Source organism: Blautia sp. BCRC 81119, from assembly GCF_003184505.1.
GTDB classification, from domain to species: domain Bacteria; phylum Bacillota; class Clostridia; order Lachnospirales; family Lachnospiraceae; genus Blautia_A; species Blautia_A fusiformis.
Window position 1 is genome coordinate 1 of record NZ_QJHD01000031.1, and the last position, 57,671, is coordinate 57,671.

At 46.0% G+C, this 57,671-nt stretch carries 46 protein-coding genes and 1 riboswitch (1 of these 47 running past the window's edge); of the genes, 6 read left to right on the forward strand and 40 right to left on the reverse strand.

All coding sequences use genetic code 11. The features are described 5' to 3' along the window. The first annotated feature begins 190 nt into the window (after nt 1-190). Entirely contained in the window at nt 191-712 is a 522-nt protein-coding gene (locus tag DMI82_RS16420; protein WP_110103997.1) for a hypothetical protein, read from the forward strand. A 379-nt stretch (nt 713-1,091) separates the two neighbouring features. Here the strand turns inward: DMI82_RS16420 and DMI82_RS16425 are convergent, their stop codons facing one another. Next, complete coding sequence (locus DMI82_RS16425) at nt 1,092-1,703, reverse strand: NUDIX hydrolase (protein ID WP_110103998.1); 612 nt, start codon at nt 1,701-1,703, stop codon at nt 1,092-1,094. Nucleotides 1,704-1,885: 182 nt separating this feature from the next. Here DMI82_RS16425 and DMI82_RS16430 point away from each other — a divergent pair, with 182 nt between their 5' ends. Further along, complete coding sequence (locus DMI82_RS16430) at nt 1,886-3,274, forward strand: MATE family efflux transporter (protein ID WP_242981860.1); 1,389 nt, start codon at nt 1,886-1,888, stop codon at nt 3,272-3,274. Between the two features lie 265 nt (nt 3,275-3,539). On the opposite strand, the gene DMI82_RS16435 is transcribed toward DMI82_RS16430, so the two are convergent. The 14 genes from DMI82_RS16435 to DMI82_RS16500 all read right to left on the reverse strand — a co-directional run bounded on the left by DMI82_RS16435 (nt 3,540) and on the right by DMI82_RS16500 (nt 24,396). Beyond that, nucleotides 3,540-4,175 (reverse strand): ECF transporter S component, encoded by a 636-nt coding sequence (locus tag DMI82_RS16435; protein WP_022426189.1) that lies wholly within the window; start codon nt 4,173-4,175, stop codon nt 3,540-3,542. Between the two features lie 136 nt (nt 4,176-4,311). Then, nucleotides 4,312-4,429: riboswitch (FMN riboswitch) on the reverse strand. Between the two features lie 110 nt (nt 4,430-4,539). Next, on the reverse strand, nt 4,540-7,707 hold the full coding sequence (locus DMI82_RS16440) for a fibronectin type III domain-containing protein (protein ID WP_158526506.1): 3,168 nt from the start codon (nt 7,705-7,707) through the stop codon (nt 4,540-4,542). A gap of 294 nt (nt 7,708-8,001) precedes the next feature. Beyond that, the gene (thiC, locus tag DMI82_RS16445; RefSeq protein ID WP_022426187.1) at nt 8,002-9,306 is read right to left on the reverse strand and encodes a phosphomethylpyrimidine synthase ThiC; all 1,305 of its coding nucleotides are present in this window, start codon (nt 9,304-9,306) and stop codon (nt 8,002-8,004) included. Between the two features lie 475 nt (nt 9,307-9,781). Then, nucleotides 9,782-10,783, reverse strand: coding sequence for a bile acid:sodium symporter family protein (locus DMI82_RS16450; RefSeq protein WP_110104000.1), 1,002 nt, complete (start codon nt 10,781-10,783; stop codon nt 9,782-9,784). Nucleotides 10,784-10,786: 3 nt separating this feature from the next. Next, entirely contained in the window at nt 10,787-11,626 is an 840-nt protein-coding gene (panC, locus tag DMI82_RS16455; RefSeq protein ID WP_110104001.1) for a pantoate--beta-alanine ligase, read from the reverse strand. Nucleotides 11,627-11,727: 101 nt separating this feature from the next. Further along, entirely contained in the window at nt 11,728-12,120 is a 393-nt protein-coding gene (gene panD / locus DMI82_RS16460; protein WP_015526224.1) for an aspartate 1-decarboxylase, read from the reverse strand. 512 nt (nt 12,121-12,632) lie between these two features. Then, on the reverse strand, nt 12,633-13,496 hold the full coding sequence (locus tag DMI82_RS16465; protein WP_330409294.1) for a mechanosensitive ion channel family protein: 864 nt from the start codon (nt 13,494-13,496) through the stop codon (nt 12,633-12,635). A gap of 785 nt (nt 13,497-14,281) precedes the next feature. Continuing rightward, a complete protein-coding gene (locus DMI82_RS16470) occupies nt 14,282-16,438 on the reverse strand; it encodes a Tex family protein (protein ID WP_092069796.1) in 2,157 nt (718 codons plus the stop codon). 72 nt (nt 16,439-16,510) lie between these two features. Next, nucleotides 16,511-17,458 carry an L-lactate dehydrogenase gene (locus tag DMI82_RS16475; RefSeq protein ID WP_015526226.1) on the reverse strand — a complete coding sequence of 316 codons (948 nt, stop codon included), beginning with the start codon at nt 17,456-17,458 and terminating at the stop codon, nt 16,511-16,513. 346 nt (nt 17,459-17,804) lie between these two features. Then, the gene (locus DMI82_RS16480; RefSeq protein WP_110104002.1) at nt 17,805-19,409 is read right to left on the reverse strand and encodes an FMN-binding protein; all 1,605 of its coding nucleotides are present in this window, start codon (nt 19,407-19,409) and stop codon (nt 17,805-17,807) included. A 143-nt stretch (nt 19,410-19,552) separates the two neighbouring features. Beyond that, nucleotides 19,553-21,829: a penicillin-binding Tp47 domain C-containing protein gene (locus DMI82_RS16485; protein ID WP_110104003.1), complete on the reverse strand. Its 2,277-nt coding sequence runs from the start codon at nt 21,827-21,829 to the stop codon at nt 19,553-19,555. A gap of 126 nt (nt 21,830-21,955) precedes the next feature. Further along, complete coding sequence (locus tag DMI82_RS16490; RefSeq protein WP_110104004.1) at nt 21,956-23,020, reverse strand: FAD:protein FMN transferase; 1,065 nt, start codon at nt 23,018-23,020, stop codon at nt 21,956-21,958. Between the two features lie 3 nt (nt 23,021-23,023). Beyond that, complete coding sequence (locus DMI82_RS16495; protein WP_110104005.1) at nt 23,024-23,797, reverse strand: 4Fe-4S binding protein; 774 nt, start codon at nt 23,795-23,797, stop codon at nt 23,024-23,026. Further along, entirely contained in the window at nt 23,794-24,396 is a 603-nt protein-coding gene (locus tag DMI82_RS16500) for an FMN-binding protein (protein ID WP_110104022.1), read from the reverse strand. Before DMI82_RS16500 ends, DMI82_RS16495 begins: the two co-directional genes overlap by 4 nt. Nucleotides 24,397-24,812: 416 nt before the next feature. On the opposite strand from DMI82_RS16500, the gene DMI82_RS16505 reads away from it, so the two are divergent. Beyond that, nucleotides 24,813-25,181: a NusG domain II-containing protein gene (locus DMI82_RS16505; protein WP_059086694.1), complete on the forward strand. Its 369-nt coding sequence runs from the start codon at nt 24,813-24,815 to the stop codon at nt 25,179-25,181. Nucleotides 25,182-25,296: 115 nt separating this feature from the next. After that, nucleotides 25,297-25,785, forward strand: a complete 489-nt coding sequence (locus DMI82_RS16510) for a Gx transporter family protein (RefSeq protein WP_015526232.1) — start codon at nt 25,297-25,299, stop codon at nt 25,783-25,785. 1,067 nt (nt 25,786-26,852) lie between these two features. Here the strand turns inward: DMI82_RS16510 and DMI82_RS16515 are convergent. From DMI82_RS16515 to DMI82_RS16590, 16 genes are all read right to left on the reverse strand, one after another. Continuing rightward, on the reverse strand, nt 26,853-27,641 hold the full coding sequence (locus DMI82_RS16515; protein ID WP_110104006.1) for a DUF975 family protein: 789 nt from the start codon (nt 27,639-27,641) through the stop codon (nt 26,853-26,855). Between the two features lie 100 nt (nt 27,642-27,741). Then, nucleotides 27,742-28,950, reverse strand: a complete 1,209-nt coding sequence (locus DMI82_RS16520; protein ID WP_021652698.1) for an aspartate kinase — start codon at nt 28,948-28,950, stop codon at nt 27,742-27,744. A gap of 21 nt (nt 28,951-28,971) precedes the next feature. Beyond that, nucleotides 28,972-30,183, reverse strand: coding sequence for a homoserine dehydrogenase (locus tag DMI82_RS16525; protein WP_021652697.1), 1,212 nt, complete (start codon nt 30,181-30,183; stop codon nt 28,972-28,974). A gap of 4 nt (nt 30,184-30,187) precedes the next feature. After that, nucleotides 30,188-30,640 carry an ACT domain-containing protein gene (locus tag DMI82_RS16530; RefSeq protein ID WP_059086691.1) on the reverse strand — a complete coding sequence of 151 codons (453 nt, stop codon included), beginning with the start codon at nt 30,638-30,640 and terminating at the stop codon, nt 30,188-30,190. Nucleotides 30,641-30,811: 171 nt separating this feature from the next. After that, a protein-coding gene (prfB, locus tag DMI82_RS16535) for a peptide chain release factor 2 (protein WP_110104007.1) occupies nt 30,812-31,931 on the reverse strand; the annotation gives its coding sequence in 2 pieces (ribosomal slippage) (nt 30,812-31,855 and nt 31,857-31,931; 1,119 coding nt in all). A 73-nt stretch (nt 31,932-32,004) separates the two neighbouring features. Then, a complete protein-coding gene (locus DMI82_RS16540) occupies nt 32,005-32,838 on the reverse strand; it encodes a carbon-nitrogen hydrolase family protein (protein WP_110104008.1) in 834 nt (277 codons plus the stop codon). 254 nt (nt 32,839-33,092) lie between these two features. Continuing rightward, nucleotides 33,093-35,672 (reverse strand): preprotein translocase subunit SecA, encoded by a 2,580-nt coding sequence (secA, locus tag DMI82_RS16545; protein ID WP_110104009.1) that lies wholly within the window; start codon nt 35,670-35,672, stop codon nt 33,093-33,095. Between the two features lie 232 nt (nt 35,673-35,904). Beyond that, nucleotides 35,905-37,551: a fibronectin type III domain-containing protein gene (locus DMI82_RS16550; RefSeq protein ID WP_110104010.1), complete on the reverse strand. Its 1,647-nt coding sequence runs from the start codon at nt 37,549-37,551 to the stop codon at nt 35,905-35,907. 70 nt (nt 37,552-37,621) lie between these two features. After that, on the reverse strand, nt 37,622-38,515 hold the full coding sequence (locus DMI82_RS16555) for a hypothetical protein (protein ID WP_110104011.1): 894 nt from the start codon (nt 38,513-38,515) through the stop codon (nt 37,622-37,624). 142 nt (nt 38,516-38,657) lie between these two features. Further along, nucleotides 38,658-39,185, reverse strand: a complete 528-nt coding sequence (gene hpf / locus DMI82_RS16560; protein ID WP_015526242.1) for a ribosome hibernation-promoting factor, HPF/YfiA family — start codon at nt 39,183-39,185, stop codon at nt 38,658-38,660. 247 nt (nt 39,186-39,432) lie between these two features. Next, nucleotides 39,433-40,203: a phosphoribosylformimino-5-aminoimidazole carboxamide ribotide isomerase gene (hisA, locus tag DMI82_RS16565; protein WP_015526243.1), complete on the reverse strand. Its 771-nt coding sequence runs from the start codon at nt 40,201-40,203 to the stop codon at nt 39,433-39,435. A gap of 80 nt (nt 40,204-40,283) precedes the next feature. Next, complete coding sequence (locus DMI82_RS16570) at nt 40,284-40,742, reverse strand: hypothetical protein (protein WP_110104012.1); 459 nt, start codon at nt 40,740-40,742, stop codon at nt 40,284-40,286. A gap of 179 nt (nt 40,743-40,921) precedes the next feature. Continuing rightward, the gene (dapB, locus tag DMI82_RS16575; protein ID WP_015526245.1) at nt 40,922-41,677 is read right to left on the reverse strand and encodes a 4-hydroxy-tetrahydrodipicolinate reductase; all 756 of its coding nucleotides are present in this window, start codon (nt 41,675-41,677) and stop codon (nt 40,922-40,924) included. Nucleotides 41,678-41,712: 35 nt separating this feature from the next. After that, nucleotides 41,713-42,609 (reverse strand): 4-hydroxy-tetrahydrodipicolinate synthase, encoded by an 897-nt coding sequence (gene dapA / locus DMI82_RS16580; protein WP_110104013.1) that lies wholly within the window; start codon nt 42,607-42,609, stop codon nt 41,713-41,715. Between the two features lie 35 nt (nt 42,610-42,644). Further along, the gene (locus DMI82_RS16585; RefSeq protein WP_015526247.1) at nt 42,645-43,151 is read right to left on the reverse strand and encodes a cob(I)yrinic acid a,c-diamide adenosyltransferase; all 507 of its coding nucleotides are present in this window, start codon (nt 43,149-43,151) and stop codon (nt 42,645-42,647) included. Nucleotides 43,152-43,282: 131 nt separating this feature from the next. After that, complete coding sequence (locus DMI82_RS16590; protein ID WP_110104014.1) at nt 43,283-43,909, reverse strand: single-stranded DNA-binding protein; 627 nt, start codon at nt 43,907-43,909, stop codon at nt 43,283-43,285. A gap of 201 nt (nt 43,910-44,110) precedes the next feature. On the opposite strand from DMI82_RS16590, the gene typA reads away from it, so the two are divergent. Next, nucleotides 44,111-45,943, forward strand: a complete 1,833-nt coding sequence (gene typA, locus DMI82_RS16595) for a translational GTPase TypA (protein ID WP_044962244.1) — start codon at nt 44,111-44,113, stop codon at nt 45,941-45,943. A gap of 787 nt (nt 45,944-46,730) precedes the next feature. Then, nucleotides 46,731-49,367 (forward strand): bifunctional acetaldehyde-CoA/alcohol dehydrogenase, encoded by a 2,637-nt coding sequence (adhE, locus tag DMI82_RS16600; protein ID WP_110104015.1) that lies wholly within the window; start codon nt 46,731-46,733, stop codon nt 49,365-49,367. 155 nt (nt 49,368-49,522) lie between these two features. Here the strand turns inward: adhE and DMI82_RS16605 are convergent, their stop codons facing one another. The 9 genes from DMI82_RS16605 to DMI82_RS16645 form a co-directional block, all read right to left on the reverse strand. Further along, nucleotides 49,523-50,713 carry a pyridoxal phosphate-dependent aminotransferase gene (locus tag DMI82_RS16605; protein ID WP_110104016.1) on the reverse strand — a complete coding sequence of 397 codons (1,191 nt, stop codon included), beginning with the start codon at nt 50,711-50,713 and terminating at the stop codon, nt 49,523-49,525. Between the two features lie 156 nt (nt 50,714-50,869). After that, on the reverse strand, nt 50,870-51,424 hold the full coding sequence (locus DMI82_RS16610) for a phosphatase PAP2 family protein (protein WP_110104017.1): 555 nt from the start codon (nt 51,422-51,424) through the stop codon (nt 50,870-50,872). A 354-nt stretch (nt 51,425-51,778) separates the two neighbouring features. Beyond that, entirely contained in the window at nt 51,779-52,453 is a 675-nt protein-coding gene (locus tag DMI82_RS16615; protein ID WP_022427340.1) for a V-type ATP synthase subunit D, read from the reverse strand. Nucleotides 52,454-52,467: 14 nt separating this feature from the next. Beyond that, complete coding sequence (locus DMI82_RS16620; protein WP_015526254.1) at nt 52,468-53,841, reverse strand: V-type ATP synthase subunit B; 1,374 nt, start codon at nt 53,839-53,841, stop codon at nt 52,468-52,470. Between the two features lies 1 nt (nt 53,842). Then, nucleotides 53,843-55,612, reverse strand: coding sequence for a V-type ATP synthase subunit A (locus tag DMI82_RS16625; protein WP_110104018.1), 1,770 nt, complete (start codon nt 55,610-55,612; stop codon nt 53,843-53,845). 24 nt (nt 55,613-55,636) lie between these two features. Then, nucleotides 55,637-55,957: a V-type ATP synthase subunit F gene (locus tag DMI82_RS16630; protein ID WP_021652678.1), complete on the reverse strand. Its 321-nt coding sequence runs from the start codon at nt 55,955-55,957 to the stop codon at nt 55,637-55,639. After that, the gene (locus DMI82_RS16635) at nt 55,950-56,921 is read right to left on the reverse strand and encodes a V0D/AC39 family V-type ATPase subunit (protein ID WP_044962242.1); all 972 of its coding nucleotides are present in this window, start codon (nt 56,919-56,921) and stop codon (nt 55,950-55,952) included. The genes DMI82_RS16630 and DMI82_RS16635 overlap by 8 nt, the downstream gene beginning before the upstream one ends. 30 nt (nt 56,922-56,951) lie before the next feature. Then, nucleotides 56,952-57,545, reverse strand: coding sequence for a V-type ATP synthase subunit E (locus tag DMI82_RS16640; protein WP_015526258.1), 594 nt, complete (start codon nt 57,543-57,545; stop codon nt 56,952-56,954). A 20-nt stretch (nt 57,546-57,565) separates the two neighbouring features. Beyond that, nucleotides 57,566-57,671 carry the end of a V-type ATP synthase subunit K gene (locus tag DMI82_RS16645; RefSeq protein WP_015526259.1) on the reverse strand. The gene runs 365 nt beyond the window's last position, so 106 of the gene's 471 nt are visible here — the last part of the coding sequence; its start codon lies off the right edge, out of view; it ends in the stop codon at nt 57,566-57,568.

Here is a 57,671-nt window from a genome sequence, read left to right on the forward strand (position 1 = left end):
ATTTCCTCAAAGATTGATTGTACCATTTGTTTTTCCTCCAAATAAGATATTCACTCCATACTCATGTCTGCTATCATTAACACAATTTACGTTTTCTCCTTATCTGGTTTCATACATAATTCAGACTTATAATAAAAGATACAAAAAAAGAGCGAAAACCATATAAAAATCCAACACTGGAGGGAACCTTATGAACGAAGAACTTTTTAATGAAGCATCAAAATCCAACATCCTGTCAAAACAGCTGGTCGATCAACTTCAGGAAAGCATGACCTACAGCAGCATCTCCTTCATCAATTGGACCATCGAAGTCCTCAAGCTCCTGAAAGCCCGCATCGAACGCGGCGACAAGATCAAAGATGAGACCACCGGCGTGATCTACGATTTCTACACCTTCCGCCAATTTGTAGAAACCAACTTCTCCACCTACATCACCGGCCAGGTCTTCAACACCTCCATCCGGTCCCAGAAAGTCTACTTCACCCTGGAAGCCTGCCCAGGCGGCTACAACCTCCTCATGGCAGACTCCGGCAACGAAAAAACCTACCGCTGGATCTCCAGCTTAAGCAAACGCTTCTCCCTGGTAGAAATGATCGCCACCGGAATCGTCTACGTCAAAGACAACCGTACCGACACCTACCAGCCATTTATCTCCGAAAACGGCAAATACTGCAAATACAACAAAGACCTGGGAAAACTCACAGAGCTCTGACCAAAACGGGGAATCCGCAACCGCAGATTCCCCGTTTTTCTCATCCATCCAGCGCAGCGCTAACGGCTCATCCAACTCCCGTCATACCACCCCACTAGCAACACTCCCCACGAGATTTAACACGTCTCACGGCCAACGCACAGCCAGTGAGGGGCTTCTTTCCAGGCTGACTCTGCAGGAGGGGAGCTGCTTCTTAGGTGGCGAAAATCTGCGTTGCTTCAAAAAATCTCGCTGTTTGAGCGGCTTCAGACGCGAGTTCGAGATTTTTTGAAGCGCTTTTAGCAGAATTCCGGCACCTTAGAAGCCAGCCCCCGACGAAGCCCCAGCCTGGAAAGAAGCCCCTCACTGGCGTCCCCTTCCACCATATAACTACCTCCGTTTAAATCTCCCCAAGAAATCCAAACACCTCCTCATCCTCAAGAAAATGCATCAGCATATAAGCACACATGATCGCAACCCTCTCCTCCTTCAGGATCCTCCTGACCTCATCCCGGTCCGCGATCACAACCTCGATCTCCTCACTATCCTCCTGAGCAGCCTTACTAACCTCACCACTGGCATACCCATAAACCGTAGCACAGGATTCATCCGTCATCCCAATCGTCGTAAAATAAGGCTTCTCAAAAGCCTCCGCAACCTTGATCGGCTCCAGCTTCAACCCGGTCTCCTCAAACATCTCCCGCACAGCACCCTCATGGAAATCCTCCCCAGGCTCCACAAGCCCCGCCGGAAACTCATAAATATACCCGCCGATCGTATACCGATACTGACGGATCAGCACAACCTTATCCCGCTTCTCTCCATAAACACTGTAAATGATCACCCCATCCGGATGATTCTCCCCTGTAGAAAGCTTCATATCCTCCACACACTTCGCCCTGGAGGCCACAAAATAAGAAACCGGCGTATCATGTACACTGGTCGCATCCACTCCATAAAGATTCACGAACTTATTATCTGTAAGTTTTTTCACACTATTGATCTTACCCATCTGAAAAACTCCTTCCCGAAAATTTTTTCTAAAAACATTTTATCCCATCCAAAACCAAAGGTCAATTTTTTATACTTACACTCCCTTCACAATAGTGCTATAATAAATATCCTGCTATAAAATTTAAATTTACTTATTACATTACCAAACAGCTACTGTAGACAAGAAAGAAGGAAAAAACATTGAAAAATCAGACCAATGCTGCCCAGGCCGAAAACCCTCTGGGAACCGCCCCTGTAGGCAGCCTGATCGCCAAATTCGCCATTCCCGCCATCATCAGCATGCTGGTCAGCGCTCTGTACAATATCGTTGACCAGATCTTTATCGGCCAGGGCGTAGGAATGCTTGGAAACGCCGCCACAAACATCGCATTTCCCGTAACCATTATCTCTACTGCTGCTGCATTGCTCCTGGGAATCGGCAGCGCCTCCAATTACAACCTGGAAATGGGCGCAGGAAACGAAAAAAAAGCCAGCTCCATTGCAGGAACCGGACTCTCCACGCTGATAATCTCCGGTACGATACTCTCTGTCATTGTCCTTCTGTTCCTGAAGCCACTTCTTCATTTTTTCGGCGGAACACCGGACGTCATGCCCTATGCCATTGATTACATAGGGATCACCGCCATTGGACTTCCCTTTTATGTTTTAAGCACAGGCGGCAACCACCTGATCCGAGCAGACAGGAGTCCTACCTATTCCATGACCTGCATCCTGGCCGGTGCCGCCATCAACACCATCCTGGACCCGCTTTTCATCTTTGGATTCGGCTGGGGCATCAAAGGTGCAGCCTGGGCAACCGTGATCGGCCAGATTGTATCCGGACTTCTGATCATCTTTTATTTTTCCAGACTCCGAAAAATGTACCTGGACCACTCCATGCTGATTCCTAAGGCACGCAATCTGTCTGCCATTTTTTCTCTGGGAATGGCATCCTGTATCAATCAGGTTGCCATTGCTGCAGTGCAGATCGTCATGAACAATACACTTCGCCATTACGGAGCACTCTCCGCTTACGGAAGTGATATTCCAATCGCCTGTGCAGGGATCATTTCCAAAGTCAATCAGGTATTTATGGCCATCTGCATCGGAATCTCCCAGGGCTCCCAGCCCATCTGGGGATTTAACTACGGCGCCGAAAAATACAGCCGCGTGCGCCAGACATACCGCTATTCCGTAACCTTATGTACTGTGATCGCAACCATATTTTTTATCTGCTTCCAGTTCTTCCCGCATCAGATCGTAGGCATCTTCGGAAACGGCAGCGACCTGTACTTTCATTTTGCAGAAAAATATCTCCGCATCTTCATGCTGATGACCTTTGCCAACGGGATCCAGCCTATGTCCGCCGGCTTTTTTACCTCCATTGGAAAAGCCCGGCTTGGTGTGATCATGTCCCTCACAAGGCAGGTGCTCTTCCTGCTGCCGCTGATCGTCATCTTCCCGGTCTTCTTCGGAATCGATGGCGTCATGTACGCAGGACCAATTGCAGATACCTCTGCATTTGTGCTGGCCGTTGTTTTTGCCAGACGTGAGCTTGGAGTCATGAAAGCTGCAGAACAAAACGCCTGACACAAGAAAGAATCCTGCTTGCAGGATTCTCCGCCTGCGACGGGTCGCTTCAGCGACATTATTCCTCTCCGTCGCAGTGCGATCCTGCCCGGAGGGCTTTTTTATGTTATGGGAACATTACGGAGTAATTTCCTATAACATAAAAAATGCCATGTAATTTACTGCCCATCGGCAATATATTACATGGCATTTCTCACATTCTCAGATATTTATCTGAAACCACCAATTTCTGATCTTTTCTTCATCCTCCGGCAGCTGCTTATGATCAGTCACCCTTCAGTACAACACGGATCTTCTTATAAATTACAAATACGATCAGAGATGTCAGTGCATATTTAAAGATATTAAACGGAGCAATGATCAGCAGTGCAAAGGTAAGCAGTCCGTTTACGGAGCTGTGTACTGCGCTTCCCATCTGGATAAAGGTCTCGATCGGCATTCCAAACGCCTTACCGTAAGCCGGAAGCAATACAAAGGCATTGACAAAGCATGCAAGGATCGCTGTCAGGACTGTTCCTGCTGCCATACCTGCAACTGCATGTACTCTGCTCTTTTTGTGACGGAAACGGTAGATCAGGCCGGCCGGTACCACATAGGCACATCCAAACAGGAAATTGGCAACATCACCAACACCGGCAGTCATGGTCCCCTTAGTCACAAGATGTACGAGAATCTTCACAAGTTCGATCAGGATACCTGCCACAGGTCCCATAGCGAAGGTTCCTACCATAACCGGTACCTCGGAAAAATCAAGCTGATAAAAAGATGGTGCAAGAAACGGGATCGGAAACTCAAGATTCATTAATACTCCTGCCACAGCACCAAGCATGGCTACCTGCGCGATGGTTCTTGTTCTGCTTCTTTCCACGGCATTTCCTCTCTGTAATATCTGTTCACTCATAACTCTCTCTCCTTCTTCAGAAATATTCAAAGAAAATTTCCACAAGAAATCTTTATGCGAAAAAAATTTCTATTTCTTCACATAAAAAGCCCCGGGAGCTTCTTCCCGGGGCACTGAGCACGTTCTTTAAATACTGCGCGTTCTTCTCTCATCCAGACTTTACTGTCGGTTCCGGAATTTCACCAGATCAGCCGCCAAAGCGGGTCGCGGACTATACCGCCGGTAGGGAATCACACCCTGCCCCGAAGAAATTTCCTTTTTTATGAGTTCATTATAACGCGCTCTTTTTATAATTACAAGGCTTAATTCTGTCCCGGAAGTATTGTTCTCCATTTATATGGGTCTGAGATCCGCTCATTTATGATCAAACCCGGATTTTCTTTACCGTACTCCAGCTACTGTAAAGAATCTTTTTTCCGACTCTTTTATATGACCGGATGCGGACATAATAGGTCTTTTTGTTTTTCAGTCCTGATATCTTATATCTGGTCGCAGACTGTTTTCCAACTGTGACCGTTTTTCTTTCTTTTGTAAATCTGCTGTCTGCTGCATACTGGATCTGATAGCCGGTTGCCTGTATATTTTTCTTCCAGCTTGCGATAAAGGATCTGTTTGCTTTTTTCAGTCCTGTCAGCAGAGTTTTTGGAGGCAGGATCTTAAAGGTAATCGTTTTGTTGATACGACTGTATTTTCCAGTCCCTCTGACCTGCACAGTTCCAATTCCGGAGTTTTTATTATTTTTGTAATACAGCTTATAAGCACTCGCACCGATCTTCTTTCCATTTACAGTTACGGTTACTGATGGCCGGATGGTTTTTCCCGTATAAGTGTAAGAGGTTCTGTTTAGCTTAACATTGCTGACAAACTTTTCTGTCTTTTTTATGATCTTGAAATGAATGGTTGCAGTACCTTTATAATAACCGGTACCATAAATGGTTACCGTTGCCACACCCGGATACTGATTATCCTCGTAATACATATAATAATCTTCGCCGGCTTTCAATCCGGGTATCACGATGTCCGGTGTGATCTCATTTCCTGTATATGTCTGATCAGCTATTGGATCCGCAGCCGGTAGTTTTCCGTAAATAGTAAAATATAATGTTTCCGATCCTTTATAATTGCCGATTCCCGTGAGCTCTGCACGAGCTTCACCAGGCTTTTCATTATTAACATAGGTTACCGTATAATCTTTCCCCCGTACCAGTCCGTCAATTACCACTTCCGGTTCCACTTTTTTTCCTTTAAAGGTGGTTTCCAGGTAGGTTTCATTATTTTCCGCAAAATAGCACACATGCATTCCATTTTCATCTGGCGTAATCTTGAAACTCCGCTCTACTGTACCGCAGAAAATATCTTTTCCCGTGATCTTTATAGTCGCAGTTCCTGCATTGATGTTATTTTCATAAGTTACTTCATAATCGGAGCCCTGCTCAAGTTCCGGTGCGGATTCACTGGATTCTATTTCGGGTTCATGGCTTTTTCCATTATATTCATAGTCTGAAGTGATCTGTTCAAACCATTCATTCTGAAGCGGTATCCGGTTGTCTGCTGACAGCTCCACAAACGTGCAGCCATGGTCCTCTGCGTATTTCTGAAGTGTGGAATCCTTTTTTCCCGCGATCAGTGCTGAATCCCTGAACGCATCATCCGCCCAAACAGTATCTGTGCTCAGTACTCTTATCCTGCACCCGGAAGACAGACGAAGTCCATTTTTCCCAACTGATTTTACAGATGCGGGAATTATAATATCACGGATCCCTGAACTGCTCTGGAATGCATATTCACCGATTTCTTCCAAACCTTCGTTCAGGACAGCTTTCGTAAGCGACGAGCAGTTTCCGAATGCACCTTCTCCAAGGCTTCTGACACTTCCCGGGACTGTTATGGAAGAAACATTTACACAGTAATAAAAAGCATAGTCTCCCACGCTTACAGTTCCATCCGGGATCTGGTAATCTCCGGAACGTCCGGACGGAAACACGATCAGTTTTGTGCCATCCTTGCTGAATACCACTCCGTCTTTTTCAGAAAAATACGGATTTTCCGGATCTACTTTAATTTCTGTCAGACTGGACTCAGACAAGCCCTCCACAAAAGCAGCCAGCCCTATAGATGACACATTTGGGGGAATCGTAACAGATTTCAATTTCTCACAGTTGTAAAAAGCATTCTTTTCGATGGTTGTAAGCGAATCCGGCAAAGTAACAGACTCTATATCAGAAGCCTGGGTGCAATACTGGAAGGTACTGTTTCCAAGAACCGTTACTTTTCTTCCGTCAATAGTATCCGGAACTACGATATTTGTATCTGTCCCTTCATACTGATACAGCCTGAGTGTTCCATCATTCAGGATCTCATAAGAATAGTCATAGTCCATTTTGGACAATTCATAATGTCTGGGGGCATTTCCCGTATATCCGCAGTCAACCAGATATCTTTCGCCGTCAATAATGACTACGGAATTCCTGTGACCGCTTCCTGCCCCCGGATCATTTGCCGCATACCTTGCATACACGGTCAGTCCCAGTTTTTCGCACATATAGTTCACTGCGCTGGTATTGGCCCAGCAGTCTCCGCCGCCATCCAGCATCAGGCCTGTATAACCGGAATGATACTGACTGTAATTAAAGTTGTTGGCAAGCCATCTGGCGATCGTCTCAACCTTTTTATAATCGGACATTTCCGCAGTAATATTTTCTTTGAGAAATGTATCCATTTTTTGTTCTGCGTAATACTCCGCATAATCTTTGAGTATGAATTTATAATAAACGGTACTGTTTCCATCCTGTACAGAGATCAGGGTCTCTCCAAACATGTATTCCCACTGGCTCTTTACGTCATTTCCGTTTTTGTCTACATAGGTTACATACTGCATTTTAGGAGTAACAAGACCGGTTTCGCTGACTTTCGCAGTATAACCGGAAACAACCGTATATACCGGATTTTTGCCGGATGTCTGGATCTGATAAGATGTCTGCATGGTATCCGGCATGGAGATCACACTGCTGTAGGTATCATTCATCGCATACAGATATATTTCTGTGCTCTCCACATCTGTTTCTTTTTCGGAAGTGCCTGCTGCCGGAATATCATCTGTGAATATATCTTCCTGCTGCTCCTTGTTTTCTCCGTCACCAAAAATTTCTTCCGGTGCCGCAGCCTCCTCTGTTCCTTCTGCTTTTCTGATGACCGCCGAAGGTTCTTCCAGAATTAATCCTTCATCAGAATCCTGTTGTATTTCCTCATTCTCTGAGCTTTCAGCTTCATCCGTTTCCGTTCCGATATCTGATCCCGGAAACTCTTCTTCTGTAATCTGATCTGTGCTCACGGTATTATCTTCTCCCGCGATCTGATCTGTGTTTACGGTATTTTCTGATTCCTCAAAATTCCCGTCATCTGTAAAAGTATCAATGGCGTCTGTTATATCCGTCTGTGCGTCTGTAAAATCTTCGGCCACCACCGGTCCACATGGAACAATAGACATACATAATGACAGACCAAATGCTATCAATTTTTTCGGAAATTTCATTTCGTACCTTTCCTTCCTTTTTATGTAAACCATTTATATGTAAGTTCTGTTTTTATTATAACGCGGCCCTGTCTTTTCGCAAGCTGCAATAATGTCCCTAACTCTGCAAAAAACCGCTGTGATCTTCATTTTAGATCACAGCGGTTTATGTTTTATTATCGGAACATCAGACTTTCCACAATTTCAGCATTACTGTTCTTTCCATATCCGCATTCAATCAACCAGTTTTCTGGCTGGATACTGCCAACACCACGTTCTACTGTGATGCTGCATGCTCATATGCATTCTGTATTCTTACAGAATATCGATATGTTCTCCTGCAAGTGCCTTGTTCATGCTTCGTACTGCGCAGAATTTACCGCACATGGAGCAGGTATCATCATGCTCCGGTTTGCGCTCGTTCCAGATACGTTTTGCTGTTTCCGGATCCATGGCGCATTCCCACTGTGCCTCCCAGTCAAGCTTTCTTCTGGCATCTGCCATCTTGTCATCGATCTCACGGGCACCGCGGACACCTTTGGCAATGTCTGCTGCATGAGCTGCGATCTTAGATGCCATGATTCCCTGTTTTACGTCCTCAAGATTCGGAAGTGCAAGGTGCTCTGCCGGTGTTACATAGCAGAGGAATGCTGCTCCGGACATAGCAGCTACTGCTCCGCCGATCGCGGATGTGATGTGGTCATATCCCGGTGCAACGTCAGTTACGATAGGTCCTAATACATAGAACGGTGCACCCTGGCAAATGGACTGCTGTACTTTCATATTTGCCTCAACCTGATCAAGCGGCACATGTCCCGGTCCCTCAACCATAACCTGAACGTCCTTTTCCCATGCACGTTTGGTCAGCTCGCCAAGACGTACAAGCTCCTCGATCTGGCATACGTCTGTTGCGTCAGCCAGACATCCAGGACGGCAGGCATCACCAAGAGAGATGGTCACATCATACTCGCGGCAGATATCCAGGATCTCGTCGTAGTATTCATAGAACGGATTCTCCTCACCGGTCATACACATCCATGCAAATACAAGAGATCCTCCTCTGGAAACGATATTCATTTTTCTCTTGTGATTACGGATCTGATCGATGGTCTTTCTTGTGATTCCACAGTGAAGAGTTACAAAGTCAACACCATCCTGTGCATGGAGTCTTACTACATCGATAAAATCTTTAGCTGTCAGCGTATCAAGATCTCTCTGATAGTGGATAACGGAATCATAAACCGGAACGGTTCCGATCATTGCCGGACACTCGGATGTCAGCTTGCGTCGGAACGGAATGGTATTTCCGTGGGAAGAAAGATCCATGATAGCATGGGCGCCCATGTTTACAGCTTCCATTACTTTCTGCATCTCTACATCGTAGTCCTTGCAGTCTCTGGATACACCAAGGTTTACATTGATCTTGGTGCGGAGCATGGAACCTACGCCCTCCGGATCGATACATTTGTGATTTTTATTTGCACAGATTGCCACCTTACCGGAGGCTACCAGCGGAAGCAGTTCCTCTGTTGTCATGCGTTCCTTCTTAGCTACGATCTCAAGCTCAGGTGTGATGATGCCTTTACGGGCTGCCTCCATCTGTGTACTGTAATTTCTCATGTAAAAAAAATCTCCTTCCATAAATTCTTTGTGTTTATACAACAAAAAACCGGCTGCTGCAACGCATACGCATCACGGCAACCGGCTCTTACTCTTACGTACTTAATGAAAATCTTCTGTACTTCTGATCTCTTCTGTACTCTCTGATCTTCTGTGTCTTTAAGAATCCTTCGTGCATATGTCCCTACGTTGGCATTATCCAAATCAGGTTATGGGTCAAGACATTTACAGTCTACTCTCAGCTCGCTTCAGCGGGCCCCCCTGTTTTCATATGTTGGGGACGTTTGTTCGTCCATGTGGTTATTATAGTATACCGGCTAAAATTTGTAAACCACAATTCTGCATTTTATGACTTTTTCTTTCGACATAATCTGCCATTTTATCTCTCAAACTCCCCCGGATCTTTCTTTACAGACATTCTTCCACAGCTTTTCTGTTCCCCGTCAGGAGGATATCCGCAATCCGCATTCACTGCTTATTGCTTTTCGCAATTACAGCAGTCGATTTCCCTGATCCGGTCAATCTCTGCAAGGTTTTCTGCACCTGCACGGCGGATCCCCGCAAAAATGGAACCCGCAATATTGTGCCATACACTGAAGATCGCGCCCGGAAGTGTTGCAAGCGGATTGGCTGCAAAATTAGCTGCTGCCAGTGAGACAGCAAGGCCACTGTTCTGCATGCCTACCTCTATAGCTATAGCAGTTGTTCTGGAATACTCCACATGGAAGATTTTTGCAGCCAGAAATCCCAGCATCATACCACAGAAATTGTGGATCGCCACTACTCCAAGCACCAGAACTCCACAGCTTACGATCTTCTCTGCATTTACAGCCACAATTCCTCCGATGATCATAACAATAGCTACAACCGACACCAGCGGCATAACATCGGATACCTTATCCACATGCTCTCCCGCAAGGCTCCGAAGAAAAACTCCCAGGAGAACCGGGATCAGAATTACCTTTACCACAGAGATCACCATGGCCCAGAAGGATACTTCCACCCAGGCTCCTGCCAAAACATATACAAGAAACGGTGTCATCAACGGTGCTGCCAGTGTGGAAACTATGGTCATTCCCACAGAAAGCGCCACATCACCTCCTGCGATATAGGTGATCACATTGCTGGCTGTTCCGCCCGGACAGCATCCCACCAGGATCACTCCCAGTGCCAGATCTGCCGGAAGGTTCATCACTTTACACAGAAGCCAGGCGATCACCGGCATAATGGTATACTGAGCCACTGCACCGATCACCACTTCTTTGGGTCTGGAAAAAATTGCCCGGAAGTCATCCAGCTTTATGGTCAGGCCCATACCAAACATGATCACTCCCAGAAATACAGACGTATAGTTCGTCATCCAGGAAAATCCGTCACGCCAGAAAAAAGCCAGGCAGGAAAAAGCGATGATAATGATCCCGATATATCTGGATGCTAGGCTGCTGATAATTCCGATTTTCTTTAAAACTTTTCCCATACATTATACCTCGTAGCTGAAGTTGTCGATCAGTCTTGTTTTTCCGATGTAAACAGCCATTGCTACAAGAACGCTGCGGTCAGCTTTTTCCACCGGCTGCATGGTAAATGCATCTACCATGGATACATAATCAATCTTTGCCAGAGGCTCTGCTTCGATCACTGCTCGCATTTTTCCGAGAAGCTCTTCTGCCGGGATTCCTGCGTGAATGGCTTCCTGTCCGGCTTTTACTGCCTTTGACAGGCAAAGAGCTGCTTTTCTCTCTTCAGGGCTTAAGTATGTATTTCTGGAGGATTTTGCAAGTCCGTCCTCCTCACGGATGATCGGACAGCCTACGATCTCAATATCGAAGTTCAGATCACGCACCATCTTGCGGATGATGGCCAGCTGCTGTGCGTCTTTCTGTCCGAAATATGCTCTGTCCGGTGCCACAATGTGGAACAGCTTGGTCACAACGGTACACACACCCTTGAAATGGATCGGACGTGTTTTTCCGCAAAGTGTCTCTGACAGAGTATCTATACTTACAAATGCGTGGGGATCATGATACATCTCGGAAGGCTCCGGGCAGAAGATCAGGTCTGCTCCCAGGCTTTCGCAGAGTTTGCTGTCACGCTCAAAGTCTCTCGGGTAGGCTTCCAGGTCCTCGGTAGGACCGAACTGTGTAGGATTGACGAAATCGGATACCACTACGATATCATTCTGCTCTCTGCATTTTTTGATCAGGCTTGCGTGTCCCTCATGGAGAAATCCCATGGTTGGCACAAGGCCTACTGTTCTTCCTTCTTTTTTCCACGCTTTGATCTGTTTTCTTGTTTCTTCTACTGTTTTTGTTACCTGCATTGTGCTCTCCTCTTTTCCGGTTCTGGAACCGGTTTTCTGAATAGATTCGAGATAGCCTCTTTTCTGAATTCACCTTCGTCTTATTGTATTTCTAATCTGCGTCAGGCCATATCCTTCAGCAGTCCGTGTTTCTCATAATTGGTCACTCTGCTGATCCTGTTCTCTTCATCTACAAATACAACTGCAGGCTTGTGAGTACGGGCTTCTTCCTGCTCGTACTGTGCGTAAGCCATGATGATGATCTTGTCACCGGTGCTTACACATCTTGCTGCTGCTCCGTTCAGGCAGATCATACCGCTTCCGCGTTCTCCGCAAATGGTGTATGTCTCGAAACGGCTGCCGTTGTTCACATCTACGATCTGGACCTTCTCATATTCCAGTATCCCGGCAGCTTCCAGCAGTTCCTCATCCACAGTGATACTTCCTACATAATCCAGTTCCGCCTGGACAACGGTTGCTCTGTGGATCTTTCCTTTTAACATCTCTATTGTCATCTTATATAAGTCCTTTCCTGCAGGGAATAACTTTCAAGTGGATAAAAGCATCCGCTTCTGTATTTAATAAAAAAACGTCTCGGGGTACACTTCGACCCTGAAACGCTTCTGATTGATTCCCTGTATATTGAGTCCTGTTTTTTATACACGAAAAGCATACTCTTCAACAGTTGCTCAAAATTCCCATAACTGTTGTAACGCCTTCGTTATCATCGATACAGGCTCGTATCTTTTATAATTTTCATATATCCGTCCGTTCCCGATCCCGGGTTCCGGCTGGCTATTTTTATATAAGATTCCAGTGATTTCAGCCAGAGTATAGTTTTGAGTCCAAATACTATCTCTGTGGGGTATTATTGCACCCCGACACTGGTTTGTCAATAATTTTCATATTCTCTATTATCGTGAATGGCAGTAATAATCTCAAAACCAGTTACTTTCATCAAAAAACCCTCCCACACAGCAATTTCTCTGCCATGTGAAAGGGCTTTAGCTTTCTTCCTTTATGCACATTATTTATGGATATGCACATCCAGCTGATTATAAGGAATCTCAATTCCATAATAATCAAAATCTTCCTTGATCCTCTGGTTCAATCTCCATCTGGCTGCCCAGTAGCGGTCGGTATCTACCCAGACACGAAAGCCCATGATCACAGAGCTTTCTGCCAGCTCATCTACGAATACCACCATCTCTTCGTCTTCTCTTGTATCCGGATCTTCGGTGAGGATATCTTCCAGGATATCCTTGGCCTTCTGGATATCTGCATTGTAAGAGATCCCCACTTTGATCTCCAGCCTTCGCTGATCCCTTGCTGTTACGTTGGTGATGGTCGCATTGGAAAGAGTACCGTTGGGGATCACGATGTGCTTGTTATCAATGGATAACAGCGTTGTATAACAAATCTCGACCTTGGCTACCGTTCCCTCGCTTCCGTCCTGTCCGTTAACGATGATGTAATCCCCTACCTGGAACGGCTTGAACAGAAGAAGCATCATACCTCCTGCCAAGTTGGCAAGTCCACCCTGGAGGGCAAGACCCATAGTAACACCTGCAGTTCCAAGAAGTGCTGCCAGAGATGATTCCTTTACTCCAAAGCTTGTGGATATATTAAAGATCAGGAGTATGTAAAGTATGATCTTGACCAGAGAGGACATAAACTGTGCCACTCCTGTATCCAGCCTGGATTTTGTCAGTGATTTCCTCACAAACTTTACGATCCATTTAATTACCGTGCTTCCTACCCAGAAAGCAACGATAGCCAGAACAACCTTGATTCCGAATTTTGTGATGTCCGGCAGGTAATTTTCAAACATCTGCCTGTACTGGCTTACCTGATTTCCGACCTCCTGCACGGTCTGTACAGTACTATCCAAATATAATCCCTGCTACTAAAAACATATACATATGTGTATATGCTAGATGATTTACTACAATCTCACGATTTGTAGTTACTGCTTCAACGTATATGCTTTTGATGATATAAATATCAATCTACTCACAAGTTCTTGTACACTCCACAGTCGTAAATTCCCGACTAAGCCATCGGTACATATCTGTATAGTCTTGTATATGACATTATACAGACTTCATCTAAATAGCTTTTCCTTTCTTAATATTTGTTTTTCTTTGCTACTTGGTTTTCGTAGACTTATACCATTACTCAATTACAACCATCAAGGTTCTACCCTATAGTTAGCAAGGCTGTTTCAACTTGCACTGGTTCATTTCCTGTAATTCCAGTAGTTTTAAGTTACCAACTAGTGTTTTGGATTTTAAACACCTTTGAGTGTATTTACTCACATTTGTTGACATTTCTGATTACATATGTATCCCTCTTGTCTGATCGATCATTCGATATACATATGCGGATCGATCTATGTATTCCTGATGTAAACATTCCCTATAATCCGCATCTGGTAATATAATAATACAGCAGTGGTTTTTCCCTGTAAACCTGATTTCTCCGGTTCTATAAAGTATAGGGTATAAACCACTGCTGTATTTCTGTTATAGCTTTATTGTATATCTGTCCGGTAATCCGCCGCAGAATGCTGCTGAATATACATTACTGTTCACTCTGTTCTCAGTAACACGCCTGGCGATGCACAGAATTTATGCTGATCGCATAAATTCGCGCGGTATGTCTCGGATTTTCTCTTTATTTACTGATTCCCTTCATGGAAAGGCTGATACGTTTTTTCTTCATATCAACACCAAGAACACGGACATCCACGATATCTCCCACACTGACTGCTTCCAGCGGATGTTTGATGAATTTCTCGCTCATCTCGGAAATATGGACCAGGCCATCCTGATGCACACCGATATCCACAAAAGCACCGAAGTCAATAACATTGCGGACAGTTCCCTTGAGGACCATGCCTTCTTTCAGGTCTTTCATATCCAGGACATCGGTACGGAGGATCGGTTTCGGCATCTCGTCACGTGGATCTCTGGCAGGTTTTTCCAGTTCCTTTACGATATCACGTAAGGTTGGCTCTCCAATCTCCAGCTCCTTTGCCAGTTTTCCGTAATCGCGGATCTGCCCGGAAATACCGGTAAGCTTACGCTCTGCCACATCTTCCGGTGTGTAGCCCAGCTTTTCCAGGAGTTTTTTTGCTGCGTCATAGCTTTCCGGATGGACACTGGTTGCGTCCAGAGGATTTTTGCCTCCTGTGATCCGTGTGAAACCTGCACACTGCTCAAAAGCTTTCGGACCAAGCTTGGCAACCTTAAGAAGCTCTCTTCTTGTCTGGAAACGGCCGTTTTCCTCACGGTAGGCTACAATATTCTTTGCGATGGCCTTGCTGATTCCGGAAATATACTCCAGAAGGGATGCAGATGCAGTATTCAGATCCACTCCGACCTTGTTTACACAATCTTCCACAACGCCGTTAAGGGCTTCTCCCAGCTTTTTCTGGTTCATATCATGCTGATACTGACCGACACCGATGGATTTCGGATCGATCTTTACAAGCTCTGCAAGCGGATCCTGTACACGTCTTGCGATGGATGCGGCGCTTCTCTGTCCAACATCGAAATTCGGGAATTCTTCCGTGGCAAGCTTGCTTGCGGAATATACAGAAGCACCTGCCTCGTTGGTGATAACATACTGGACCTTTTCAGGGATTTCCTTAAGAAGCTCCACGATGATCTGCTCGGATTCTCTGGATGCCGTTCCGTTTCCTACAGAGATCAGTGTCACATGATATTTGCTGATAAGCTTTTTCAGGGTTTCCTTTGCGGCACGGATCTTGGTCTCATTGGTTGGTGCTGTGGGATAAATAACTGTGGTATCCAGAACCTTTCCGGTAGGATCTACCACTGCCAGCTTGCATCCGGTACGGAAGGCAGGGTCCCAGCCAAGAACTACCTGTCCTGCAATTGGAGGCTGCATGAGAAGCTGCTCCAGATTTTTGCCAAAGACATGGATGGCACCGTCCTCTGCTGCCTCTGTAAGGGCGCTTCGGATCTCACGCTCAATAGCCGGTCCGATGAGACGTTTATAGCTGTCCTCAATGGCTTCTTTCAGAACAGGTATAGTGTATGGATTATCGCGGACGATCACCTGTTTTTCAAGATAACGGATGATCTCTTCCTCAGGTGCAAGGATCTTCACAGTAAGGAATTTCTCTTTCTCACCACGGTTCAGAGCAAGGACACGATGACCTGCAAGCTTTTTCACCGGCTCCTCAAAGTCATAATACATCTCGTATACAGACTGCTCCTTCTCATCTCTTGCGGTAGAACATATAGTTCCCTTATCCATTGTTCTCTTACGGATACTGATACGATAATCTGCTTCATCAGAAATGTGTTCTGCAATGATATCTCTGGCACCGCTGATGGCCTCTTCCACAGTTTTGACTTCTTTTTCCTCAGAAAGAAATGCTTTTGCCTCTTCTTCAAGAGGTTTCTTCGTCATCTGGAGAAGGATGATGTCGGCCAGCGGTCCCAGACCTTTTTCCCTGGCGATGATGGCACGTGTACGGCGCTTCGGGCGGTACGGACGGTAAAGATCCTCTACCACAACGAGTGTCTGCGCTGCCTCGATCTGTTTCTTCAGCTCCGGAGTCAGCTTGCCCTGCTCCTCGATGCTGCCCAGAACCTGAGCCTTTTTATCCTCAAGATTTCTTAAATAAGTAAGTCTCTCATTAAGATTACGAAGCTGTTCATCGTTCAGTGTACCGGTTGCTTCCTTACGGTATCTGGAAATAAAAGGAATGGTGCAGCCTTCATCGATCAGCTTAACCGCTGCCTCGACCTGCCATTTCTCAACGTTCAATTCTCTGGTAATTACCTGAATAATATCCATTTTTATCTTTCTCCCGTTGTTTCAAATTTGCCTGAGGCTGCTTTTTCCTCTTTACACAGCTTCTGACATTTATCAAAGATCAATCTGTGCGATCACGTCCTTCAGAGCATTGGCGCTTGCATGAAGCTTCTCTGTCTCCTCCTCGGTCAGCGGAACACGAACGATACGTTTTACACCTTCCGGTCCGATAGAAGCCATGGTACTAAGACATACGTCTTCAACACCGTACTCTCCGTGAAGCATGGTTGATACACTGACTATTGTATCAGATGCTGCAAGAAGAAGCGAGCAAAGTCTGCAAACAGATACGGCTACCGCATAAAATGTAGCACCCTTCTTGGCGATCACAGTTGATCCTGAAGTATGAACATACTCCAGAACCTCTTCTCTGTCAAGTGGCTGCAGATCTTTCTGATCCTCATGAACGATCTTGTCAAACTCATCAAGGGTCGCACCTGCAACAAAGGCTCTGGACCACGGTACAAAGGAAGTATCTCCATGCTCTCCGAATACATAGGCGTGGATGTTTTTCTCAGATACACCGTAGTGCTGAGAAAGTCTGCAGCGGAGACGGGCCGTATCCAGGGCGGTTCCGGAACCAAGGATCTGATTTTCCGGCAGTCCGGAAAGCTTTGCAAATGCATAAGTCATAATATCACATGGATTACTTACGATAATATAAAGCGCTTTGGGAGCCACCTTTACGATCTCCGGAGTAATACTCTTCATAATGTTGACGTTGGTCTGTGTCAGCTCGATGCGAGTCTGTCCCGGTTTTCTGGCAATACCGGAAGTGATGATCACAATGTCAGAATCTACAGCATCCGGGTAATCTCCTGCCACGATGGAGATCGGCTCACGGAAACTGGTTCCCTGCTCAATATCCATAACCTCACCTTCAGCCTTATCTTTGTTAATATCGATCAGAACAATCTCTGATGCAATACTCCTCTGTGATAAGGTATAAGCGATAGTTGCTCCTACACTTCCTGCTCCGATGATCGTAATTTTACTGCTCATATTTGTTCTCCTTTCAGCGTTGTTTGTCATTTTAATAACAACTTTAATTACACACATTCAAACATAACATAAAACATTGCCCTGTGCAATAAAAATTTTATTGTATTTCTCAGGTTAATTCCCGCTAATTTGCATTTCAAATTATTTAAACCGATTGTATTTTCTGATATTTTCCCTATTATTCTGTATACATTCCTGTTATTTTTTTATCGATTTATAGAAGCAATTTCAGAAACCTAGCAAAAAACCTCTGAACTTCAAAAAAATCAAGAAGTCCAGAGGTTTCTTTCACCTCTTATTATTGGCTTAGATTCAGATGTTTATAGCTGCTCCAACGTTCACCCGGTTAATTCTTTGCCTGGGCAAGGGCCTTTTGTGCAGCGTCCAGGATCCCTTCGGAGGAATATGTGGCTCCGCTGACAGTATCGATTCCATCCGCCGACTGGTTTGCCATGATCTGAGAATAGATCGTGCTCCATGCAGGATCAAAAAATTCCGGTGTATCCTGATTTGTCTGCTCAATGGATACGATCTGGCCTCCTGAGATCGTAATTGTCAGATATGTTTTTCCTCCATATCCAAAAGCCGAGCCTGTATACGTTCCATCTCTGTACATTCCCACCGGTTCCGGTGCTTCCGTTGGCTCCGGTGTTGCATCCGGCTCATCTGTCCCTGGTGTTGGAGTTACATTGGGTTTTTCAGGAACCGGCGTCACATCCGGGTCGTCCGGCTCCGGCGTCGGGGTTGCTGCCGGCGTCTCTGTTGGCTTCGGTGTGGCCGTTGGTTTCGGCGTTGCCGTAGGTTTCGGTGTGGCTGTTGGCTTTGGTGTCGGTTTCTTTGTCGGAGTTGGTGTCGGTTTCTTTCCATACTCCGGATTGATCGCTTCTTTAAGAGCTTTTTTTACAGCGTTGAGAATTCCGTTGGAGGAATAGGTTGCTCCGCTGACTGCATCAATATCATCTACAGAATCCGTACCAATGATCTGTTCCTCCAGCACGCTCCATGCTTTTTCAAAAAACTGCTCCGTGTCCGTATTTTCCTGTTTCAGGGCTTCGATCACTCCATCCTTGATGGTCACAATTACTTTCACGTCTCCATTGAAGCCCTTTGCCGAAGCTGTATATTTACCGTCCAGATATTTTTGGGGACTGTCCGGATCTTCCGGTTTCTTTGTAGGAGATGGTTTTTTTGTAGGTGACGGAGCTGATGTCGGAGTTGGTAAAGCAGTTGCTGCAGGTGTAGGGGTGACCTGCTGGCTGTTTCCATCTGCCGCTGCCTGGGAGAGGGCATTCTGAACTGCCTGGATGATTCCGTTGGAGGAATAGGTTGCTCCACTGACTGCATCTACATTCGGTGTATTTCCGGCGATCATCCTGCTGATCACACCCTGAGCTGACGCAAAATACGACGCGGTTTCTCCAGATGCCTCCAGAATATCTATGGCTGCAATCTTTCCGCCGCTGATTGTTACTCTCACGCGAATCGTCCCGCCAAATCCGGTTCCGCTTCCTTCATACGTACCGTCCTTATATCCATCTGCCGGAACGCTTGCTACCGGTGTCTGCGTGGTTCCCTGTCCTGCGGCGCTGGCATTGCTTTTTGCAGATTCGGAAACCGTTCTTGTACCTGAGCTTTTTTTCGCTGCTGTTTTTTTTGCACTTTTTTTCGATGAGCTTTTCTTTTTTGTTGTACTGTTTTTCTCAGCTGTGGCAGTTGTGCTGTCAGAAACAGTATTTTCTTTTTCATACCCGAGATATTTTTCCAGCTCTGAAGCAGACATTACGGTCGTCTCTGCTTGCCCGACTGCTTCTGTCTCTCCATCAGAGCCCTTCGCCTTTATGCCTGAAAACACAAGCGCCGCAATCACAGCAGCTGCAGGAACCAGCTTGGTCCAGGGTATCTTCGGAGTATTTTTTTCCTCCTGCTTTTTATCTTTCAGATCTTTTTCCATGCTTCCTTACTCTCTCCTCTTTTCTTGCGGCCTCTGTCAGACATTGCTCTTCAGAAATCAGCAGACCTCTGCCGCAGACATTGCTCTATGTCTGCGGCAGAGGCTTCTGGATATCTGTGATCACATTCGGTTCAACAGTGAAATTATTTAACTGTTACCACAAATTTCTTTGTAATTCCGTTGCATTTCACTGTGATCGTTGCTTTACCTTTTTTGATTCCCTTTACAACACCCTTGCTGTTTACAGCTGCAACTTTTTTATTGCTGCTTGTATATGTAACCTTGCCTGCAGGTGCTGCTTTGGATCTGATGGTTGTTGTTTTACCTTTTTTGATCGTTGCAGAAGATTTTACAAGACTGAATGCAGGATTCTTGACAACTACTTTGCAGGTTGTCTTCAGGGCTCCTGCCTTTGCTGTAATCGTAACGGTTCCTGCTTTGATTCCTTTTACAACACCTGTTTTACTGTTTACGGTTGCAACCTTTGTGTTGCTGCTTGTGTATTTTACAGTTGCAGATGGTGTTGCAGTTGCTTTTACAGTTGCTGTTTTTCCTTTGTAGATCGTTACGGAAGCCTTTGCGAATTTAATTGTAGAAGCTTTTACTGTTACCTTGCAGGTTGCTGTGGCATTTCCGACCTTTGCTGTGATAACTGCTGTTCCGGCTTTTACGCCTTTAACGACACCCTTGCTGCTTACCGTTGCAACCTTTGTGTTGCCGGACTTAAATGTTACTGCTGCATCGCTGTCATTTGTTGTTGCCTTAAGAGTCGTTGTTTTTCCTGTATATACAGCTGCTGCTGTCTTATCAAGTGTAACTGTTACCTTCTGAAGCTCTTTCTCTGCTCCCTGAAGATGTTCAAGTGCTTCATTTACCTCAGCCTGACTTGCATCTGTTTTTGCAAGAATGTCTTCTGCTTCCTGAAGCTCACCGGCAAAGGACTTCCAGGTTGCAATTGTGTAATCTGCCTCTGCCAGAGCCTTTGCAGCTTCCACTTCTGTTTTAAGACTTGTAAAATCAGTTGGCTCCATTGTAGGATTTACGATATTCTCTGCAGTTGCCTGGAAGCTGTAGGTATAGTCATTATATCCGAGAGCATACACTGTCAGTTTCCAGTATCCTGTTCCGTCTGTTCCTCCCGGAAGCTTGCAGCGTGCAGATTTTGTAAGTCCAAGCTGGATTCCCATTGCTTTATGCATCCAGTTATCTGCGGCAAACTTGGTTCCATAAGAAGCGAGGCATTTTGTATATGTGGAATCATCTCCATAATAATCCCAGCGTACAGCCTGCATATTTGCACCAAGATCGCCATAATTTCCATTGAGATCCACACGGAGGAATTCGCCGTAGCTTCCGCTTGCTGCTTTTACACTCGGCTTGATCTCTGTTGCTGTTTTTAACGCCTGATCCTTGATACCGGAAGCTGTTCCGTCTGATTTTCTTGCTGTAAATGTAAAGCCGTCACCATTTTTCTCCACATATTTCAGACCATTTGTCTGTGCATTTACGTCTGCCACAAGGCCTTTATAATACTGGAGATTGTTTTCACTGTATCCTCCGGAGAGCACAGCTCCATCCTGTACAACATTATACTTTTTGCAGAAATCTGCAAAATCTGCGGTCTTAACTGCTACCGGGACATATTTCAAACCATATATCTCATAATGATCCATCGTATAGGTTTTTCCATCTTCTGTTGTTATACTGCCTCTGTTCCATTTTACCTTGGAACCATCTGTAAGATAAAGTGTGCTTCCTTTATCCTCCCAGTAGGATACGTCGAATCTGGTTCCGTCTTCAGCAATGATCGTAGCTTCTGTCTGATAGCTTCCTCTGTGGAGTCCATGATTTGCAGTCGCTCTTGTTACTGTATCAAAAGCTCCTGTATCAAACTCACTATGTGAATCCTTCTCTTCTGAAGAGCTTGTATCTCCAGCTGCATATACGCCTTCTGCTGCCCAGTACTCACCCCAGGTAAGTCCTGCATATACGTACTGATACTCGCCTGTCAGCTGGTCAGAATCGGAAAATGCTTCCGCCACTTCATCGCCTTCTGTGAAATCCTCTTCCCCTGTAGAGAACGGGTCTGCTTCCTCTGCTGTCTCATCCAGAGTCTCGACAGCTTCTGTATCTTCCTGCTGGATATCCTCTGTCTCGTCTGCAGCAGCTTCTGGCACTGCTGCATCCTCTGCTGCTTCTTCTGTTATGTCTGCAGCATCCTCTATAGCTTCTTCTGCTACAGCTTCAGTATCCTCTGCCGTTTCCTCTGTGCTAAAATCCTCCGTATCTCCTGCCTCTGCCTCGGAAACCACGGCTGCATCAAGATCAGATGCCATTACAGCGGTCGGAAAGGTTGTTGCTGCCACTGCAAGACTTAAAATGCATGGAGCTGTTTTTTTCAATAGATTCCACTTCTGCATTGCTTATTCCTCCTAAAAATATGATATATTTATAGAACCCTTTCCAGGTTTACTATCGCAAGTACTGCGGATATGAGCATTCCCCTCTGCCAAACAGTCATAAACCGGATCGCCGGGAGATCAGCTTCACTCTGCAATATCCTCCACACTATAGGAATCCGCAAGCAGGCTGAACCGCTCTTTCATCCCCTCAGTGAGATATACATGATGGTCTTCATCCACAAAAAGTCCGTCTGCACCGTAAGCTTTCAACAGCTGTGTCCCTTTTTCCACCCCCAGCACAAAACATGCTGTGGAAAGCGCATCTGCCTCCAGACCTGAGTCACAGACTACCGTTACCCCGGTCACTCCGCTTTCTGCCGGATAGCCGGTAGACGGGTCCATAATGTGGTGATACCTTACACCATTTTCGATAAAATATTTCTCATAATCTCCGGATGTGGAAAGAAATTCTGTACCATTTAAGGCAACCACACCAAGATAGTCATCCTCATTTTCAGCTCTGGGATCTGTCACCGCCACATTCCAGGAAGAACCATCCGGCTTGCTTCCGTAGGTCATGACACTGCTTCCTCCCAGATTCATAAGTGCTGCTGTTACATCCTTCTTTGTTTCCAGTTCTTTAAGGATCAGGTCACAGCCAATACCCTTTCCCGCTGCTCCAAGATCCAGAGAACAGCCCTCCTCCATATGGACCGTATTTCCGTCAAGAAAAATCTTCTGATATCCGGAATCCTTCAGAACATTCTTAATTTCTGCTTCTTCCGGAATTTTCTGGTTTTCCCCTCCAATATCCCACAGGCGGATCAGCTTCCCAATGGTTGGGTCAAAGGCTCCGTCAGAATCCTCTGCGATCTTCAGAAGACGTTTCAGGTATCCGGAAAGCTCGTCGGAAATCTCCGTATCTTTTCCGCTGTCTGCATTCACCTTATAGATCTGGGACTTCTCATTGGTCCAGGAAAGAAGGTTCGTCTCCACATCTGTCAGCACAGCTGTCAGCTTACTGTTTATATCGTCACCTGTGGTATAGAGTGTTTCTGATACCACAGTATCCATTGCAAAATCTGTATCGGTATATGTCTGTACATCCTTTTCCGAAGCAGCCATGCACAGCACAGGAAACAACACCGCAATCCCTGTAAATGTAACTGCTGCCAGAAAAGTTTTCTTTTTCAGAGCCTGATATCTCATAGATCATTTTTCCTCAATTGTTCCAATGTGAATATTTTTTCTCGGGCATGCTGCGGCACATGCGTGGCAGCAAAGACATTCGCCGGATCTGCCTGTGTCGCCGTCGATATCCAGATGCGCCGGACATCTTTTTTTACAGAGACCACATTTCGGCGGACATTTCTCACGGTTTCTCCGAAACAGTGCACCCGGAAGGATTGGCATTAATGCAAAAACCGCTCCCATGGGACAGAGAAACTGGCAGAAAAACCTTTCCTGTGTACACATTCCCACAATGATCAGCACCAGGAGCATAATTCCCACCAGATATTTGCTGTTCGGGAGCCGTCCTGCCGTGAGCATGGAAAAAACATCCCACGGGCTGGTTCCCGTAAGCTTTCCGTATACACCTGTAAGGCAGGAAAGCAGGAGCAGTGCCAGTACGATATATTTGACTTTCTGAAGCCCGTGAACCATTTTTTCGGAAAGAGCCGGTTTCTTTTTTTTGTGAAAGCATTTCATCCGGATCCAGGAAAAGCCTTCATATACGGCATCTCCGAAAGATCCGAATGCACACGCATATCCGCAGAAATGTCTTCCGAAAAAGCAGGTAAAGATCAGAAGCACTGCCGTTACAGTCAGAAAGGAATTCCACTCCACCGGCTGACCGGCCGCAATGGCAAGAAAGATCGATTTGATACCTGCAAAGGCTGTAGAAAACAGAGACGGGGCGGCAATAAAAAATGCCAGCTGTATTCCCGCACGCATCAGCCTTACCTCCCGCTGTCTTTTTTTCATGAGTTTTCCGCCTTTCCAAGTGCCGCATCCACTGCGTTCAGGATTCCTGTGGAGCTGAACGTTGCTCCGGATACGGTATCCACATCTGTACTCTGAGCACTCAGGATGGAATCGATCACACTCTCTGCCTGTGAAAGATATGCACTGTCCTCACCTGGGGCGCTGACTACGTTGATGGATGTGATCTCATCACCGGTAAGTGTCACCTCCACCTGAATGGTCCCGCCGTATCCCTCGGCTTCTCCTGTGTAGGTTCCATCTTTATATACATTATCGGAATCTGCGGTTGCTGTGTCCTCTGCGTCTGCATCGGATACATTGCCGTCTGAAGTGTCTGTTGTTTTGTCATCGCCTGCTGTATCTGCATCACTGCTGCCTGATCCTACAGATGCTGCCTGATTCTGCATACGATTTACATAACTCGTCTCCAGCGCACTGAGAAGTTCATTCTGCTGCTCCTGAAGTGTATCTACCTTATCTGTCAGAGCCGCGATCTCTTTTTCATTTGCCTGGGCTTTCATACTGCTGTTATAAAAAAGTATAGCCAGGATCACCAGCAGTAAGGAGATCACTCTCATATAAAAATTCTGATTTTTCATCTCTTTTCTCCCTTGTATTTTTAACAATTCTGTAAATTGCTGCATCAGGCTCAGCTGTACGAACATATATTGCTGCGTCAGATGCTCTCGATCTATTCCTTCAATCTGCGTATAACTGTCTTTTGGATAAATTATATAGTTTTTATCCATATACATAAATTAGTTTCGATTAATCTTTTTTGTAAAATTAGATGATGCTAACTTACAGCTAGGTATTATATCACCTGTTTTTTTTCTTGTCTACACTTTTGTTAGTAGTTTATAACTTTTTCCAATATGAATTTTTTCGCCACTCCTCCCTTTCCGTTGGGAACAGCTGTATGAATTATGGTTAGATATCATTAACTTATGTTTGCCTTTTAATTTCGATTATGATATGATTTTTTCTGAATCTGTAACAGAAATGGAGATTTGTTTTGAAGAAAAAAGAATTGATTTTTATTGCCGGGATCCTGATTCTGGCGGGGGTTCTCTGGCTTGGTTTTCAGATTGCAGGGAAACGTTCCCATAATACGATCCGTATTACCGTTGACGGAAAAGAATTCGGAACCTATTCGCTTTCCCAGGACCAGATCATCCACATCGGAGACACCAATGTCTGCGAGATCAAAGATGGAAAAGTTACAATGATCGAAGCAACCTGCCCGGATCATTACTGTATGAAACAGAAGGCTGTGGACGAGCACGGCGGTTCCATCATCTGCCTTCCTAATAAGGTTGTGATAGAAGGGGAAAATACTGCAGAGGATTCGGAGAGTTCGCCTAAAATTGATGCGGTGACATAAAATTTCCGGAGAATATGCGCAATGCGTGTTCTCCGTAGATTTTTCTCTGACAGATGATATTCTGTCTGTGCTATTCCTGCAACGATATTCCTGTAACAAATGAAAGGATTTATTTATGAAACGAAAAACAGCTTATCTCGGATTATTTGCCGCAGTAGCGATCATTTTTGGATATGTGGAGTCTCTGGTCCCTGTATTTACAGGGATTCCGGGTATCAAGCTCGGGCTTGCAAACCTGGCGGTGCTTTTTATACTGGACCGATATTCCTTTAAAGAAGCGGCTCTCGTGTCCGTTGTCAGGATCCTGGTGATCGGATTTATGTTTGGAAATCTGTTCAGTATTTTGTATAGTCTGGCTGGCGCTGCGCTTAGCCTGACTGTGATGGAGCTTTTGAAAAAACATTCCGGCTTCAGTCTGATCGGTATCAGTGTGGCCGGTGGTGTCACACATAATATCGGGCAGCTGATCGTTGCCATGATCGTGGTGAGCAATACGAGTTTGATGGTTTATGCACCGGCACTGCTGGTAGCAGGTGTCCTGGCGGGGATTCTCATAGGTGGGTTGACAAAGGAGGTTGTGGGACGACTTCCTTTGAATCTATAATTATGTGGTTTGCTTTTTGGATTATGGTTTTCACTTTTTGAAGTGAGGGGAAATTGTGTGGTTTGATTTTTTAGATTATAGTTTTCACTTTTTGAAGTGAGATAAATTGGGTAGTTTGATTTTTTGGGATTGTAGTTTTCACTTTTTGAAGTGAGAGGAAATTGGATGGTTTGATTTTTTTGGATTATAGTTTTCACTTTTTGAAGTGAGATAAATTGGATAGTTTGATTTTTTGGGATTGTAGTTTTCACCTTTTGAAGTGAGAGGAAATTGGATGGTTTGATTTTTTTGGATTATAGTTTTCACTTTTTGAAAGTGAGAGGAAATTGGATGGTTTGATTTTTTTGGATTATAGTTTTCACTTTTTGAAAGTGGGTAATTTGCGAGAAGGGGAAGCACTCATAGTTGCGAAGGCCGTCTCCCCTTCTCGCGCTCTTCCCCTCCTGGCCACGCCACTGTGATGCGTTGTGGAATGTGTAAGTGTATCGGCTCAGTCCTGTATTCTGCTGTATCGGCAGTGACAGACTGAGCCGATTATTGATTCGGCCATGTATTCTGCTGCACTGGCAGTAGCAGGCTGAGCCGATTATTGCTTCGGCACTGTTTATTGCTTCGGCGCTGATTATTACTTCTACACTATTTGTTGCTTCTGGCTGAATGGGAAAGTGGACTGCGTAGCGGGCTTGTTCTCTGGATTGTGGTGTATCGCTGTTATTCAGGAACAGGCTTCGCCAATATATTTACGTCAGCATAAATCGGCTCAACCTTCCACAGCCAACGTAGTAGAATCCATCGCCCCTCCAATATCTTCACATATTCCTACAACCTACAATAGCTGCGTGCCCGGAAAGGGGGAGCTCGAGGGGGAAAAGCGGGCTTCGCAACTTTGAGTGCTTTCCCCCTCATACCTGCCCATGCCAAAATGGTCCCCCTGAAAGGGAAAGTACCTGTGTTTCAAGCATCCCCCCGGAAAGGGCATCACCTGCGTTTCAAGCATCCCCCCGGAAAGGGCATCACCTGCGTTTCATGCATCCTCCCGGAAAGGGAAAACATCCTCCGGAAGGCGATCAGGCTTCGGTTTCATCGTGGAACTGCGGGATCGGAGTTACCGGAGGATAAGTATCCACCGGAGGTTCATCAAACTCTCCGGAAATATTCCGATAGAAAACCGCCATACAGGTTTCTATATAAGGCACCAGCCAGATCAGTGCCAGATACAATGTAAATATGGAAAAAATGATCCACGGAACAAAACTTAAGAGCATTTTCATATATTCCCAGTAATGTCCCTTCATAAGCTTTGCACTGGCTTTCAGTGCCTGCACTCCTTTTATGTCCGAATTATCGGACAGGATGTAATAGCTCATGGTGAACGGCATAGCTGCCAGCAGGTTCAGCGCGAACCCGAGAAGTGTGAGCAGCATGTAAGTTACTGCCCAGTTCATCTGCTCCTCCGTTGTATTTCCCATATTGCTTGTAAAAGAAAACCACGCCAGTGGAAGTGATGTCACCAGATTGATCAATGCCAGCACAAAGGATGCCACGATCACATGATCCGGCTGATGGCTGAAAAAGTACAGAAGGTCTCCGAAAGAGTAGGTTTCCCTTCTGGAAATATTCAGATAGATCCGGTAAAGTCCTGCGGAAAAAATACAGATCACCAGAGAAAGGACAAAGCTGAATACCTCTCCTCCAATGATCGCATACAGGGAATCTCCCGGAAAAAGTGCTGTGGAAATATAGCTTGAAACTGCGCTCATCGCCGCAACCGCAATACTTCCGATCACAGGGACCGTAAAATTACCGGCCAGAGTTTCCCCTGCCAGCTTCTTACAGCCCTTCAGATTTTTTCTCATAATTCTGTATCCCTTCGTTATAGAAGGCGGAGACTCATCCAAGCCTCCGCCCCGTCATTTTTTACTTCAGATATATCATATTCTCATATTTCACATCTGTTTAGTCTGCAAGATTAAACGCATCATGTACCGCATTCATGGCACGTACACCATCTTTCTCGTTAATGAGCACCGTCACACGGATCTCAGATGTTGCGATCATATTGATGTTCACACCCTCATTGTAAAGGCTCTCGAACATTTTTGCAGCAACACCCGGATTGCTCATCATACCTGCTCCTACAATAGAAAGCTTGGCAATGTTTTTCTCCGCATGAAGCTCAGAATAAGCGATGCGTGCCTGGTTAGCTTCCAGAACACCCATTGCATCGTCCAGATCATTTTTATCAACAGTAAAGGAAATGTCCTTGGTTCCGGCACGGCCGATAGACTGAAGGATCATATCCACATTGATATTTTTCTTAGCCAGGGTATCAAAAAGCTTAAATGCCACTCCTGGTGAATCTTTAAGTCCAATCACAGCAATACGTACTGCATCTGTATCCAGAGCAACACCGCTGATCAGCATTCTCTCCACTGTTACTTCCTCCTTTACCACAGTTCCTTCGCTGTTGTTGAGACTGGAACGTACCACCAGCGGCACGCCGTATTTCTTTGCCATCTCCACAGAACGGTTATGAAGCACTCCCGCACCCAGAGTTGCCAGATCCAGCATCTCATCGTAAGTGATCTCCTTGAGCTTGCGGGCATTCGGAACCTTACGCGGGTCAGCGGTATAAACACCGTCCACATCGGTATAGATCTCACAGGCATCTGCATGAAGCGCTGCCGCAAGAGCTACGGCTGTGGTATCAGAACCGCCACGTCCAAGTGTGGTATAGTCATTATATTTATCAATGCCCTGGAAGCCTGTGACCACAACGATCCTGCGGTTATCCAGCTCTCTGCGGATACGTGCCGCATCGATCTTTTTCAGGCGTGCGCTGCTATGTGCACTTGTTGTGTGCATAGCTACCTGAAAGGCGTTCAGAGAAACAGCCGGTACTCCCAGACTGTCCATAGCCATGGACATCAGTGCCACTGACATCTGCTCTCCGATGGTAAAAAGCATATCCATCTCACGTTTCGGAGGTTTGTCATTGATATCCTTTGCCATGGTGATCAGCTCATCGGTATACTTACCCATTGCAGAAAGCACGACCACCACGTCGTTTCCTTTTTTGTAATCTTCGATACATCTTCTGGCAACATTAAAGATACGCTCTTTGTTTGCCACAGAAGTACCGCCAAATTTTTTTACAATCAACATGTTCTTTTCTTCCCTTCGGCATCAATCCTTTACACGGATCATTGCCAGTACTTTTCCGGTGAGCTTGCTGATCTTCTCATAATATTCAGCCTGCTTCATCACCGGTGTGATAAATCCGAATTCGTCCGGAAGGTCATCCGGCTCGATGGTCTGTACATCACCAAAAGCTTTTTCCACTTCATCCATAGTAGTATCAGACACACGTACGAAGAAACGTCCCTCAACTTCATCCATATCCATAAGCTTCAGGGCATAGCTGCTCCAGTTTGTCATGATATTTCTGTGGAGATGCTTTGCTTCATCCACAACATCTGCAACTACTGCACTTGCAGTCGGAAGCTTACCTGCTCCGCTTCCGTAGAACATGGCATCTCCAAGAACATTTCCGTGCACAAATACTGCATTAAACACATCATTTACACTGTAAAGCGGGCTACTCTGGCCTACCAGGAACGGCGCTACCATTGCATAGAAAGAATCTCCGATCCTGCGGCTTGTGGCAAGAAGCTTGATAGTCATGCCAAGCTCTTTTGCATATTCCATATCTGCCGGTGTGATCTTTGTGATTCCTTCTGTATAAATATCCTCGTAATTCAGGAATTTTCCGTATGCAAGTGAAGAAAGGATGGCGATCTTACGGCATGCGTCAGCACCTCCTACGTCTGCAGTCGGATCTGCCTCTGCATAGCCCTTTGCCTGAGCTTCCTTCAGAACCGTATCAAAATCACAGTTCTCTGTGCTCATCTTGTAAAGCATGTAGTTGGTGGTTCCGTTAAGGATTCCTGTGATCTCATCGATCTCATCTGCTGTCAGTGAAGAATTCAGTGCGCGAATGATCGGGATACCGCCGCCGCAGCTTGCCTCAAAAAGGAAATTGATATTTTTTTCTTTTGCGATCTCCATGAGCTCGGAACCATGCTTGGCTACCAGAGCCTTATTGGATGTGCTTACGCTCTTTCCTGCCTGAAGCGCTCTTTTTACAAAGGTATAAGCCGGCTCGATCCCGCCCATAACCTCAACAACAATATCTACCTCCGGATCGTTTACGATCACTTCATAATCATGAACCAGAACTTTCTCAACCGGATCTCCCGGAAAATCTCTTAAATCAAGAACGTACTTGATGTTAATCTCATCTCCAGCTCTCTTGTTAATGCTCTCATGATTGGTGTTGATGACTTCAACAACTCCGCTTCCTACTGTACCGTAGCCTAATACTGCTATGTTTATCATATGCTTACTCCCTGCCTAAAATTTTCAAATAGTGTATACCGTCTCTCTGCTCAATATCCTCCACCATAGCCTCTGCGTCGCCTTCTCCCGGAAGGATGTCAACGCTCAGCGTCAGTGTTGCGACTCCGTTAATGGGAATACTCTGATGTATGGTCAGGATATTACCGTGAAAACGGGCAATCGTCTGCAGCACCATTGATAAAAGCCCCGGCTCATCGTCCATCTGAATGATAAAGGTGATGGTCTTTCCCTTGGTCTCCTCGTGGAAAGGAAAAATATCGTCCTTATATTTGTAAAAAGAACTTCGGCTAATCCCGGTCCTTTCAGCAGCTTCCTGAACAGTAGCCACCCGTTTGGATTCCAGCAATCTCTTGGCCTCAACCACCTTGAGAAGTACCTCCGGCACTGCCCGTTCTCTTACTACATAGTATTTTTTCTTTTCAACCTGTTTCTGCATAGCAACCTCTCTGACTGCTGTTCACATTGCGGCCAGCAGCCTCTTGTCCGTTTCATAAAGACAACTGTTTTTGTACAAGAGATATATTATCATAATAAAAGAAACTCCACAAGCGCTTTTTTGCCTGCGGAGTCCTTTTCTCTGTCTTTATGGGGTTCCGTGACAGTAATGTTATTCTTTCTTTTTCGCCAGCGCGATCCATTTCAGATATGCATTGATAAAAATGTCAATACCACCGTCCAGAACTGCGTCAACATTACCGGTTTCTTCATTGGTTCTATGGTCTTTTACCATGGTGTATGGCTGCAGGACATAGGAACGGATCTGGTTTCCCCAGCCGATATCTGTCACTTCGCCTCGAATGCCGGAAAGCTTCTCCTCGGCTTCCTGCTGTTTCAGCAGATACAGTTTAGCCTTCAGCATCTGCATAGCCTTGTCCTTGTTCATGTGCTGAGAACGTTCATTCTGGCACTGTACCACGATTCCTGTTGGAAAATGGGTGATACGGATCGCAGAGGATGTCTTGTTGATATGCTGTCCACCGGCACCACTGCTTCGGTAGGTATCGATACGGATATCGTCATCATTGATCTCAACATCCAGATCCTTCTTGATATCCGGCATAACATCGCAGGATACAAAAGAGGTCTGTCTCTTTCCTGCTGCATTAAACGGAGAAATACGTACAAGACGATGAACACCCTTCTCGGATTTCAGATAACCGTAGGCGTTCTCTCCGTTCACCTGGAAGGTTACGGATTTCACACCGGCCTCATCACCGTCAAGGTAATCCAGGACCTCCAGCGCAAAGCCTTTCTTCTCCGCCCATCTGCTGTACATACGATAAAGCATTCCGCACCAGTCGCAGGCCTCTGTTCCGCCGGCTCCTGCGTTCAGCTTGATGATGGCGTTCTCTCCGTCGTACTCTCCGGAAAGGAGTGTCTTCACACGGATGCTGTCAAAGCTTGCCTGGAACTCGTCCAGCATTTCCTGGATCTCAGGGACGATCTCAGGATCATTCTCCTCATATCCCATCTCGATCATGGTTTCCATATCTTCCATCTGTGTTTCCAGATTATGGTATGTCTCAATATCGTCCTTGAGACTCTTTAACTGTTTCATCTTCATCTGGGATGCTTCCGCATTATCCCAGAAATCAGGCGCCTCCATCTCGCGCTCTAATTCTTCGACCTTCTGCTCTTTGTTAGCGAGGTCAAAGTGAATCCCTCACTTCCACTAATGGCTCTGTGTATGTTGCAAGAATACTCTTGAACTGATCTAACTCAACCACAGCTTCACCTTCTTTCTATATATTGATACAGGATTTCCTGCCTGTCTTATACAATACCATATGGGCATGGAAATTACAACGAAAACGTGGTCAGGGCGTAAATATCCCCTCTTCTGTGCTTCAGAAGCGGCAGCTGCTCACGGACTTTTTTTACCTCGTCCAGATCCAGTTCCACTATCTCCACGTCCGGCTTTTCTTCCATTTCCATGAGGACTTTTCCCCAGGGGTCTGCGGCAATGGAGTGACCCCAGGAATGATACCCGGCGTTCAGGTCTCTGGCGGGGGCAGCTCCGATGGTGTATACCTGGTTATCCACGGCTCTCTGGCGGAACATCAGCTCCCAGTGAAGGGGCCCTGTTGTCATGTTAAAAGCAGCCGGCACGATGATTACCTGGGCGCCTTCGTCCACCATCAGCCTGGCAAGCTCCGGAAAACGGAAGTCGTAGCAGATGCAAAGGCCCATCTTACCAAATTCTGTATCAAAAACCGTCACCTGGTCTCCCGGTGTCAGGGTATCGGACTCTTTAAAATACTGACCGCCTTTTACATCAATGTCAAAAAGATGCATCTTCCGGTGCTTACCGATCTGATGACCATTTCTGTCAAAGACATAGGAAGTGTTATAAATATTGCCGGCTTCATCTCTCTCCGGCATACTTCCTGCTACGAGATAAATTCCGTGTTCTGCCGCCAGTCGGGAACATTTTTCCCAGGTATCTCCGCCCTCAATTTCGGCATATTCCGGAAAGTATTTATTTTCGTAGGGGCAGCAGAACATTTCGGGCAGGGCTGCCAGATCGATCCCCTGAAGCTCCGGGCTGGCAAGAAGTTCTGCTGCCTGGGTGATATTGCGAAATTTATCAGTATATACATGTGTCTGAAGAATTGCAGTTTTTATAATTGCCATATTATCATACCCCTTCTCTTACAGCGAAAATTAAGTATCTGTTATATTGACGCGGATGACTTTCTCATATGCAGAGCGGGGGAATGAAGCGTAGCGGTGGCTACGGCGATTGACAACAACGCAGCATATGAAAAATCAGACAAGTCTATATGACGGTTATTTAATATTCGCTGTACTCTGTTCCTGTGTAACAGAAATTCCAGAAAAAATAGCCCCACCGCATCATCCGGGTGAGACTATTTTTATCTTCCTTCTCAGATCCTGGCAGCCTTACGTCCGCAGCACTGTTTGTATTTCTTGCCGCTTCCGCATGGGCATGGATCATTCGGGTATACTTTATCTTCTTTTCGCTGAACCGGTTTCTTCGGGCCTGCGCTGTCATCTTTGTTTGTGCCGGTTACCTTAGCAACCTGCTCACGCTCGATCTTCTGCTCCACATGAACATGATACAGTATACGTACAGTGTCTTCCTGAATGGAGCTGATCATGCTGTTAAACATCTCGAATGCGTTCATCTTGTACTCAACAACCGGATCTCTCTGGCCGTATGCCATCAGACCGATACCCTGACGGAGCATTTCCATATCATCGATGTGATCCATCCATTTGCTGTCGATGCATTTCAGAAGAACAACTCGCTCAAGCTCACGAAGCTGCTCCGGTTCCGGGAACTCAGCCTCCTTCGCTTCATAAAGCTTCACAGCCTCTTCCTTCACAATGTGCTTGATCTCATCTTTCTTATGGCCTTTTACCTTCTCTGCGGTCAGCGGATGGATCGGGATGATCGGAGTGATCGCAGTGTTGAACTCATTAAGATCCCACTCAGAAGAATCCATGTCATCGGAAAAGCACATGTCTGTCATGCTGTCTACGATATCTGTGATCATCTTGTAGATGGCATCACGCATATTCTCACCGTCAAGTACCTGGCGGCGCTCCTCATAGATGATCTCTCTCTGCTCATTGTTAACCTGGTCATAGTCGAGAAGATTTTTACGGATACCGAAGTTGTTGAACTCGATCTTCTCCTGGGCTTTCTCGATAGCATTGGAAAGCATCTTGTGCTCGATCTGCTCATTCTCCTCAACACCAAGGGATGTGAACACCTTCATCAGTCTCTCGGAACCGAACAGACGCATCAGGTCATCCTCAAGGGAAATGTAGAAACGGGATTCACCCGGATCTCCCTGTCGTCCGGAACGTCCACGGAGCTGGTTATCGATACGTCTTGACTCATGACGCTCGGTACCGATGATCTTCAGACCGCCGGCCTCTCTTGCCACATCGTCAAGCTTGATATCGGTACCACGGCCTGCCATGTTGGTCGCGATGGTAACGGCATCTGCCTGTCCTGCCTGAGCTACAATCTCAGCCTCAAGCTCATGGAACTTGGCATTCAATACATTGTGGGGGATTCCCTCTCTCTTCAGCATTCTGCTGAGAAGCTCGGAAGTCTCGATGGTGATCGTACCAACCAGTACCGGCTGATGTTTTGCGTGAGCTTCCTTAACTGCCTCTACAACGGCGTTGAATTTCTCTTTCTTTGTCATGTAAACAGCATCGTCAAGGTCTTTACGCTGTACTACACGGTTGGTCGGGATCTCTACAACGTCCATGCCGTAGATATCACGGAACTCTTTTTCCTCGGTGAGGGCTGTACCTGTCATACCGCCTTTTTTGTCATATTTGTTGAAAAAGTTCTGGAAGGTAATGGTTGCGAGAGTCTTACTCTCTCTCTTAACCTTCACATGCTCTTTCGCCTCGATCGCCTGATGAAGACCATCGGAGTAACGACGGCCCGGCATGATACGTCCGGTAAACTCATCAACGATCAGGATCTCGTCATCTTTTACAACATAATCCTGATCCTTGTGCATCAGATTATGTGCACGAAGTGCAAGGATGATGTTGTGCTGGATCTCCAGGTTTTCCGGATCTGCCAGGTTCTCGATATTAAAGAATTTCTCAACCTTCTTGATACCCTGCTCGGTAAGGTTAACGATCTTATCTTTCTCATTTACAACGAAGTCACCGGTCTCGATAACCTCCTCACCCATGATGGCTGCCATCTTGGTCATCTCATGGCTGGCCTCACCACGCTCCAGCTGCTGTGCAAGGATATCGCACACCTCATAAAGCTTGGTGGACTTGCCGCTCTGTCCGGAAATGATCAGAGGTGTACGTGCCTCATCGATCAGGACAGAGTCGATCTCATCGATGATACAGTAGTGAAGATCTCTCTGAACAAGCTGTTCTTTATAGATGACCATGTTGTCACGAAGATAATCAAATCCAAGTTCGTTGTTTGTTACGTATGTGATGTCACATCCGTATGCCGCACGGCGCTCTTCCGGCTTCATGTCGTTAAGTACCACGCCTACAGTCAGGCCAAGGAACTCGTGAACCTTACCCATCCACTCAGCATCTCGTTTTGCCAGGTAGTCGTTGACGGTTACGATGTGGACACCTTTTCCCTCAAGGGCATTCAGATATGCAGGAAGTGTGGAAACAAGAGTTTTACCTTCACCTGTTTTCATCTCGGCGATACGGCCCTGGTGAAGGATGATACCACCGATGATCTGTACACGGTAATGCTCCATTCCAAGTACACGCTTGGCTGCCTCACGTACGGTGGCAAATGCCTCCGGAAGAAGATCATCCAGTGTTGCACCTTCTGCAAGACGTTTCTTATATTCTCTTGTTTTGTCTCGTAACTGCTCATCCGTAAGCTGCTGCATCTGAGACTGATAGCTCTCGGTTTTTTCAACCAGCGGCATGATACGTTTTACCTCACGCTGGCTGCGGGTTCCAAATACTTTTGAAAAAACATTCATGTTTCTGCTCCAATCATTTTATTCGAATAAGACTGCTGTCTCTGATCTGTCCAATTTTGGATCATTCCAGTTCTCTGTTGATATCCGTTATACTGGATCACATATGGTATATATTCTACCACTTTCCTGTTATAAAAACAATGAACAATTATTTAACAAATCATGTCAGGAACAACAGAAAATATCCCGCATAGGATCCTGTTTTCAAGGATCCCGCGGGATATTACAAATCTTATTTCCTTACTTTTGCATTTTTTACACTGCTCCAGGTACTGTAATATGTCTTTCCGCTCACTTTTTTGTATGCACGGATACGAACATAATAAGTGCTTCCCTTTTTCAAACCGGAAAGTGTTCGGGTCAGTGCACTGGCGGACACTGTCCTGGACCCTCTCATGGACCTTGATGCCGCATACTGGATCTGATAGCCGGAAGCACCAGCTGCTTTTTTCCAGCGGACAGTCAGCTTCCCGGAAGCCTTGCTGGACGGTTTGTACTGCACCGGAGCTGTCAGACGGACGATCCGGCTGCCGTTTTTGTTATAAGCACTTAAAGCAGAGCCCTTGTATGCGCGGACTGTATAGGTATACATGGTTCCTGATTTTACTGATCCGTCTGTATAGACCAGCGTATTGCTTCCGCTTACGGTAGCGATATTGACCCACTTGCTGCTGTTTCCGGTCCTTCGATAGATCTTATAGCCGGAAGCATTTGCAGCTTTTTTCCATTTGAAGATGATACCGGCAGGGCTGTTGGAAATACCGGATAGCCCGGGAGTGGTAAGCTTTACAATTGTCAAGGCCGCGGACCGGAACTGGTATTTGACGGATTCGATTATATCTGTTTCCTGCCATTGACCACCTGTGTAAGTATATTTTGCGAAAAAGACATACAGATTATAGGTTGCCGCTTTATTGATTCCCTTGGCAGAACCGATCTTCCATGCTGTATGCATCTGACTATATGTCGGATTAGCGGCTGTACTCCAGTAAACAGGCACCCACTTCACATCTCCAGGCCCGGGATTTGTATTCGTAGTTCCCGCACCGATCACAGTAAACTCATAAAATGTATTCGGAGTAAATTTCAGCGGAGATTCCAAACCTCTTAAAACACTATCTCTGGAATTATATACTTTCGGTGTATAGGCTGGTGTCGGCGTTACATCATATTTCGGGCGGGTCCCCCTGTAATTTAGTTTTAATTTTTTCAGGTTGCTGGTTCTTCCGTCTGAACCCAATACCTTAAGATACAGATCAAATTCTTTCTCTATATCCAGATTCTTAAGATATATCACAAAGCTTCGGTCTGTAGTAACCACCACATGAGAGTTTCCCATATCAAGCTTCGGAACATCAGATGTTCCGTCCTTTTTTCTCGCTGCAGCTTTGTAGTAACAGGCTCCGTTTGCATCAACTTGCAGTGTCACGTTTACAGAACTGCGGCTTACCCATTTTTCTCCGGTCCATTTTACGTTTATTTTGGGCACCGGTGTTGGTGGCACTGTCAGTTCAGGATCCGCTGTCGGTGGCACTGTCGGTTCCGGATCCGTTATCGGTGGCACTGTCGGTTCCGGACCCGCTGTCGGTGTCACTGTCAGCTCCGGAGCTGACGCTGACATAGCTTCTGTGTTTTCTTCTTCCATACTGTCTCCTGCTTCTTCAGGTATCAGTTCTGTCAATAATACTTCCGGATCATCCTCACTGGAGATTTCTTCTGAAACTCCTTCCTCAGCTCCGCCGAAAGTATCCTCGCTGTTCTCCGCATTTTCTGTGATTTCTGCATCACCGCTGCCAAACTCTGCAGCCATACCGGTTGCCGGAAGCACCGTCACACAAAGCGCGGCACTTAAAAAAAGTGCCAGAACTTTTTTCTTCATTTACCTTCCTCCTTTTCTCCGTGAGTTACATATTTGTTATGTCAAGGAGATATTCGCACTCCACACAGTATTATTTTTCGGAAAGTGGGGCTGACTGAAACTTGTACTGTACAGACTGTATCTTATCCGTAGACTGCCATTTGGAATCCTTGCAGGTATATTTGCGGAAGAAAACATACAGATTAAAAGTTCCCTCCTGGTCGATTCCTTCCTTGGAACCGATCTTCCAGGTGCTTCGGATCCGGTTGGAATTCGGATTCGCAGATGTGCTCCAGTAAACAGGCACCCACTTAATATCTCCGTTTTCCGGATCCTCATTATCGGTACCTGCACCGATAACCTTAAAATCATAAAATGTATCCGGATAGAATTCCAGAGGAGAATCCAGCCCCTCTACCGTACTGTCCTCTGCCTTTGGTTTGGATGCTTTATGTTTTTTCTCAGAATCTGTTTTTTTCGCCGGGCGGCTGTCCTGATCAAGCTCCATCCGCTTCAGATCACTTAATTTCCCATTCTCATCCTCAATCTGGATATACAGATCAACTGCCTGGTCTGTATCCAGGTCTGCAAGTGTGATCTCGAACTCTTCATCCTCACTGATCAAAACCTCATCATTCACGGTATTTCCGGTCTCGATCTGAGGCACCTGGGGATTTCCGTCTTCCCCCCGCTCTGCCCATTTATAATAGCAGACGCCGTTAACGGCTGACGTAAGCGTTATCTCTGCCTGGGAATAGCTGTCCCATTTAAATCCTGTCCATTGTATTTCTGACTTTTGGGAATCCTTTGTATTGTTTTCTCCGGAACTCAGTTCCAGGTCCTCCACAGTCTGTTCTTTTATGGTGTCACCACTGTTAAATTCCGCTGCCATACAGGTAGCCGGTATCATGGTCATACCAAGAGCTGCACTTAAGATCACCACAGGAAGCTTCTTTTTCCTTTCTCCTTTCGCATATGTCTTCATTATATAATTCTCCCCTATTGCTTGCAACAGAAAAGAAGCCTGATTTTGCTGTGACATAAAAGGCTCCGGAAACCTGCCGATTTCTCACACAGATTCCCGGAGCCTTCCATTCAATATTCAGTTGTGATAATAAAATTCCCTATCAGAACTCTGGTTCGATCAGTCCGTAAGTATTTCCTTTACGTTTATAAACTACGTTAACCTGCTCTGTCTCAGCATTAAAGAATACAAAGAAATTATGTCCGAGAAGCTCCATCTGTACGCATGCATCTTCCGGATACATTGGTTTGATCCCAAATTTCTTGGTACGGATGATCTTAACTTCCTCATCCTCTTCATAATCCTTATCAAGGTATGCCTTCTGGAAGTTTGTGGATTCCTGCTGCTTGTCAACGATCTTGTTCTTGTATTTACGAAGCTGACGCTCAATTACCTCTTCAACCAGATCGATGGATACATACATATCATTGCTTACCTGCTCGGAACGGATAATGTTACCTTTCACAGGGATCGTTACCTCGATCTTCTGGCGATCCTTCTCAACGCTTAAGGTTACTGAAATCTCAGTTTCAGGAGTGAAATACCTTTCAAGTTTACCAAGCTTGTCCTCAACAGCTGTTTTAAGTCCTTCGGTTACTGCTATATTCTTTCCACTAATAATAAATTTCATGACTTCCATCCCCTTTGCTGTTTTATGTTGCTATTATAACATATTAAATTGAATTTTAACATCACTTTTCAAAAATTTCATAAATTTTTTCCAAATTTATTCGATATATTCCTTCAAAATGTTTTTTTTGTCGTGAATGCGCAACTATTAGAGTATTTCATCTAATTAATTCATTACAAATGTATATCTGCACACCAGTGCCAGAAGATTGATGGGACAAAAGCATCTGCTTCACTATTTGTATATACTATTTCATTTTAGCCAGAGCTTCAAAGGGTATACTTCCGCCAAAAATATCCAAAGCACTGCCAACAGTCACATCCAGTCTGCCCTGACCTGCTTTTCGAAGTTCTTCAATATCTGCCATAGAACCCACACCGCCTGCGTAGGTCACCGGATGAGCTGTATACTGTCCCAGAAGCTTTGCAAGCTCTGTTTCCACACCTCGGGCCTTTCCTTCCACATCCACTGCATGGACCAGAAATTCGTCGCAGAAGCTTCCAAGCCTTTCCATCAGCTCCGGTGTCACGATCTCTTCTGTAAATTTCTGCCATCGGTCTGTGACAATATAATATTTGCCATCTTTTTTGCGGCAGCTCAGGTCAAGTACAAGATGTTCTTTCCCTGCAGCATCACGGATCTTCTCCAGATTTTCCCAGGAGATCACTCCGTTTTTAAACACATAGGAGGTTACGATCACGTGGCTGGCGCCAGCCTCCAGATATTCTGCCGCATTCTCCGGGCAGATGCCGCCTCCGATCTGAAGCCCTCCGGGATATTTTCCCAGAGCCTGAAGTGCCTGGGCTTTCGTTGCTTCATAGTTCGGGGAATCCTTTCCGTTCAGAAGGATCACATGACCGCCCTTTAATCCTGCCTTCTTATAAAGCTCTGCATAGAATGCCGCATCCTGCTCTGACACAAAATTTTCTGCCGCCTGATCCCCCTGATCCTTCAGGCTTCCTCCTACGATCTGTTTTACTTTTCCGTTATGTATATCAATGCATGGTCTGAATTTCATAATCCTGTCCTCCATTTTCTTTCCATGCACTGATAATAGCATCTGAAACAGTTTTATGCAATGCTGTGGTAAAATATCTGTTATCTTCCTTCTACCGCATTTCCCACTGCGTTTCCGATATCATCCACTGCATTACCTACACCGTCGCCAAGGTCCTTTACACTGTCACCCAGCTCACCGGATACAGTTCCGTCATTTTCGTTTCTGTCAGCATCCGCAGCTCCGGGTGCTGCTGTCCCGTTATTTCCATTTCCTGCAGGCGTCACGGTAATATTTCCATCGGACCTCTCATTGTTATCCGTGCCGGAATCCTTGATGCTCTCTCCATTGTCCTTCACACCGTCATTGTCTGCTTTTTCTTCCATAGTTTCATCTTCTGCGGCAGTATTTTCGTTTGTATCTTTTTCCTTATCCTTCGTGTTTTCATCTTTTTCATCCACTGTTTCATCCGCATTGTTTACCTCTGTGCCGCAGGCTGTAAATGTACACAGAGACAGGGTAAGCAAAGTACCAAAAAGAATCGCCTTCCATTTTTTCATATGATCTTCTCCTTTTTCTAAAAAATTCTGTATTCCTAATATGGCACTTTTTCCGCTATCCTATTCTGGGAAAAATTTCAAAAACCGCAATTTCATCAAAAAAAGACGGGGTCCGATCTTACACGAACCCCGTCTGTATTACCTGTAATTTTATTCTGTTGCGGCTCAATCTGTCAGAATCAGCCGATCACGTCACTCATATCATAACGTCCTGCCGGTTTGCCTGCAAGGAATTTGGCTGCTTCTACAGCACCTTTTCCAAAAATAGCCTTGGAATATGCAGTATGCTTGAACTCGATCACTTCGTCCTGACCTGCAAAAATTATCTCATGCTCACCTACGATAGTTCCGCCGCGAACTGCGGAGATACCGATCTCCTTATCATCGCGTTTTTCACGTTTCTGGCTGCGGTCATATACATAATGATACTGGTTATCCATAGCTTCATTAATGCTGTCTGCCAGCGCAAGTGCAGTACCACTTGGTGCGTCTAATTTCAGGCGGTGATGCTTCTCTACGATCTCCATATCAAAGCCTGCAGCTGCAAGAACCTTAGCTGCGTCCTGAACCAGCTTCAGAAGTGTGTTAATACCAAGAGACATGTTTGCGGATTTCAGCACTGCTACCTTTCGGGATGTTTCTTCCACTTTTGCAAGCTGCTCCTGGCTTAAGCCGGTACTGCACAGAACAACCGGGATCTGGCGTGCCGCGCTGTACTCAAGAAGCTTGTCTGTTGCCTTTGCGGAAGAAAAATCAATGATCGCATCTGCCTCTACCTGACATGCGTCAATATCGGTAAATACCGGATAGCTGTTTTTTCCCTGATCTGCAATATCAATACCTGCTACGATCTCAGCATCCGGATCTTTCTCCACAATGCCGCTGATGACCTGGCCCATATGTCCGTTGCAGCCGTGCATGATGATTTTTACCATAGTATATTCTCCTTTACCTTTCGCTTACAGTCAGATCATTTAGCAAGCTTAAGGCCGAATTTCTCGATCTCTTTTGCAAGAGCTGCCTTTGTGTCCTCTTCCATCTCGCAGAGCGGCATACGAAGCGGCCCTACGTTCATTCCCATAAGGTTCATAGCTGTCTTGACAGGAATCGGGTTTACTTCGCTGAACAGCGCATTGATCAGCGGAAGAGCTTTCAGCTGATCCTCTGTTGCTCCCTTGATGTCGCCGTCGAAATATTTCATGACCATGTCATGTGTAAACTTCGGTGCAACGTTGGAAAGTACGGAGATAACTCCAAGTCCGCCAAGAGAAAGAATCGGAAGTACCTGATCATCATTTCCGGAGTAAAGCTCAAGCTGTCCGTCTGCCAGAGACATCATCTTGGCGATCTGGGAAAGATCTCCTGTTGCTTCCTTGATTCCGACAATGTTCTTTACATTCTTTGCAAGGTAAGCTGCTGTAGCCGGCTGGATGTTGCAGCCTGTACGGCTCGGTACGTTGTACATGATGAGCGGAGTTTCCGGAACTGCATTGGCAATTGCTGTGTAGTGAGCGATAAGACCCTTCTGTGTAGCCTTGTTATAGTAAGGTGTTACAATAAGAAGAGCGTCTGCGCCATAGGAAGCTGCTTCCTTGGACATCATGATCGCTGTCTCTGTACAATTGGAACCTGTTCCTGCGATAACAGGCACACGTTTGTTAACTTTATCAATTGTGAACTTAATTGTCTGAAGATGCTCTCCGTGTGTCAGAGTAGAAGATTCTCCTGTTGTTCCACAGATAACGATGGCGTCTGTGCTGTTCGCGATCTGATCCTCAAGGATTTCCTCAAGTTTCTCAAAATTCACCTTACCGTCTTCATGCATAGGTGTTACGATTGCAACGCCTGTTCCTTTAAAAATTGCCATTTGTCTTCCTCCTTCTTTCTTCTGTGAAATATTGCTTATTCCCGTTCCTGGTCAGTCAGCTCTGTTGTTATCGTGGTAATACTATCCACATAGGGCTTCAAAGCATCCGGAAGCCAGCGTCCGGTCATAATTATATGCATACTTTCATCCTTCTGCTTAAGCATATCGATGATCGTCTCAACTGGAGCGATTCCTTTATCCATAAGCCCGAGGATCTCATCCAGCAGCAGAAAATCACACTCTCTGGTAGCAATTACCTTCCGTGCGAAATTAAGGCCATTGAGAATATTGGTTCTCTCTTCTGCCTTTTCCTGCTCACTCAGGTCATTATAGCAGGTGTCCATTTTTTCGAAACGGAAAATCTTGAAATCAAAATTATCCAGTTCCTCAAGGAAATCCAATTCTCTGCGTTCCCTGCCCTTGAGGAACTGTATGATGATCACACTTTTTCCCTGTGTAGCAAAGCGCAGCCCCCGGCCTACAGCCAGAGTTGTCTTTCCTTTCCCGTTCCCGCAATAAACCTCTGTTATTTCTCTTTCCATGATTTTTCCTCTTACTGTTAGTGAAACCGGTAATTCCCCATTTTTCTAATTTTTTTAATATTACCGCAGATTGGCTGGAAATGCAAGTGTTACCTTAATGTTCTCACCACTATTCCAAAATATATCCAATGTTACTCAACATATTCCAATTTACTCACCGAAACTTCATAGGCAATCCTTTTTTCTGTTTCGTTTTCACTAATCCGTTTCATGTACTCCCTGCTCTGGATCCTGCCCCAGATCAGTACATGCCCACCTACTTCAAAAGCAGAAGCATATCTGGCATTTCTTCCCCAGCATATACATGGTATGTAATCGGATTTTCCGTAAGGTCGATTGACTGCCATCAGAAGATCTGCGATCTCTCTTCCCAACGGTGTTTTTCTGTATACAGGCGGTTTACAGATATATCCGTCCAGAAAGATCTGATTGACCGGCATAGTTTCTTCTTCCTCCCCCACAAACTTCACTTCCCGGGCAAAGACTGAAAGCACAAGCCGGTTTCTCTTTTCTTCATGACGGTTATAGGATCGGAACTGTCCGTGGATCTCGATATATTCTCCCACATAATCCTGTGTGATATCGATCAGCCGCTCAGACACCATCACCGGGATCCTGTCCTCCGAATCGCTGAGACGTTTTACCAGGATATCCATCATGTAAAATCCTTCTCCAAAGACCTGATGGCTGAAAGTAAACCCCGTAGCGATCCGTCCCATAACGGATACCTGATTGTTTTCAATAATTTTATCTGCCATAATAAGTAGCTCTCCTTCCTCTTCGTGTATTTCGTCTATATCAATCTATGTGTATTTGCGGTATAATATGCCTGAAAAATGAAAAACCAAAAATATTTTTTTATGTCTTGTAATCTCACAAAAATGTGATAGACTATAAATTTGGACATCATTTTTAACAAAAAAGATTACTTATATATGGAAAGAAAGGATTTGGATTATATGAAGACCAAGCGTGAAGATGTTCGTAACGTGGCCATTATCGCCCATGTCGATCACGGTAAAACAACACTTGTTGACGAGCTTTTGAAACAGAGCGGTGTTTTCCGTGAGAACCAGGAAGTCCAGGAACGTGTCATGGACTCCAACGATATTGAGCGTGAGCGCGGCATTACGATTCTCTCCAAAAACACCGCAGTTCATTATAAGGATGTAAAAATCAATATCATCGATACTCCAGGTCATGCGGACTTCGGCGGCGAGGTAGAGCGTGTGCTGAAGATGGTAGACGGCGTTATTCTTCTTGTGGACGCCTTCGAGGGTGCCATGCCTCAGACTAAATTTGTACTTCGTAAAGCTCTCGAACTGAACCTGCATGTTATTGTCTGCATCAATAAGATCGACCGTCCGGAAGCACGTCCGGAGGAGGTTGTCGACGAGGTTCTGGAGCTTCTCATGGATCTGGACGCATCTGACGAACAGCTGGACTGCCCATTCCTGTATGCCTCCGCAAAAGCCGGCTATGCAGTTCGTAACCTTGAGGACAAACCTGAGAATATGGCTCCGCTTTTTGAGACCATCCTTGATGCGATTCCTGCTCCGGAGGGAGATCCGGACGGAGATACGCAGGTTCTTATCAGCACCATCGACTACAATGAGTATGTAGGCCGTATCGGTGTCGGTAAGGTTGAGCGCGGAACCATTTCCGTGAACCAGGAGCTGATGCTTCTGAACCATCATGACCCTGACAAACACGAGCGCGTAAAGATCAGCAAACTCTACGAATTTGACGGACTGAACAAAGTTGAAGTTAAAAGCGCTACCATCGGAGCTATTGTTGCAATCTCCGGTATCGCGGATATCCACATTGGAGATACCCTCTGTGCAGGAGACAACCCGGAGTCCATTCCGTTCCAGAAGATTTCCGAGCCAACAATCTCCATGAACTTCCTTGTAAACGACAGTCCTCTTGCAGGACAGGAAGGTAAATACATCACTTCCCGTCACCTTCGTGACCGTCTCTACCGTGAGCTGAACACAGACGTCAGCCTTCGTGTAGAAGACACCGATACAACCGAGTGCTTCAAGGTTTCCGGCCGTGGTGAGCTTCACCTCTCCGTTCTTATTGAGAACATGCGCCGTGAGGGATACGAGTTTGCAGTCAGCAAACCGGAGGTTCTCTATCACACAGACGAGCGTGGACGTAAACTGGAGCCGATCGAAATCGCATACGTTGACGTTCCGGAAGAATTTTCCGGTACTATCATCCAGAAACTCAGCGAGCGTAAAGGTGAGCTTCAGGGTATGAGCACAGCAAGCGACGGAACTGTACGTCTCGAGTTCTCCATCCCCTCCCGTGGACTGATCGGATTCCGTAACGAATTCCTTACCTCCACCAAGGGTACCGGTATCCTGAACACCATGTTTGACGGATACGCACCATACAAGGGAGACTTCCCGTACCGTAAACAGGGTTCCCTCATCGCTTTCGAGGCAGGCGAAACTGTTACCTACGGTCTTTTCTCTGCTCAGGAGCGTGGTACTCTCTTTGTCGGACCTGGCGAGAAGGTTTACAGCGGTATGGTCATCGGACAGAACGGAAAGGCCGAGGATATCGAACTGAATGTCTGCAAGACCAAGCACCTTACCAACACCCGTTCCTCTTCCGCTGACGATGCACTGAAGCTTGTTCCGCCAAAGATCTTAAGTCTTGAGCAGGCCATTGAGTTCATCGACCAGGATGAGCTTCTTGAGGTAACACCGACAAGCCTTCGTATCCGTAAACGTATTCTGGACTCCAGAGACAGAAAACGTGCCGCATTCCGCAAAAGCTGATCGAACCTGGCTATCATTTACTGTTGAGCAGAAACCTTTTACAGTAATTCGGCGCAAAGCCACATAGTGAATGCGGATGCTTTTATCCGCCTGACCTATATTTATATAAACTGCCATATGGGAAGCATTTCCTGTATGGCAGTTTTTTCTGCATTTCTGAAAAAAATCCCGATAATTTCCACCTAATTATTCTGAAAATTTAAATAATTTCAAGTTTTTTGGTTTCTTATGTTATCACGCTTTACTTTGTCACAATATTTTTGTGAATTTTTTATCAAAATCGTTCCGTATTTTTGTGAATTATTTATCGAATTCTCTATTGACGTCTGAAATCAGTTAAATTATAATGTGTGCATGATCGTTTGACAAAAGTTTAACGTTAATGTTTTAACCACATGTTGCGTTTTATCTTTTGCCCACCCTTCATATGTGTGCATGTTTTTTGTCAGCGCTGACAATTTTTTAACATGTTTTTTGTGCACAGTGCTGAATTTCAAAATTTTTTTTTAAGATTTTTCCAATAATTCAGCGTTCTGCAAAGTAAAATTTACAGTATTTTCCCCGAATTTTCTGTTCGTCATTTTGCACATAGCGACAAAATTCAGAATTTGCGTTTTTTTCAGAATTTTGATACTATATCAGTATCGAAACTAAAAATTCAATCAGATTGAATCAACAACGAAACGCAGCACGGGGACTTACAAAAACTCTGCAGCATCTGCCGGCGAAAAAAGGATAAGCCCGCAGGACCACAGACCATTATCATATGAAAACAGGAGGATTCCACATGGCAAAGAAAGAAACTATCCCTACCATCATCGACACTCCAGAAGCCCTGACCGCGAAAATGGCTGCAATGAAAGAGGCACAGAAGATCTTTGCTACCTACACACAGGAGCAGGTCGACAAGATCTTTAAGGCAGCTGCTACTGCTGCTGACAAGATGCGTATCCCACTTGCCAAAATGGCTGTTGAGGAAACAGGCATGGGTATCATGGAAGACAAGGTTATCAAGAACCATTACGCAGCAGAGTATGTTTACAATGCATATAAGAACACTCAGACATGTGGTGTTGTAGAAGAAGACAAGGCATACGGACTCAAGAAGATCCTGGAGCCTGTAGGACTGATTGCCGCAGTTATCCCTACAACCAACCCGACCTCCACAGCAATCTATAAATCTCTTATTTCCCTGAAAACCCGTAATGCGATCATCATCAGCCCGCATCCGCGTGCTAAGAAATCCACTATTGAAGCTGCAAAAGTTGTTCTGGAAGCAGCTGTTGCCGCAGGTGCGCCGGAAGGAATCATCGGATGGATCGATATCCCAAGCCTTGACCTTACCAACATGGTAATGCAGAACGCAGATATCATCCTTGCCACCGGTGGTCCCGGAATGGTCAAAGCAGCTTACTCCTCCGGTAAACCGGCTGTTGGTGTAGGACCCGGAAATACACCTGCCATTATTGATGACAGCGCAGATATCCGTCTTGCAGTTAACTCCATCATCCACTCCAAGACCTTTGACAATGGTATGATCTGTGCTTCCGAGCAGTCCGTAACTGTTCTGGAGAGCATTTATAAAGAAGTGAAGGAAGAGTTCCTTTACAGAGGATGCTACTTCCTTAAAAAAGACGAGATCGAGAAAGTCAGAAAGACCATCCTTATCAACGGTGCACTGAATGCCAAGATCGTAGGACAGAAGGCTGCTACTATCGCTGAAATGGCAGGCGTTACTGTACCGGCTGAGACCAAGATCCTGATCGGTGAGGTTGAGTCCGTTGATATCAGCGAAGAATTCGCACACGAGAAGCTTTCCCCTGTACTTGCCATGTACAAGGCCAAGAATTTTGACGATGCTGTTGCAAAGGCTGCGCAGCTCGTTGCAGACGGCGGCTATGGTCATACCTCTTCCCTCTACATCAACGTAAATGAAACAGAGAAGATGGATAAATTCGAAGCAACTATGAAAACCTGCCGTATCCTTATCAATACCCCTTCTTCCCAGGGTGGTATCGGTGACCTTTACAACTTCAAGCTTGCTCCATCCCTTACTCTTGGCTGCGGTTCCTGGGGCGGTAACTCCGTATCCGAGAACGTTGGTGTCAAACACCTTCTCAATACCAAGACTGTTGCTGAAAGGAGAGAGAATATGCTCTGGATGAGAACACCGGAAAAGGTTTACTTTAAGAAGGGCTGTATGCCGGTTGCTCTTGATGAGCTCGGTACTGTTATGGGCAAGAAACGCTGCTTCATCGTAACAGACTCCTTCCTCTACAAGAATGGCTACACCAAACCGATCGAAGATAAACTGGATCAGATGGGCATCGTTCATACATGCTTCTCTGATGTAGCTCCTGACCCGTCTCTCGCTTCCGCCAAAGCCGGTGCCAAGGCTATGACCGCCTTTGAGCCAGACTGCATCATCGCTCTTGGCGGCGGTTCCGCAATGGATGCCGGCAAGGTTATGTGGATGCTTTATGAGAATCCGGACGCTGACTTCTCCGATATGTCCATGGACTTCATGGATATCCGTAAGAGAGTTTATACCTTCCCGAAGATGGGTAAAAAAGCTTACTTCGTAGCGATCCCGACCTCTTCCGGTACAGGCTCCGAGGTTACTCCTTTCGCCATCATCACAGATCAGGATACCGGCGTTAAATGGCCACTGGCTGATTACGAGCTTCTCCCGGATATGGCGATCGTAGATACCAATAACATGATGAGCGCACCGAAGGGACTTACCCGTGCTTCCGGTATCGATGTTATGACACATGCCATTGAGGCTTATGTTTCCATGATGGCTTCCGATTACACCGATGGTCTTGCACTGAAAGCGATCAAGCTTGTATTTGAGTATCTGCCGCGTGCATATAAAGATGGCAATGACGTAGAGGCCAGAGATCATATGGCTAACGCTTCCTGCATGGCAGGTCTTGCATTCGCCAATGCATTCCTCGGCGTTAACCACTCTCTCGCTCACAAGCTCGGTGCTTTCCACCACCTGCCACACGGTATCGCAAACGCAGTTGTTCTTCTGGATGTTATGCGTTACAACAGTGCTGAGGTTCCGACTAAGATGGGTACCTTCCCACAGTATCAGTATCCAAAGACACTTGCACGCTACGCTGAGATCGGACGTTCTGTAGGTCTTACAGGCAAGAACGATACAGAAGTATTCGAAAAACTTCTTGCTAAACTGGATGAGCTTATGAGAACTATCGAGATCCTGCCGACGATCCGTGATTACGGCGTAGATGAGAAGCATTTCCTGGAAACTCTGGATGAGATGTCCGAGCAGGCCTTCAATGACCAGTGTACCGGTGCCAACCCGAGATATCCGCTTGTATCCGAGCTGAAAGATATCTATCTGAAAGCTTATTACGGAGAAATGCCAAATAAAGAAAAGAAAAAAGCCAAATAAATGTGGAACATCCTTTTAATGAAACACAGTCGGGAGTCTATTCACTCCCGACTACGTTTCATTTGCTTATTCCCTCTTGCAAAAGATCCCCGATACAGGGCTGCATGAACAGACTGTACCGGGGATCTTTTATTCAACTGCTTGGTAATGATCGTTTATTTCAAGCCATACTCTGCTGCAAGTTTTTTAAATTCAGGAAGAGAATTCACAATTGTCTCATAGGATACACAATATGCAAGTCTCACATAACCGGGGCATGCGAAGGAGCTTCCCGGTACCATAAGGATGTTATATTTCTTACCGGCTTCACAGAAGGCTTTTTCGTCTTCAACCGGAGATTTTACAAAGAGATAGAAGGCACCCTGTGGTTTGATGCACTCAAATCCGCATTCTTTCAGGCCATTATAAAGTGCCTGACGATTTTTATCATAAGCTACAAGATCCGTCTTGGCGTCTACACATTTTGCAACTACCTTCTGGATCAGGGACGGTGCATTTACACAGCCAAGTGTACGGTTTGCAATGGTTGCTGCAGAGATCAGCTCTTCGCTTCCGTCTGCCTCATCAGGGATCACCAGATATCCGATACGTTCACCCGGAAGGGAAAGAGATTTGCTGTAGGAATAGCCTACAACAGTATTGTTATAATATTTCGTCAGGTATGGGACCTCCACGCCATCATAAGCCAGCTCACGGTATGGCTCATCGGAGATCAGGTAGATCACACTTCCGAACTCTTTCTGTTTTGCTTCCAGGATTGCGGAAAGCTTCTTGATCGTTTCTTCTGAATATACAACTCCGGTAGGATTGTGTGGGGTATTTACGATAACTGCTCTTGTCTTCGGTGTGATCTTCTGTTCAAACTCAGCGAGATTTGGCTGGAAGGTTGTGGTATCCGGAGAGATTTCCACAAGGACACCATCATAATTGCGGACATATGCACCGTATTCCAGAAAATATGGCGCAAAAACGATCACCTCTTCTCCAGGATTCAGGATTGTTTTCAGGATCACATTCAGTCCGCTTGCAGCGCCGACGGTCATGATCAGATTCTTTGCGGAAAATTTCGTAGCGAAACGTCTGTTGAGGGATTCTGCGATGGTCTGGCGTACATCCTCAAAACCTGCATTGCTCATATAGCCGTGAAGAATAGTCGGATCCGTAGTGTTTACAAGCTCGATAATTGCTTCGCGGACGCTGTCCGGTGCCGGTACACTTGGATTTCCGAGACTGAAATCAAAAACCTTGTCTGCGCCATATTTCGCACGGAGGCGGTTTCCTTCCTCAAACATCATACGGATGGCGGAATTATTTTTTACGTAGGGTTTCATTTTTTCTGATATCATTTTGTGCTCTCTCCTTTTATCCGATTTTACAGGGTTTCATATCCTTATTTCTACCATAGTCAGAATCTGTTGTACTGTCTACAATTTTACCCCGTCTTGCTTCAGCGTGTCAATACTTTGTCCAGGTAAAGTGCTTTATATTTCCTATGGACAATGCTAATGTACCTGTTTGTCTTCCAGTTTCGTTCGCACGATCCATACTGACAACATGCTTCCCACCAGCGCGATCACGAATCCGGCCAGAACATCTGTCGGATAATGGACACCAAGATACAGTCTGGAAAATGCCACCAGTGCTGCCAGGACTACTGCCGGGATTCCGAATTTCTTCGGAAGCATCCGGAGCATTACCAGAGCAACGGCAAAGGATGCTGTGGTGTGACCTGACGGAAAAGAGAAATCCTTCGGTTTGGTGATCATAGGGATGAGAGCTTCGATTTCCGCAAAAGGCCTTGGTCTTGCCACTATATTTTTGAGAAGCAGGTTGGTAACGATCGCCCCGAAGATCAGGGACAAGGCTGCCGCATAGCCTGTTTTTCTTGTCTTTGGAACAGCAAGAAGAACAACTGCACAGAGGATCCAGAACCATCCTCCGTTTCCCAGAAATGTAACAGATTTCATAAATGGTGTCAGCATATCCGTTCTTAAATATCGCTGGATCAGGAGAAGGATTTCTCCGTCCAGCTGTTGTATTGACTGTAAAATATTCATATACCTCTTACTGATCAGACGCTACCGCAATCTGCTTTGCCAGCTGTTCATAGCCATGCAGCTGCCCGGCAGTTTACCTGGTCAGATCAGCTTTCTCCTCTTTCTTTATTTTTCATTTCTTTATTTTTCAGCAGACAGAGCAGCTTTCTTTTATATTTCTGCATCTGCAGCTGTCTGATTTACTTATTATCTATTATACTGTATTTTTCTTGATTTTCTAATAACAAAAGCTAAATATTTTATAAATAAAACGCCCCTGCACTGCCGAAATTTCACACAGTACAGGGACATCTCCTTTCCGTTACTTAAAACTTTCTATATAAACTTTTCTTTTTCTTTCAGGATGGCTGCGCTTTACGCTCCGCGCTCTGCCTCCCGCTCCTTATAATGATGTGCCTCCTCCAGCATCATATCTTTCACCTTCATCAGTCGGATCTGAGTACTTCTCTCGTTCTCATCCAGCTTCATGGTGATGTATTTAATGTTTGCCCGGGCTTCCGGTATGATGACATGCTCCAGGGCATTTACACGACGCCTTGTTTTTTCGATCTCGGAAGCCATAAGCTGACAGGCCTTTTCCACTTCTGCCAGACGAAGCATATCCGGCAGGATGTCTGCCAGGGATTTTACCGCTCCGTCCAGATCACTGGATGTAAAAGCAAAGCCATAGGAATAGATATCGTTAGCATCCGGTGTTCTTGTTTTGTATTCAAAAACAGGAATATCCACACTCATGACATTCTTTTTTCCGGTTTCCAGATAAACTTCCTGCTTGGGAGCCATCAGTGCCGTATTCAGCGTCTCCTCCGACATTCCTGCTTTTGCAATGACAAAATTGGTGTTAGCGCTTCGGATACCGGCTTCTACTTTTTTTCGCAGCTCCATATTCTCCCGTACCAGATCCAGGAACTGTCTCATCAGCTCGTCCCGCTTATCCTTCAGAAGCTTATGGCCACGTACTGCAGTCACCAGCTTCTTTTTCTGCTTCGTAAGCTCCATACGGGTAGGATTCACCTGTGTTGATGCCACAAATCATCCCCCCTTTATACTTTTCCGTAATACTGATCAAGGAATTTGTCATCGATACGTTTCAGCTCGCTTCTCGGAAGAATGGAAAGCAGCTTCCAGCCGATGGCCAGTGTTTCCTCAATATCACGGTTAGCCTGATAGCCCTGGGAAACATATTCCTTCTCGAAAGCATCTGCAAATTTTGCATAAATCAGGTCAATATCGGAAAGAGCTGCCTCACCAAGAATGGTCATCAGCTCTTTGGCCTCTTTACCACGGGCATATGCGGCAAACAGCTGGTTCATGGTGTTTGCATGGTCTGCTCTTGTCTTGCCTTCACCGATACCCTTATCCTTCAGTCGTGACAGAGACGGAAGAACATCGATGGGCGGTGTGATTCCCTTACGGTAAAGCTCACGGCTCAGGATGATCTGTCCCTCTGTGATGTAACCGGTAAGGTCCGGGATCGGATGGGTCTTATCATCCTCGGGCATAGTCAGGATCGGAACCATGGTGATACTTCCTGATTTTCCTTTCTGACGGCCTGCACGCTCATAAAGAGAAGCAAGATCTGTGTACATATATCCGGGATATCCACGACGTCCCGGAACCTCCTTACGAGCCGCGGAAACCTCACGGAGCGCATCCGCATAGTTTGTGATATCCGTAAGGATTACCAATACGTGCATGTCTTTTTCGAAAGCAAGATATTCAGCCGCTGTCAGTGCCATTCGCGGAGTAGCGATACGCTCAACAGCAGGGTCATTTGCCAGGTTCACAAACAGAACAGTACGATCTATCGCTCCGGTTTCCTTAAAGCTCTCTACAAAGAAGTTTGACTCCTCGAAAGTGATACCCATGGCTGCAAATACAACGGCAAACTGCTCATCTTTTCCGCGAACCTTCGCCTGTCTTGCGATCTGTGCCGCAAGCTGTGCATGGGGAAGACCGGATGCGGAGAAGATCGGAAGCTTCTGTCCGCGTACCAGGGTGTTCAGGCCGTCAATCGCAGATACACCCGTCTGGATAAACTCCTCCGGATAGCTTCTGGCCGCCGGATTCATGGGAAGTCCGTTGATATCTCTTCTTTCCTCCGGAAGGATCTCCGGGCCGTCATCAATGGGACGTCCCAGTCCGTCAAAAACACGACCCAGCATATCGCCGGATACACCAAGCTCCATGCTCCGTCCCAGGAAACGTACCTTGCTGTTGGAAAGATTGATACCTGTAGAGCTCTCAAACAGCTGCACCAGAGCATTGCTTCCGTCGATCTCCAGAACACGGCATCTTCTTGTTTCGCCATCGGCAAGCTCGATCTCACCAAGCTCGTCAAATGCTACATCTTCAACGCCCCGTACCAGCATCAAAGGGCCGGCAACTTCCTGTATGGTCCTATATTCTTTTGGCATTTTACAGGCCCTCCTTTCCCAGAAGTTCTGCAGTCTCTGCTGCCAGCTGGCGGGTTACTTTCTCATATTCTGCTGCCAGCTGATCTTCTTTTGTATATTTATAACGGCCGATCTGCTCACGTACCGGAAGCTTTACGATATCATTGATATCTGCGCCCTGTTTCAGCGCATCCAGACCCGTATCATAAAATGCAAGTACCAGACGCATCATATTGTGCTGTTTTTCCAGAGATGTGTAGGTATCGATCTCGTGGAAAGAGTTCTGGTGGAGGAAATCCTCTCGGATGGAACGGGCTGCTTCCATTTTCAGTCGGTCACCCGGTGAAAGCGCATCCATACCTACCATCTTTACGATTTCTTCCAGCTCTGCCTCTTCCTGAAGAAGGGTCATCATTCTCTGGCGGAGCTCCATCCAGTCATTGGCCACATTCTCATCAAACCATCCGCCTACACTGTCCAGATACAGGGAATAACTAGTCAGCCAGTTGATCGCCGGGAAGTGACGTTTGTATGCAAGGTTTGCGTCCAGTCCCCAGAATACCTTCACGATTCGAAGTGTTGCCTGGGAAACCGGCTCGGAAATATCACCACCCGGAGGAGATACGGCACCAATAGCGGTCAGAGCGCCTTCTCTTCCATCTTTTCCATTACAGATCACGTGTCCGGCACGCTCATAGAACTGTGCAAGACGGGAACCAAGATATGCAGGATAACCTTCCTCGCCTGGCATCTCCTCCAGTCGTCCGGACATCTCACGGAGAGCCTCAGCCCATCTGGAAGTAGAATCTGCCATCAATGCTACGGAATATCCCATATCACGGAAATACTCCGCAATTGTAATACCTGTATAGATCGACGCCTCACGAGCTGCAACCGGCATATCTGAGGTATTGGCGATCAGAACCGTACGCTCCATCAGGGATTGTCCTGTTTTCGGATCCTTCAGCTCCGGGAACTCGTTCAGAACATCTGTCATCTCATTTCCACGCTCACCGCAGCCGATATAAACCACGATATCTGCCTCAGCCCATTTTGCAAGCTGATGCTGGATAACCGTCTTACCGCTTCCGAACGGGCCGGGAACTGCTGCCACACCACCCTTGGCAATAGGGAACATGGTATCAATAACACGCTGTCCTGTTACCAGAGGTTTAGCTGGCGGAAGTTTCTTCTTATATGGACGGCCACGTCGTACCGGCCAGTGCTGCATCAGGGTCAGCTCTTTATCGCCGTCTGCTGTGGAAAGAACTGCAACGGTCTCATCCACGGTAAACTCGCCGGATTTAATTTCCTTCAGAGTACCTTTCATATTGGGAGGTACCATGATCTTCTGTGTAACAACGATAGTCTCCTGAACGGTTCCAAGAACATCGCCGCCCTCCAGCGGATCTCCCACCTTCGCAACCGGAATGAAATTCCATTTTTTGTCCCGCTTCAGGGCAGGAACCTCAACGCCTCGTTTCAGGTTGTTGCTGCCTGCTACCTTCATGATGTCATCCAGCGGACGCTGTATTCCATCGTAAATGCTTGTAATAAGGCCAGGACCAAGCTCCACGGAAAGGGGCACCTCCATGGACTCTACCGGTTCTCCCGGACGAAGTCCTGAAGTCTCCTCATATACCTGTATGGAAGCCTCATCTTCATGCATCTCAATGATCTCACCGATCAGACGCTGGCTGCTTACACGAACCACGTCATACATATTTGCATCCCGCATACCCTTGGCAATTACCAGCGGTCCTGCCACCTTCTTAATGGTTCCTCTGCTCATCTGAACCAATCACCTGCTTTCTTGTCACTCATTACTGAAAAGAATATCGGAGCCAACTGCCGTCTCCACGGATTTCTTTACATTTTCGATACCTGCACCTGTATTTCCGGAAATTCCGGGAATCTGAATGATCGCAGGCATCAGCTCCTCACTGTATTTACTGATCTCTGCGGAAAGCTGGGCCGCCAGCTGTTCCGTAATATAAATAACCGCATATTCACCGGCTGCCAGACGGTTAAGCTTCTCTTTACCTTCTGCAGGATCCTCCACCGGAAAAGTATCAAGGCCAAGAGCCGCAAACCCGTAAATGCTGTTATAATCACCTAAAACTGCGATCTTATACATACATTTCCCTTGCCCTTTCCCGGATAAACTCTTCCGGAAGGCCGCTGCGCTTTCCGGTGAGAATGATCCGCACCGTCTTGATCTCATTTTCACGGGCAAGCACATAGGCTACCAGCGGTCCCAGTGAAAATGAATTATACAGCTGAGGGCGGATGGTCTCCATGATCTGGTTATCACACCATCTCTCAAAAGCGGAAGCTGATTCCGCCAGTGCCAGAGCTCCGTCCCCATATTTCGTTTCTGCCAGATAACCCATGATCTGATCCATTCCGCTTACTGCCGCGTGGATCAGTCTCTCCTTATCCAGTGTGTCACATTCTGCCATGGCTTTTTTCATAAAGTCCGAACTTTTTCCTGTTTTGCAGGCACGGACTGCGATCCGGATATCTGCTACCGCTACCGTGGATTCCGCATACTGCCGGACGATCTCTTCTTTTGATCGTCCTCCGGCTTTTTTTATGGCATCCAGTGCTGCCCTGTCTACGATAATATCCGCAAGCTGTCCGTCTCTTGTGTGCAAAAAGGTCTCATAGGCTTCTCTTGCCGCTTCCCGCATATCCTCAGGAAAACGATCATATTCCTTATCCTTCAGGAATTTCACCATATCCTCTCCGTCAATGGAACAGTCGCTGAAAAAAATATTCGGCGCTGCCCCTTGCAGGATGCTTGCCTTCACAGCCGCTTTCATATTATGGAAAAGATCCTGATAAGAAAGAACAGAAAAAACAGATCGGTCCGCTACCAGCGAATCCATGATCTCCCAGATCTTTTCTCTCTCCCGGGAAAGAATGGCATCCGCACCGGCTGCAGGATCACCGTTTCCCCAGCCCTTCTCTGTAAGAATCTGAAGGCACTGCTGCTCATCCTGACATGCCAGAAGCTGCTCGATCGCCGCCTGATTCAGAAGTCCGGTCTCCAGAACACGTATCCGCGCCACCGCATAGGCATAATCTTCACCAAACATCATTCACGCCCTCCTTTTTGCGATGGTGTTTTACGCAAACAAAATCTTTCTTACCTGATCCAGAAGCTCATCCCGCTTCTCTGCGAACATGGCATCAATGGAACAGTTTTCCTCAATGCCGCCGTATATCAGGATAAAACCTCCGTCTATGTTTCGGGTTTCACCGGAAATTTCCAGCACACCACCCTTTTTCTGTGCCAGGCTCTTTATTTCCTCACGGAAACCTGCCGGCATACGTTCCAGATCCTTTTTTGAAAAACAGATCTCTCCTTCTCTTGGAAGAAGATATTTCTCAGCCATATTCTTAAGGATCCCAAAATATTTTTCTTCATCCAGATTCTTCACACGGTCACAGGCATCTGCGATCACATTTCCGATCAGCTCCTGCTTGGCTGCAAGAACTGCGGTACGCTTCTTCATATCTGCAGCGGAAGCTGTCCGCTCTTCATAGCTTTTCACCTTTGCCCTGGACTGTTCTTCTCTCTGCTGCCGGATCTTATCTGCCTTTTCTCCGGCTTCCCTGAGGATCTCTGCGGCTTTTTTCTCCGCATCACTGATCGTAACGGCTGCAGAAGCATCGGCCTCTTCAAGAATCTGGCTTACCATCTTCTCTAATCCTGTCATGCTCTGCCCCTCCTGATGAATCAAACCTGAATTCCGCTGACTGCAAGAATGGAGATCAGAAGAGCCAGAATCGCATATGTCTCAACCATTGCAGGGAAAAGCATGGCTTTACCGAACTGCTCCGGT

Excerpts from the sequence above, each read along its gene's own strand:
- DMI82_RS16420 (WP_110103997.1), top strand. The coding sequence starts at position 191 with ATGAACGAAGAACTTTTTAATGAAGCATCAAAATCCAACATCCTGTCA.
- DMI82_RS16425 (WP_110103998.1), bottom strand. The coding sequence starts at position 1,703 with ATGGGTAAGATCAATAGTGTGAAAAAACTTACAGATAATAAGTTCGTG.
- DMI82_RS16435 (WP_022426189.1), bottom strand. The coding sequence starts at position 4,175 with ATGAGTGAACAGATATTACAGAGAGGAAATGCCGTGGAAAGAAGCAGA.
- DMI82_RS16440 (WP_158526506.1), bottom strand. The coding sequence starts at position 7,707 with ATGAAATTTCCGAAAAAATTGATAGCATTTGGTCTGTCATTATGTATG.
- thiC (WP_022426187.1), bottom strand. The coding sequence starts at position 9,306 with ATGAGAAATTACAGTACACAGATGGAGGCAGCCCGTAAAGGCATCATC.
- DMI82_RS16450 (WP_110104000.1), bottom strand. The coding sequence starts at position 10,783 with ATGGGAAAAGTTTTAAAGAAAATCGGAATTATCAGCAGCCTAGCATCC.
- panC (WP_110104001.1), bottom strand. The coding sequence starts at position 11,626 with ATGCAGGTAACAAAAACAGTAGAAGAAACAAGAAAACAGATCAAAGCG.
- panD (WP_015526224.1), bottom strand. The coding sequence starts at position 12,120 with ATGACAATAGAGATGTTAAAAGGAAAGATCCACAGAGCAACCGTTGTC.
- DMI82_RS16470 (WP_092069796.1), bottom strand. The coding sequence starts at position 16,438 with ATGGATATTATTCAGGTAATTACCAGAGAATTGAACGTTGAGAAATGG.
- DMI82_RS16475 (WP_015526226.1), bottom strand. The coding sequence starts at position 17,458 with ATGAGCAGTAAAATTACGATCATCGGAGCAGGAAGTGTAGGAGCAACT.
- DMI82_RS16480 (WP_110104002.1), bottom strand. The coding sequence starts at position 19,409 with ATGGAAAAAGATCTGAAAGATAAAAAGCAGGAGGAAAAAAATACTCCG.
- DMI82_RS16485 (WP_110104003.1), bottom strand. The coding sequence starts at position 21,829 with ATGCAGAAGTGGAATCTATTGAAAAAAACAGCTCCATGCATTTTAAGT.
- DMI82_RS16490 (WP_110104004.1), bottom strand. The coding sequence starts at position 23,020 with ATGAGATATCAGGCTCTGAAAAAGAAAACTTTTCTGGCAGCAGTTACA.
- DMI82_RS16495 (WP_110104005.1), bottom strand. The coding sequence starts at position 23,797 with ATGAAAAAAAGACAGCGGGAGGTAAGGCTGATGCGTGCGGGAATACAG.
- DMI82_RS16500 (WP_110104022.1), bottom strand. The coding sequence starts at position 24,396 with ATGAAAAATCAGAATTTTTATATGAGAGTGATCTCCTTACTGCTGGTG.
- DMI82_RS16510 (WP_015526232.1), top strand. The coding sequence starts at position 25,297 with ATGAAACGAAAAACAGCTTATCTCGGATTATTTGCCGCAGTAGCGATC.
- DMI82_RS16515 (WP_110104006.1), bottom strand. The coding sequence starts at position 27,641 with ATGAGAAAAAATCTGAAGGGCTGTAAGAAGCTGGCAGGGGAAACTCTG.
- DMI82_RS16520 (WP_021652698.1), bottom strand. The coding sequence starts at position 28,950 with ATGTTGATTGTAAAAAAATTTGGCGGTACTTCTGTGGCAAACAAAGAG.
- DMI82_RS16525 (WP_021652697.1), bottom strand. The coding sequence starts at position 30,183 with ATGATAAACATAGCAGTATTAGGCTACGGTACAGTAGGAAGCGGAGTT.
- DMI82_RS16530 (WP_059086691.1), bottom strand. The coding sequence starts at position 30,640 with ATGCAGAAACAGGTTGAAAAGAAAAAATACTATGTAGTAAGAGAACGG.
- DMI82_RS16540 (WP_110104008.1), bottom strand. The coding sequence starts at position 32,838 with ATGGCAATTATAAAAACTGCAATTCTTCAGACACATGTATATACTGAT.
- secA (WP_110104009.1), bottom strand. The coding sequence starts at position 35,672 with ATGAATGTTTTTTCAAAAGTATTTGGAACCCGCAGCCAGCGTGAGGTA.
- DMI82_RS16550 (WP_110104010.1), bottom strand. The coding sequence starts at position 37,551 with ATGAAGAAAAAAGTTCTGGCACTTTTTTTAAGTGCCGCGCTTTGTGTG.
- DMI82_RS16555 (WP_110104011.1), bottom strand. The coding sequence starts at position 38,515 with ATGAAGACATATGCGAAAGGAGAAAGGAAAAAGAAGCTTCCTGTGGTG.
- hpf (WP_015526242.1), bottom strand. The coding sequence starts at position 39,185 with ATGAAATTTATTATTAGTGGAAAGAATATAGCAGTAACCGAAGGACTT.
- hisA (WP_015526243.1), bottom strand. The coding sequence starts at position 40,203 with ATGAAATTCAGACCATGCATTGATATACATAACGGAAAAGTAAAACAG.
- DMI82_RS16570 (WP_110104012.1), bottom strand. The coding sequence starts at position 40,742 with ATGAAAAAATGGAAGGCGATTCTTTTTGGTACTTTGCTTACCCTGTCT.
- dapB (WP_015526245.1), bottom strand. The coding sequence starts at position 41,677 with ATGGTAAAAATCATCATGCACGGCTGCAACGGACATATGGGCCAGGTC.
- dapA (WP_110104013.1), bottom strand. The coding sequence starts at position 42,609 with ATGGCAATTTTTAAAGGAACAGGCGTTGCAATCGTAACACCTATGCAT.
- DMI82_RS16585 (WP_015526247.1), bottom strand. The coding sequence starts at position 43,151 with ATGGAAAGAGAAATAACAGAGGTTTATTGCGGGAACGGGAAAGGAAAG.
- DMI82_RS16590 (WP_110104014.1), bottom strand. The coding sequence starts at position 43,909 with ATGGCAGATAAAATTATTGAAAACAATCAGGTATCCGTTATGGGACGG.
- typA (WP_044962244.1), top strand. The coding sequence starts at position 44,111 with ATGAAGACCAAGCGTGAAGATGTTCGTAACGTGGCCATTATCGCCCAT.
- adhE (WP_110104015.1), top strand. The coding sequence starts at position 46,731 with ATGGCAAAGAAAGAAACTATCCCTACCATCATCGACACTCCAGAAGCC.
- DMI82_RS16605 (WP_110104016.1), bottom strand. The coding sequence starts at position 50,713 with ATGATATCAGAAAAAATGAAACCCTACGTAAAAAATAATTCCGCCATC.
- DMI82_RS16610 (WP_110104017.1), bottom strand. The coding sequence starts at position 51,424 with ATGAATATTTTACAGTCAATACAACAGCTGGACGGAGAAATCCTTCTC.
- DMI82_RS16620 (WP_015526254.1), bottom strand. The coding sequence starts at position 53,841 with ATGCCAAAAGAATATAGGACCATACAGGAAGTTGCCGGCCCTTTGATG.
- DMI82_RS16625 (WP_110104018.1), bottom strand. The coding sequence starts at position 55,612 with ATGAGCAGAGGAACCATTAAGAAGGTGGCAGGACCGCTGGTAATTGCC.
- DMI82_RS16630 (WP_021652678.1), bottom strand. The coding sequence starts at position 55,957 with ATGTATAAGATCGCAGTTTTAGGTGATTATAACAGCATTTACGGGTTT.
- DMI82_RS16635 (WP_044962242.1), bottom strand. The coding sequence starts at position 56,921 with ATGTTTGGTGAAGATTATGCCTATGCGGTGGCGCGGATACGTGTTCTG.
- DMI82_RS16640 (WP_015526258.1), bottom strand. The coding sequence starts at position 57,545 with ATGACAGGATTAGAGAAGATGGTAAGCCAGATTCTTGAAGAGGCCGAT.